Annotated in this window: 52 protein-coding genes, 1 pseudogene and 1 riboswitch (2 of these 54 only partly in view); of the genes and pseudogenes, 25 read left to right on the top strand and 28 right to left on the bottom strand. The window is 72.8% G+C overall.

What is annotated here, in order from left to right; all coding sequences use genetic code 11:
- From cobI to CHR28_RS27955, 10 genes are all read right to left on the bottom strand, one after another.
- Window positions 1-523, bottom strand: partial view of a precorrin-2 C(20)-methyltransferase gene (gene cobI / locus CHR28_RS27910; RefSeq protein ID WP_094056527.1) — the 5' portion only. It extends 209 nt beyond the left edge of the window; the window shows 523 of its 732 coding nt (coding positions 1-523); it begins with the start codon at window positions 521-523; the stop codon falls past the left edge of the window.
- Window positions 520-1,935, bottom strand: a complete 1,416-nt coding sequence (locus CHR28_RS27915) for a cobyrinate a,c-diamide synthase (RefSeq protein WP_094056528.1) — start codon at window positions 1,933-1,935, stop codon at window positions 520-522. The genes cobI and CHR28_RS27915 overlap by 4 nt, the downstream gene beginning before the upstream one ends.
- Complete coding sequence (gene cobO / locus CHR28_RS27920; protein WP_094056462.1) at window positions 1,932-2,531, bottom strand: cob(I)yrinic acid a,c-diamide adenosyltransferase; 600 nt, start codon at window positions 2,529-2,531, stop codon at window positions 1,932-1,934. The genes CHR28_RS27915 and cobO overlap by 4 nt, the downstream gene beginning before the upstream one ends.
- Entirely contained in the window at window positions 2,531-4,519 is a 1,989-nt protein-coding gene (locus tag CHR28_RS27925) for a putative cobaltochelatase (RefSeq protein ID WP_094056463.1), read from the bottom strand. Before CHR28_RS27925 ends, cobO begins: the two co-directional genes overlap by 1 nt.
- Window positions 4,516-8,172, bottom strand: a complete 3,657-nt coding sequence (cobN, locus tag CHR28_RS27930; protein WP_094056464.1) for a cobaltochelatase subunit CobN — start codon at window positions 8,170-8,172, stop codon at window positions 4,516-4,518. The genes CHR28_RS27925 and cobN overlap by 4 nt, the downstream gene beginning before the upstream one ends.
- Entirely contained in the window at window positions 8,169-9,677 is a 1,509-nt protein-coding gene (locus CHR28_RS27935; RefSeq protein WP_094056465.1) for a cobyric acid synthase, read from the bottom strand. The genes cobN and CHR28_RS27935 overlap by 4 nt, the downstream gene beginning before the upstream one ends.
- Before the next feature lie 2 nt (window positions 9,678-9,679).
- Entirely contained in the window at window positions 9,680-10,615 is a 936-nt protein-coding gene (locus CHR28_RS27940; protein ID WP_094056466.1) for a cobalamin biosynthesis protein, read from the bottom strand.
- Window positions 10,616-10,718: 103 nt separating this feature from the next.
- A riboswitch (cobalamin riboswitch) is annotated at window positions 10,719-10,858 on the bottom strand.
- Window positions 10,859-10,990: 132 nt separating this feature from the next.
- Window positions 10,991-11,212, bottom strand: coding sequence for a hypothetical protein (locus CHR28_RS27945; RefSeq protein WP_059422310.1), 222 nt, complete (start codon window positions 11,210-11,212; stop codon window positions 10,991-10,993).
- A gap of 33 nt (window positions 11,213-11,245) precedes the next feature.
- Window positions 11,246-12,487, bottom strand: a complete 1,242-nt coding sequence (locus CHR28_RS27950; protein ID WP_094056467.1) for an inorganic phosphate transporter — start codon at window positions 12,485-12,487, stop codon at window positions 11,246-11,248.
- Window positions 12,488-12,631: 144 nt separating this feature from the next.
- Window positions 12,632-13,384 (bottom strand): lysozyme, encoded by a 753-nt coding sequence (locus CHR28_RS27955; protein WP_094056468.1) that lies wholly within the window; start codon window positions 13,382-13,384, stop codon window positions 12,632-12,634.
- A 165-nt stretch (window positions 13,385-13,549) separates the two neighbouring features.
- On the opposite strand from CHR28_RS27955, the gene CHR28_RS27960 reads away from it, so the two are divergent.
- The 6 genes from CHR28_RS27960 to CHR28_RS27985 all read left to right on the top strand — a co-directional run bounded on the left by CHR28_RS27960 (window position 13,550) and on the right by CHR28_RS27985 (window position 20,481).
- Window positions 13,550-14,281: a class II aldolase/adducin family protein gene (locus CHR28_RS27960; protein ID WP_094056529.1), complete on the top strand. Its 732-nt coding sequence runs from the start codon at window positions 13,550-13,552 to the stop codon at window positions 14,279-14,281.
- Window positions 14,282-14,352: 71 nt separating this feature from the next.
- Complete coding sequence (locus CHR28_RS27965) at window positions 14,353-15,480, top strand: alpha/beta hydrolase (RefSeq protein ID WP_094056469.1); 1,128 nt, start codon at window positions 14,353-14,355, stop codon at window positions 15,478-15,480.
- 246 nt (window positions 15,481-15,726) lie between these two features.
- Complete coding sequence (locus CHR28_RS27970; protein ID WP_179272587.1) at window positions 15,727-17,127, top strand: hypothetical protein; 1,401 nt, start codon at window positions 15,727-15,729, stop codon at window positions 17,125-17,127.
- A 222-nt stretch (window positions 17,128-17,349) separates the two neighbouring features.
- A complete protein-coding gene (locus tag CHR28_RS27975) occupies window positions 17,350-18,948 on the top strand; it encodes an ABC-F family ATP-binding cassette domain-containing protein (RefSeq protein ID WP_094056471.1) in 1,599 nt (532 codons plus the stop codon).
- A 362-nt stretch (window positions 18,949-19,310) separates the two neighbouring features.
- Window positions 19,311-19,529 carry a helix-turn-helix domain-containing protein gene (locus CHR28_RS27980; protein ID WP_010037790.1) on the top strand — a complete coding sequence of 73 codons (219 nt, stop codon included), beginning with the start codon at window positions 19,311-19,313 and terminating at the stop codon, window positions 19,527-19,529.
- Window positions 19,530-19,677: 148 nt separating this feature from the next.
- Window positions 19,678-20,481, top strand: coding sequence for an enoyl-CoA hydratase/isomerase family protein (locus tag CHR28_RS27985; protein ID WP_094056472.1), 804 nt, complete (start codon window positions 19,678-19,680; stop codon window positions 20,479-20,481).
- Window positions 20,482-20,573: 92 nt separating this feature from the next.
- On the opposite strand, the gene CHR28_RS27990 is transcribed toward CHR28_RS27985, so the two are convergent.
- A complete protein-coding gene (locus CHR28_RS27990; protein ID WP_094056473.1) occupies window positions 20,574-21,287 on the bottom strand; it encodes a nucleopolyhedrovirus P10 family protein in 714 nt (237 codons plus the stop codon).
- A gap of 87 nt (window positions 21,288-21,374) precedes the next feature.
- On the opposite strand from CHR28_RS27990, the gene CHR28_RS27995 reads away from it, so the two are divergent.
- The 5 genes from CHR28_RS27995 to amaP are packed head-to-tail and all read left to right on the top strand — an operon-like array spanning window position 21,375 to window position 23,763.
- The gene (locus CHR28_RS27995; RefSeq protein ID WP_094056474.1) at window positions 21,375-21,851 is read left to right on the top strand and encodes an Asp23/Gls24 family envelope stress response protein; all 477 of its coding nucleotides are present in this window, start codon (window positions 21,375-21,377) and stop codon (window positions 21,849-21,851) included.
- Between the two features lie 46 nt (window positions 21,852-21,897).
- A complete protein-coding gene (locus CHR28_RS28000) occupies window positions 21,898-22,083 on the top strand; it encodes a hypothetical protein (RefSeq protein WP_094056475.1) in 186 nt (61 codons plus the stop codon).
- A complete protein-coding gene (locus tag CHR28_RS28005) occupies window positions 22,080-22,463 on the top strand; it encodes an Asp23/Gls24 family envelope stress response protein (RefSeq protein ID WP_094056476.1) in 384 nt (127 codons plus the stop codon). Before CHR28_RS28000 ends, CHR28_RS28005 begins: the two co-directional genes overlap by 4 nt.
- Window positions 22,460-23,179, top strand: coding sequence for a DUF6286 domain-containing protein (locus CHR28_RS28010; protein WP_179272588.1), 720 nt, complete (start codon window positions 22,460-22,462; stop codon window positions 23,177-23,179). Before CHR28_RS28005 ends, CHR28_RS28010 begins: the two co-directional genes overlap by 4 nt.
- 5 nt (window positions 23,180-23,184) lie before the next feature.
- A complete protein-coding gene (gene amaP, locus CHR28_RS28015; RefSeq protein ID WP_373453392.1) occupies window positions 23,185-23,763 on the top strand; it encodes an alkaline shock response membrane anchor protein AmaP in 579 nt (192 codons plus the stop codon).
- 10 nt (window positions 23,764-23,773) lie between these two features.
- Here the strand turns inward: amaP and CHR28_RS28020 are convergent, their stop codons facing one another.
- From CHR28_RS28020 to CHR28_RS28040, 5 genes are all read right to left on the bottom strand, one after another.
- Entirely contained in the window at window positions 23,774-24,529 is a 756-nt protein-coding gene (locus CHR28_RS28020; protein WP_094056478.1) for an SDR family oxidoreductase, read from the bottom strand.
- A 4-nt stretch (window positions 24,530-24,533) separates the two neighbouring features.
- Window positions 24,534-26,327: a glycoside hydrolase family 15 protein gene (locus CHR28_RS28025; protein ID WP_094056479.1), complete on the bottom strand. Its 1,794-nt coding sequence runs from the start codon at window positions 26,325-26,327 to the stop codon at window positions 24,534-24,536.
- 129 nt (window positions 26,328-26,456) lie between these two features.
- On the bottom strand, window positions 26,457-27,251 hold the full coding sequence (locus tag CHR28_RS28030; RefSeq protein ID WP_306437582.1) for an SURF1 family cytochrome oxidase biogenesis protein: 795 nt from the start codon (window positions 27,249-27,251) through the stop codon (window positions 26,457-26,459).
- Window positions 27,252-27,300: 49 nt separating this feature from the next.
- On the bottom strand, window positions 27,301-27,534 hold the full coding sequence (locus CHR28_RS28035; protein WP_094056481.1) for a hypothetical protein: 234 nt from the start codon (window positions 27,532-27,534) through the stop codon (window positions 27,301-27,303).
- Window positions 27,535-27,635: 101 nt separating this feature from the next.
- The gene (locus CHR28_RS28040; RefSeq protein ID WP_094056482.1) at window positions 27,636-28,628 is read right to left on the bottom strand and encodes a DEDDh family exonuclease; all 993 of its coding nucleotides are present in this window, start codon (window positions 28,626-28,628) and stop codon (window positions 27,636-27,638) included.
- Between the two features lie 232 nt (window positions 28,629-28,860).
- On the opposite strand from CHR28_RS28040, the gene CHR28_RS28045 reads away from it, so the two are divergent.
- Both CHR28_RS28045 and CHR28_RS28050 read left to right on the top strand, forming a co-directional pair.
- Window positions 28,861-29,802 (top strand): sterol desaturase family protein, encoded by a 942-nt coding sequence (locus tag CHR28_RS28045; protein ID WP_094056483.1) that lies wholly within the window; start codon window positions 28,861-28,863, stop codon window positions 29,800-29,802.
- On the top strand, window positions 29,799-30,479 hold the full coding sequence (locus CHR28_RS28050; RefSeq protein WP_094056484.1) for a lysoplasmalogenase: 681 nt from the start codon (window positions 29,799-29,801) through the stop codon (window positions 30,477-30,479). Before CHR28_RS28045 ends, CHR28_RS28050 begins: the two co-directional genes overlap by 4 nt.
- Window positions 30,480-30,689: 210 nt before the next feature.
- Here the strand turns inward: CHR28_RS28050 and CHR28_RS28055 are convergent, their stop codons facing one another.
- The 3 genes from CHR28_RS28055 to CHR28_RS28065 all read right to left on the bottom strand — a co-directional run bounded on the left by CHR28_RS28055 (window position 30,690) and on the right by CHR28_RS28065 (window position 34,929).
- Entirely contained in the window at window positions 30,690-31,694 is a 1,005-nt protein-coding gene (locus CHR28_RS28055; RefSeq protein ID WP_094056485.1) for a CopD family protein, read from the bottom strand.
- 125 nt (window positions 31,695-31,819) lie between these two features.
- Window positions 31,820-33,340 carry a S8 family peptidase gene (locus CHR28_RS28060; RefSeq protein ID WP_094056486.1) on the bottom strand — a complete coding sequence of 507 codons (1,521 nt, stop codon included), beginning with the start codon at window positions 33,338-33,340 and terminating at the stop codon, window positions 31,820-31,822.
- A gap of 59 nt (window positions 33,341-33,399) precedes the next feature.
- Complete coding sequence (locus tag CHR28_RS28065; protein WP_094056487.1) at window positions 33,400-34,929, bottom strand: S8 family peptidase; 1,530 nt, start codon at window positions 34,927-34,929, stop codon at window positions 33,400-33,402.
- Between the two features lie 253 nt (window positions 34,930-35,182).
- Here CHR28_RS28065 and CHR28_RS28070 point away from each other — a divergent pair, with 253 nt between their 5' ends.
- From CHR28_RS28070 to moaA, 3 genes are all read left to right on the top strand, one after another.
- Complete coding sequence (locus tag CHR28_RS28070) at window positions 35,183-35,539, top strand: DUF485 domain-containing protein (protein ID WP_094056488.1); 357 nt, start codon at window positions 35,183-35,185, stop codon at window positions 35,537-35,539.
- The gene (locus CHR28_RS28075) at window positions 35,536-37,161 is read left to right on the top strand and encodes a solute symporter family protein (protein WP_094056489.1); all 1,626 of its coding nucleotides are present in this window, start codon (window positions 35,536-35,538) and stop codon (window positions 37,159-37,161) included. The genes CHR28_RS28070 and CHR28_RS28075 overlap by 4 nt, the downstream gene beginning before the upstream one ends.
- Before the next feature lie 171 nt (window positions 37,162-37,332).
- Complete coding sequence (gene moaA / locus CHR28_RS28080) at window positions 37,333-38,322, top strand: GTP 3',8-cyclase MoaA (RefSeq protein WP_218829479.1); 990 nt, start codon at window positions 37,333-37,335, stop codon at window positions 38,320-38,322.
- 24 nt (window positions 38,323-38,346) lie between these two features.
- Here the strand turns inward: moaA and CHR28_RS28085 are convergent, their stop codons facing one another.
- Complete coding sequence (locus CHR28_RS28085; protein WP_094056491.1) at window positions 38,347-38,559, bottom strand: hypothetical protein; 213 nt, start codon at window positions 38,557-38,559, stop codon at window positions 38,347-38,349.
- A 228-nt stretch (window positions 38,560-38,787) separates the two neighbouring features.
- Window positions 38,788-39,183: a DUF3099 domain-containing protein gene (locus CHR28_RS28090; RefSeq protein WP_094056492.1), complete on the bottom strand. Its 396-nt coding sequence runs from the start codon at window positions 39,181-39,183 to the stop codon at window positions 38,788-38,790.
- A 243-nt stretch (window positions 39,184-39,426) separates the two neighbouring features.
- On the opposite strand from CHR28_RS28090, the gene CHR28_RS28095 reads away from it, so the two are divergent.
- Complete coding sequence (locus CHR28_RS28095) at window positions 39,427-39,699, top strand: GlsB/YeaQ/YmgE family stress response membrane protein (protein ID WP_094056493.1); 273 nt, start codon at window positions 39,427-39,429, stop codon at window positions 39,697-39,699.
- 60 nt (window positions 39,700-39,759) lie between these two features.
- Here CHR28_RS28095 and tyrS read toward each other — a convergent pair whose 3' ends face one another.
- Genes tyrS through CHR28_RS28110 form a run of 3 tightly spaced genes read right to left on the bottom strand, consistent with a single transcriptional unit; the run spans window position 39,760 to window position 43,986 of the window.
- Window positions 39,760-41,028 carry a tyrosine--tRNA ligase gene (tyrS, locus tag CHR28_RS28100; RefSeq protein WP_094056494.1) on the bottom strand — a complete coding sequence of 423 codons (1,269 nt, stop codon included), beginning with the start codon at window positions 41,026-41,028 and terminating at the stop codon, window positions 39,760-39,762.
- A gap of 43 nt (window positions 41,029-41,071) precedes the next feature.
- The gene (locus CHR28_RS28105; RefSeq protein ID WP_094056495.1) at window positions 41,072-42,466 is read right to left on the bottom strand and encodes a metallopeptidase TldD-related protein; all 1,395 of its coding nucleotides are present in this window, start codon (window positions 42,464-42,466) and stop codon (window positions 41,072-41,074) included.
- Complete coding sequence (locus CHR28_RS28110) at window positions 42,463-43,986, bottom strand: TldD/PmbA family protein (RefSeq protein WP_094056496.1); 1,524 nt, start codon at window positions 43,984-43,986, stop codon at window positions 42,463-42,465. Before CHR28_RS28110 ends, CHR28_RS28105 begins: the two co-directional genes overlap by 4 nt.
- Window positions 43,987-44,257: 271 nt before the next feature.
- Here CHR28_RS28110 and fabG point away from each other — a divergent pair, with 271 nt between their 5' ends.
- The 3 genes from fabG (at window position 44,258) to CHR28_RS28125 (ending at window position 46,295) form a co-directional block, all read left to right on the top strand.
- Complete coding sequence (gene fabG / locus CHR28_RS28115) at window positions 44,258-44,977, top strand: 3-oxoacyl-[acyl-carrier-protein] reductase (RefSeq protein ID WP_094056497.1); 720 nt, start codon at window positions 44,258-44,260, stop codon at window positions 44,975-44,977.
- 5 nt (window positions 44,978-44,982) lie between these two features.
- Window positions 44,983-45,750: an enoyl-ACP reductase FabI gene (gene fabI, locus CHR28_RS28120; protein WP_094056498.1), complete on the top strand. Its 768-nt coding sequence runs from the start codon at window positions 44,983-44,985 to the stop codon at window positions 45,748-45,750.
- A gap of 191 nt (window positions 45,751-45,941) precedes the next feature.
- On the top strand, window positions 45,942-46,295 hold the full coding sequence (locus CHR28_RS28125) for a hypothetical protein (RefSeq protein ID WP_094056499.1): 354 nt from the start codon (window positions 45,942-45,944) through the stop codon (window positions 46,293-46,295).
- Here CHR28_RS28125 and CHR28_RS28130 read toward each other — a convergent pair.
- A complete protein-coding gene (locus CHR28_RS28130) occupies window positions 46,273-46,965 on the bottom strand; it encodes a FadR/GntR family transcriptional regulator (protein ID WP_094056500.1) in 693 nt (230 codons plus the stop codon). The genes CHR28_RS28125 and CHR28_RS28130 overlap by 23 nt on opposite strands.
- A gap of 92 nt (window positions 46,966-47,057) precedes the next feature.
- On the opposite strand from CHR28_RS28130, the gene CHR28_RS28135 reads away from it, so the two are divergent.
- The 4 genes from CHR28_RS28135 (at window position 47,058) to CHR28_RS28150 (ending at window position 49,629) form a co-directional block, all read left to right on the top strand.
- Window positions 47,058-48,497, top strand: coding sequence for a CynX/NimT family MFS transporter (locus CHR28_RS28135; RefSeq protein WP_373453393.1), 1,440 nt, complete (start codon window positions 47,058-47,060; stop codon window positions 48,495-48,497).
- A 58-nt stretch (window positions 48,498-48,555) separates the two neighbouring features.
- Complete coding sequence (locus CHR28_RS38550) at window positions 48,556-48,672, top strand: SGM_5486 family transporter-associated protein (RefSeq protein ID WP_094056502.1); 117 nt, start codon at window positions 48,556-48,558, stop codon at window positions 48,670-48,672.
- Between the two features lie 166 nt (window positions 48,673-48,838).
- Window positions 48,839-49,045 (top strand): hypothetical protein, encoded by a 207-nt coding sequence (locus CHR28_RS28145; RefSeq protein ID WP_094056503.1) that lies wholly within the window; start codon window positions 48,839-48,841, stop codon window positions 49,043-49,045.
- 65 nt (window positions 49,046-49,110) lie between these two features.
- Entirely contained in the window at window positions 49,111-49,629 is a 519-nt protein-coding gene (locus CHR28_RS28150) for a SixA phosphatase family protein (RefSeq protein WP_094056504.1), read from the top strand.
- A gap of 175 nt (window positions 49,630-49,804) precedes the next feature.
- On the opposite strand, the gene serB is transcribed toward CHR28_RS28150, so the two are convergent.
- Together serB and CHR28_RS38555 are read right to left on the bottom strand one after the other, a co-directional pair.
- Window positions 49,805-51,043 (bottom strand): phosphoserine phosphatase SerB, encoded by a 1,239-nt coding sequence (serB, locus tag CHR28_RS28155; protein ID WP_094056505.1) that lies wholly within the window; start codon window positions 51,041-51,043, stop codon window positions 49,805-49,807.
- A gap of 582 nt (window positions 51,044-51,625) precedes the next feature.
- Window positions 51,626-53,626: pseudogene (locus tag CHR28_RS38555) on the bottom strand (streptophobe family protein); the annotation flags it as partial.
- 240 nt (window positions 53,627-53,866) lie between these two features.
- On the opposite strand from CHR28_RS38555, the gene CHR28_RS28170 reads away from it, so the two are divergent.
- A complete protein-coding gene (locus CHR28_RS28170) occupies window positions 53,867-56,395 on the top strand; it encodes an FHA domain-containing protein (RefSeq protein ID WP_179272589.1) in 2,529 nt (842 codons plus the stop codon).
- A 92-nt stretch (window positions 56,396-56,487) separates the two neighbouring features.
- On the opposite strand, the gene CHR28_RS28175 is transcribed toward CHR28_RS28170, so the two are convergent.
- Window positions 56,488-56,801, bottom strand: the end of a protein-coding gene (locus CHR28_RS28175; protein WP_094056508.1) for a transglycosylase SLT domain-containing protein. It continues 415 nt past the right edge of the window; 314 of the gene's 729 nt are visible here — the last part of the coding sequence; its start codon lies off the right edge, out of view; the stop codon is at window positions 56,488-56,490.

Here is a 56,801-nt window from a genome sequence, read left to right on the forward strand (position 1 = left end):
CGACCGTGCCCGGCCCGGCCAGGGCCTCCTTCAGCACGGTCGCCCCCGCGGTGACGGGCACCAGCGTGAGCGGCTCGGTCCCCTCGGTCAGCACGGCACCCGACCGGGCGGCGAGGTCCTGCATGGCGGTGATGCCGGGCACGGTCTCCACGACGGTCCCCGGCACCAGCTCGGCGACGGTCTGCGCGAGGTAGGTGAAGGTCGAGTACACGTTGGGGTCGCCGATGGTCGCGAAGGCCACGGCCTCGTGCGCCCGCAGCAACTCGGCGACGCGTGCGCCCGCCGCGTCCCAGGCGGCCTCGCGCCGGCCCCGGTCGCTGCGCTCGTTCAGCGCGAACACGACCCGCACGACCTTCTCCTCGGGCACGTAGTGCACCACGGTCGCCTCGGCCCGCCCGCGCTCGCCCGTGTCCATCACGGGCACGACGACGACGTCGGCCTCCCGCAGGGCGTTGACACCCTTGACGGTGACCAGCTCCGGATCCCCGGGGCCGACCCCCACTCCGACCAGCCTGCTGCTCATGACGTCCGGCACCTCTCCACGAACCGACGGGCGACACCGGGCTCGGACGCCCAGTGCGTGTGCAGATAACTCGCGTGCACACCGCGCTGTACGAAACCCTCGACCCGCGGCCGAGGGGTGCGGACGCCCCAGGCGGGCTCCGGCCCCGACCCCGGCTCCACGACGGTCCGGTGGAACTCGTGCCCGCGCATCCGCGTCCCGGCCGCCGCGAGCACGCTGTCGCCGACCGCGACGGCGTCCCGGTAGCCCAGCGTGAGCCGCTCGCTCATCCGCGCCGAGGCGTCCAGCACCCCGCACATCGGCAGCCCGTCCAGCTCCCGGCACAGATACAGCAGCCCGGCGCACTCGGCGGCGACGGGAGCACCGCTTCCCGCCAGCTCGGCGACGGCCTTGCGCAGGGGTTCGTTGGCGGACAGCTCCGAGGCGTACACCTCGGGGAACCCGCCCCCGATCACCAACCCGGCGGTCCCCTCGGGCAGTTCCTCGTCCCGCAGCGGATCGAAGGTGACGACCTCGGCCCCGGCGGCGGTGAGCAGTTCGGTGTGCTCGGCGTAGGAGAACGTGAAGGCGGACCCGCCGGCGACGGCGACGACGGGCGCGCGCCGCTTGTCCGACGGAGCCGGGCCGGAGGAGGGCGTCAGCCCTTCGTCCGACCGGGTCGGGTGGTGGGCGGGCGAGGCGGGGGTCCAGGGGGCGGAGCCCCCTGGTACGGCACCGGCTGCACGTGCCAGTGCTTCCAACGCGCCCAGGTCGCAACCGTCGGAGACCTGCGCGGCCATGGCCGCAACCGCCTCCACCGCGGCCGTCCGCCGCTCGGCGACCGGCACCAGCCCCAGATGCCGCGACGGCGTGTCCACCTGCGGAGCGCGCCGCAACACCCCGAGCACCGGCACCCCGGCCTGCTCCAGCGCCTCCCGCAGCAGTTCCTCGTGCCGGTCGGAGGCGACCTTGTTCAGGATCACGCCCCCGATCCGCACCTCCGGGTCCCAGGACGCGAACCCGTGCACCAGCGCCGCCACCGACCGGGACTGCGACGACGCGTCCACGACCAGCACCACCGGTGCCCCGAGCAGCTTCGCGACATGGGCCGTGGACGCGAGTTCCCCCTCGCCCGCGGCCCCGTCGTACAGCCCCATCACGCCCTCGACGACGGCGATGTCGCACCCCCGCGCCCCGTGCAGGAACAGCGGCCCGACCAGCTCGGGCCCGCACAGGTAGGCGTCCAGGTTCCGTCCCACCCGCCCGGTCGCGAGCGCGTGGTACCCGGGGTCGATGTAGTCCGGCCCGACCTTGTGCGGGGACACGGCGAGCCCCCGCGCGGCGAACGCGGCCATCAGCCCCGTGGCGACGGTGGTCTTGCCGCTGCCCGAGGAGGGCGCGGCGATGACCAGCCGGGGAACCGAAGCACTCACCACTCGATGCCTCTCTGGCCCTTCTGGCCCGCGTCCATCGGGTGCTTGACCTTGGACATGTCGGTCACGAGATCGGCGAAGTCCACGAGCTTGCCGGGTGCGTTCCGCCCGGTGATGACGACGTGCTGCGTCCCGGGCCGCTCCCGCAGCACGGAGATCACCTCGTCCGTGTCCACCCACCCCCAGTGCATCGGGTACGCGAACTCGTCGAGCACGTACAGCCTGTACGTCTCGGCCGCCAGGTCCCGCTTGACCTGCTCCCAGCCCTCGCGGGCCTTCTCCTCGTTGTCCATCTGGGCATCGCGCTGCACCCAGGACCAGCCCTCGCCCATCTTGTGCCAGTCGACGGTGCCGCCCTCGCCGGAGGCGCCGAGCACCCGCAGCGCGTTCTCCTCGCCGACCTTCCACTTCGCCGACTTGACGAACTGGAACACCCCGATCGGCCACCCCTGGTTCCAGGCCCGCAGCGCGAGCCCGAACGCGGCGGTGGACTTGCCCTTGCCGATGCCCGTGTGCACCACGACCAGCGGCCGGTTGCGCCGCTGCCGGGTCGTCAGACCGTCGTCCGGCACCACACTCGGCTGTCCCTGCGGCATTACGCGGCCCTCCTCTGTACGTCCTTCACCAGCCCGGCGATCGAGTCCGCCCGCAACTCGTCCAGGGTCACGGCCGTACCGCCCAGCTCACCCGCGAGCTGCCCGGCCAGCCCCAGGCGCACCGGCCCCGACTCGCAGTCCACGACGACCGAGGCGACTCCGTCGGCCGCGAACAGCCGTGCCGCGCGCCCGGCCAGGGCGACCGGCTCCGGGCCGCCTGTGGCCCGCCCGTCCGTCACCACCACGACCAGCGGCCGGCGCGCCGGATCCCGCAGCCGCTCCACGCGCAGCACGTCGTGCGCCCGCAGCAGCCCCGCCGCGAGCGGCGTCCGTCCGCCCGTGGGCAGCGACTCCAGCCGGGCCGCCGCCGCGTCCACCGACGAGGTCGGGGGCAGCGCCACGTCCGCGCCCGTGCCCCGGAAGGTCACCAGACCCACCTTGTCCCGCCGCTGGTAGGCGTCCAGCAGCAGCGACAGCACGGCGCCCTTCACGGCGCTCATCCGCTGCCGGGCCGCCATCGACCCGGAGGCGTCCACCACGAACAGCACGAGATTGCCCTCGCGCCCCTCGCGGGTGGCCTGCCGCAGATCGTCCCGGCGGACCACCAGACCCGGCCCGGACCGCCCGCGCGCCCGCTGGTGCGGTGCCGCGGCCTGCACGGTCGCCGCCAGGTGCAGCTTGGTGAGCGCGCCCTGCGGCCGCCTGGCCCCGGTGGTCCGCCCGTGCTCGGTCCGCGCCCGTGAGCGCCGCCCGGCCACGCCCTCGCCGATCCCGGGCACGCTCAGCACCTTGGCCTTGAACGGCTCGGCGGCCCGTACGGGCGACTGCTCGCCGCCTCCCGAGGGCTGCGGCTGCCCGCCCTCCCCGGCCTCGGGCCGCGCGCCGGTGTCACCGCCCTCGGGGCCCTCGCCGGGGTCCGGCTGTCCGCCGCCCCCGCCGGGCCCGTCCGGCCCGGGGTCCGGGTCGTCGTCCTGTGAGCCGCCGAACTCCTCCAGCGTCTCGTCCAGCTTGTCCTCATCCAGCCCGGGCGCGTCGAACGGGTTGCGCCGCCGCCGGTGCGGCAGCGCGAGCAGCGCCGCCTGCCGGACGTCCTCGGCGAGCACGTCCGTCCGCCCGGCCCAGGCCGCCAGCGCGGTCGCGGTCCGGGCCATCACGATGTCCGCGCGCATGCCGTCCACCTCGAAGGCCGCGCAGGTCGCCGCGATCTGCCGCAGCGCCCCGTCGCCCAGCCGCACCGACGGCAGCAGCGCGCGCGCCGCCACGATCCTGGCCCGTACGGCGGCCTCCTCCTCGGCCCAGCGGGCCGCGAAGGCGGCCGGGTCGTCGTCGTAGGCCAGCCGCCGGCGCACGACCTCCACGCGCTGGTCCGGCTCCCGCGAGGCCGCGACCTCGACGGTCAGCCCGAACCGGTCGAGCAACTGCGGCCGCAGCTCGCCCTCCTCGGGGTTCATCGTGCCGACGAGCAGGAACCGCGCGGCGTGCCGTACGGAGACGCCCTCGCGCTCGACGTACGAGGCGCCCATCGCGGCGGCGTCCAGCAGCAGGTCGACCAGATGGTCGTGGAGGAGGTTGACCTCGTCGACGTAGAGGATCCCGCGGTGCGCGTCGGCGAGCAGGCCGGGCTCGAAGGCCTTCACGCCCTCCGCCAGGGCCCGTTCGATGTCCAGCGCGCCCACGAGCCGGTCCTCGGAGGCGCCGACGGGCAGCTCCACCATGCGGGCGGGCCGCTCCACACCGCCGCCGGTCTCGTGGGGCCCGTCCGGGCACCCCGGGTCGGGGGAGGCGGGATCGCACGAGAAACGGCAGCCGGGGACGACCGGGACCGCCGGCAGCAGCGCCGACAGGGCCCGCACCGCCGTCGACTTGGCGGTGCCCTTCTCGCCGCGCACCAGCACACCGCCGACCGCCGGCGACACGGCGTTCAGCAGCAGCGCGAGCCGCAGGTCGTCCTGGCCGACGACGGCCGTGAACGGAAACGGGGTGGTCACTTGTCGTCGCCCTCCAAGTCGCCTTCGAGCTCCAGGTAGGTGGCGCGCAGCCGCTCCAGCGTCTCCGCGTCCGGCTCGGCCCACAGGCCCCGCTCGGCCGCCTCCAGCAGCCGCTCGGTGATGCCGCGCAGCGCCCAGGGGTTGGACTTCTTCATGAAGTCCCGGTTCTCCGGGTCGAAGACGTACTCGGCGCTGAGCTTCTCGTACATCCAGTCGTCCACGACCCCGGCCGTGGCGTCGTACCCGAACAGGTAGTCCACGGTCGCCGCCATCTCGAAGGCGCCCTTGTAGCCGTGCCGCCGCATGGCCGCCATCCAGCGCGGGTTGACCACCCGGGCGCGGAACACCCGGTGCGTCTCCTCGCCCAGCGTGCGGGTCTTGACCTGGTCCGGCGTGGCCGAGTCGCCGACGTACGCCTCGGGGCTCGCGCCCGTGAGGTGGCGGACCATGGCGACCATGCCGCCGTGGTACTGGAAGTAGTCGTCGGCGTCGACCAGGTCGTGCTCGCGGGTGTCGACGTTCTTCGCGGCGACCGCGATCCGCCTGAACGCCGTCTCCATGTCCCCGCGCGCGGCCCGCCCGTCGAGCCCCCGGCCGTAGGCGTAGCCGCCCCACACCGCGTACACCTCGGCGAGGTCCGCGTCCGAACGCCAGTTGCGGGCGTCGATCAGCGGCAGCAGGCCCGCCCCGTACGCCCCCGGCTTGGAGCCGAAGATCCGGGCGGTGGCGCGGCGCCGGTCGCCGTGCTCGGCGGTGTCCTCGTCGGCGTGGGCGCGGACGTGGTTGGACTCGGCCGGCTCGTCCAGCTCGGCCACGGCCCGCACGGCGTCGTCGATCAGCCCCACGACGTGCGGGAACGCGTCCCGGAAGAAGCCGGAGATGCGGACCGTGACGTCGATGCGCGGCCGGCCGAGCTCCGCCAGGGGGATCACCTCGAACCCGGTCACCCGGCGCGAGGCGTCGTCCCACACCGGCCGGCAGCCCAGCAGCGCCAGGATCTCGGCGATGTCGTCACCCTGGGTGCGCATGGCGGAGGTGCCCCACACCGTCAGGCCGACGGACTTCGGGTACTCCCCGTTGTCCTGGAGGTAGCGCTGCACCAGCGAGTCCGCGAGCGACTGCCCCACCTCCCAGCTGAGCCGGGATGGGATCGCCTTGGGATCGACGGAGTAGAAGTTGCGGCCCGTCGGCAGGACGTTGACCAGACCGCGGGTGGGCGAGCCGGAGGGGCCGGCCGGGACGTAACCGCCGTCCAGGGCACGCAGGATGTGCCCGATCTCGTCGGTGGTGCGCGCCAGCCGGGGCACGACCTCGGTGCAGGCGAACTCCAGCACGGCGACGGCGTCGGGCAGTTCGGCGCCGAGCACCTCGCGCACCAGCGGCGCGCTCTCGGCGACCGCCCAGCCGCGTTCCTCCATGCCCTCCGCGATCCGCCGGCACAGCTGCTCCAGCAGGTCGATCGCGTCGGCGGCGCTGCGGGACGGCCCGTCGACCAGGTCCGTCAGCTCGACGGGCACCTTCACCGGGGCGCCCGGCTCGGCCAGCAGTTCCTTCTCCACCAGCCCGAAGTGCTCCGCCAGCGCGGCCCGCAGGCCCGGCAGCGCGTTGGCCTGCCCGCCCCACACCTGCGAGGCGCGCAGCACGGCCAGCACCAGGTTGACGCGCGGCTCACCGACCGGCCCGCCGCCCAGGATGTGCAGGCCGTCGCGGATCTGCACGTCCTTGATCTCGCACAGATAGCCGTCGATGTGCATGACGAACTCGTCGAACGCCTCGTCGTCCGGCTGCTCGTCCACGTGCAGGTCGTGGTGGAGCTCGGCCGCCTTCACCAGCGTCCAGATCTGCGCCCGCACGGCCGGGGCCTTGGCCGGGTCCAGGTCGGAGACGAGCGCGTACTCGTCGAGGAGCTGCTCCAGCTTGGCCAGGTCGCCGTAGGTGTCGGCGCGGGCCATCGGCGGCACGAGGTGGTCGACGACGGTGGCGTGGCCGCGGCGCTTGGCCTGGGTGCCCTCGCCGGGGTCGTTGACGATGAACGGGTAGATCAGCGGCAGCTCACCGAGCACGGCGTCCGGGGCGCAGCCGCCGCTGAGCCCGAGGCCCTTGCCGGGCAGCCACTCCATGGTGCCGTGCTTGCCCATGTGGACGATCGCGTCGGCGCCGAAGCTGTTCTCCAGCCAGCGGTAGGCCGCCATGTAGTGGTGCGAGGGCGGCATGTCCGGGTCGTGGTAGATCGCGATCGGGTTCTCGCCGAAGCCGCGCGGCGGCTGGATCATCACCACGACGTTCCCGAACTGCAGGGACGCCAGCACGATGTCGTCCCCGTCGACGTAGAGGCTGCCCGGCGGCTCACCCCACGCCTCGGTCATGGCGTCCCTCAGCTCCGGGTCGAGCTTGTCGAACCAGGCCCGGTAGTCCGCCAGCGGCACGCGCGCGGGCGCCGAGGCGAGCTGCTCCTCCGTCAGCCACTCCACGTCGTGCCCGCCGGCCTCGATCAGCCGGTGGATCAGCTCGTCGCCGTTGTCCGGGTACCCGTCGACGGCGTACCCGGCGCCCCGGAGCGCGTCCAGCACCCGCACCGCCGAGGCCGGCGTGTCCAGCCCGACCGCGTTGCCGACCCGCGAGTGCTTGGTCGGGTAGGCGGTGAAGACCAGCGCGAGCTTCTTGTCGCCGTTCTCCTTGTGCTTCAGCCGGGCGTGCCGCACGGCGATGCCGGCGACCCGCGCGGCCCGCTCCGGGTCGGCCACGTACACGGGCACGTCGTCCGGGCCCTGCTCCTTGAAGGAGAACGGCACGGTGATCAGCCGCCCGTCGAACTCCGGGATCGCCACCTGCATCGCGGCGTCCATGGGGGACAGGGCGGCGTCCGACTCCTCCCAGGCCTGCCGCGAGGAGGTCAGGCACAGCCCCTGCAGCACGGGGACGTTCATCCTGGCGAGGGCGCCGATGTCCCAGGCCTCCTCGTCGCCGCCCGCCGAGGCCTGCGAGGCGTGCGTGCCGCCGGCGGCCAGGACGGTGGCGACCAGGGCGTCCGCCCGGCCCAGGATCTCGTACAGCCCCTCGTCCGCGCCGCGCAGCGAACCGCAGTAGACCGGCAGGGCGTTGGCGCCGCGGGCCTCGATCGCGTCGCACAGGGTGTCCACGAAGGCGGTGTTGCCGCTCAGTTCGTGGGCCCGGTAGAAGAGCACGCCGACGGTCGGGCGGCCCTCGTGGCGGGCCCGCTCGCCGTGGACGCCGTACTCGGGCATCTTCTGCGGCGCGGCGAAGCCCTCGCCGGTGAGCAGCACCGTGTCGGACAGGAACCGGGCCAGCTCGGTGAGGTTCTCCGGCCCGCCCTCCACGAGGTACTTCAGCGCCTCGGCGACGACACCGGCCGGCACGGACGACTCGGCCATCAGCTCCGCGTCCGGCACGGCCTCGCCGCCCAGCAGCACGGTCGGGATCCCGGAGGCCTTCAGCGCGGCCAGCCCGTCCTCCCAGGCCCGCTTGCCGCCGAGCAGCCGGACGACGGCGACGGACGCCCCGTCCAGCAGGGCCGGGAGCTCCTCTTGGACGTCCACGCGGGTCGGGTTGCCGATCCGGTAGTCGGCACCGGAGGCGGCGCGGGCCGCCAGCAGGTCCGTGTCGGCGGTCGACAACAACAACACAGTGCTCATGCGGGTGCTCCCGGTGGAATGAAGGGCAGTCCTTGCGGCGCGCCGGACTCGATGAGCCGCCACAGCGCGTCGGTGTCCGCGTGCTGTTCGATCAGGTCGCCGAGCCGGTCGAGCTGCTCCTCGCGCAGCGCGGCGAACGAGGTGTCCGGCGCGGGCACGAAGCGGCGGCCCGCGGCGGCCGCCACCTCGCGCAGAAAGGCCCGCCGGAAGCCGTCCGACTCCAGCGAGCCGTGCCAGTGCGTGCCCCAGGTCTGGCCGACCCGGCAGCCGTCCAGGAAGGCTTCGCCGCCGGTGACGTCGGCGACCCCGTGGTGGATCTCGTAGCCCTCGACCCGCTCGCCGAGGGCCTCGCCCTCCGGCCGGGTGAGGGTCTTCTCGCGGGCGAACCGCACCCGCACGGGCAGGATCCCGAGCCCGTCGACGTGCCCCCGGCGGCTCTCCACGTCGTCCTCGATGTGCTCCCCGAGGATCTGGAAGCCGCCGCAGACGCCGAGCACGGGCCGCTGCTCGGCGGCCCTGCGGGCCAGGGCGTCGGCGAGCCCCCGCTCCCGCAGCCAGTCCAGCGCCCGGACCGTCCCGCGGGTGCCGGGCACGACGACCAGATCGGCGTCGGCCAGCTCCTCCGGCCGGTCCACGAACCGCACCACGACGCCCGGTTCGGCGGCCAGGGCGTCCACGTCGGTGAAGTTGGACATCAGCGGCACGGCGCACACGGCGACGCGCAGCACGTCCTCGCCGAGCGGCGGCGCGACGACCGACTCCCGCACGGCGCCCCGCAGGGACACGCGCAGCCCGTCCTCCTCGTCGATCCCGAGCCCGTGCCGGAAGGGCAGCACGCCGTACGTCCTCCGCCCCGTCAGCCCGTGCAGCATGTCCAGGCCCGGCTCCAGCAGGGAGACGTCCCCGCGGAACTTGTTGACCAGGAACCCGGCGACGCAACTCTGGTCCTCGCGCGACAGCAGCGCCACCGTCCCGAAGAACGAGGCGAACACCCCGCCCCGGTCGATGTCGCCGACGACGAGCACCGGAAGCCCGGCGTTGCGGGCGATGCCCATGTTGACGATGTCCGTCCGCCGCAGATTGATCTCGGCGGGAGAACCGGCCCCCTCACAGATCACCGCGTCATACGTGCCCCGCAACTGCTCCAGACAGTCCAGCACCGTTCCGAGCAGCTTCTGCTGCCGCCCGCCGTGATAGCCGCGCGCGCTCAGCTCACCCACCGGCTTGCCCAGCAGCACGACCTGACTGCTCTGCTCGCCCCCGGGCTTGAGCAGCACCGGGTTCATCAGCGCGGTCGGCTCGACGCGGCAGGCCTGTGCCTGCATGGCCTGCGCCCGCCCGATCTCGGCGCCCTCCCGCGTCACGAACGAGTTCAGGGACATGTTCTGCGCCTTGAAGGGCGCGACCTTGACGCCCTGGCGCACCAGCCACCGGCAGATCCCGGCCGTCACGACGCTCTTGCCCGCGTCGGAGGTGGTCCCGGCGACGAGAAGCCCACCGCTCATGCTCACTTCCCCCTCTTCAGCAACCGCGCGCCGGCGCACACCCCGAGCGCCAGCCAGGTGACGCGCCGCGAGAGCCGCACGGCCCGTTCGACATCGCGCCGGACGACGGCCCGCCCGCCGCTGTTCAGCACGGGCCGGTGCTCCACCCGCCCGCCGTACGACAGCGTCCCGCCCAGCCGCACCCCGAGCGCCCCCGCGAACGAGGCCTCCACGGGCCCGGCGTTGGGACTGGGATGCTTCGCCGCGTCGGCCCGCCAGGCGCGCACGGCCCCGCGCGGATCCGGCCCGGCCGGCACCGCGAGCACGGCCGTCAGCCGCGCGCCGGGCCACCCCGCGAGGTCGTCGAGACGCGCGGAGGCCCACCCGTAGCGCCGGTATCGGGCCGACTTGTGCCCGACCATGGCGTCCAGGGTGTTGACGGCCCGGAAGCCGAGCAGGCCCGGCACTCCGCCGACGGCCCCCCACACCAGCGCCCCGACCACCGCGTCGGAGGTGTTCTCGGCGACGGACTCGACCACGGCCCGGGCGATCCCGTCGGCGTCGAGGGCCTGCGGATCGCGCCCGCACAGATGAGGCAGCCGTGCCCGGGCCGCCTCCACGTCCCCCGCCTCCAGGGCACGCCCGATGGCCCGGGCCTCCCGGGCGAGCGAAGTGCCCCCGACCACCGCCCAGGTGGCGGCGGCGGTGAGCGCGACGGAGGCGACGGGGGAGGAGCGCACGGCGCGCTCGGCGACGGCCCCGAGGGCGACGGCGCCTCCCGCGCACACTCCGGCGTGCAACGCGCCCCATCCGCGGTGGTCCCGCCACAGCACCCGTTCCACGGCAGCCGCGGCCCGCCCGAACGCGGCGACCGGATGCCCCCGGCGGGGGTCGCCGAGCAGCAGGTCACCGATCAGGCCGGCGGCGGCACCGTACGCGAAGACGCGACCGGCACCCATGGGCTCAGCCGCCCAACAGGGCAGGCAGGGGTGGGGTGCTGAACCTCGATCGGCAGCCGCGCATGGCGATACGTGTCCTCACTCAGGGTGTCCGCGCCCTGGTTCGACGTGACCGGCGGTGAGAGTTCCTGGCTCCCGGGGGATGGCTACCCCGGTGACAGTGGCGGGACCGCGCCGGACTCACACCGGCTTCCTCTCCTGCCGCCGTACTGGCCCCGGAAGTCCACCACGGGCGCGAACCGCCGTCAACTTGCCCTTGACCTGCGCGGGGAGAGTGTGGAGAACCCCACACCGGCCCCCACGCGCACACGACGACCGGGCGGCACGGGACCGAGGTCCCGTGCCGCCCGGCGGACACGCGGTGCGTTCGGGCCGTCAGGCCACGATCAGGTAGATGCCGTACCCCACGGCCGCCGCGCACGCCGCGAAGCAGGCGTACGCGCCCGTCACCGCGAGGCCGGCGGACCCGCCCTGCGCCACCGCACGCTCGCGGCGCGACAGGCCGGTGATGCCGAGGGTGAACAGGCCGACGAGGGCCACGGTGACCACGAGGCTGACGCCGAAGACGGAGCCGAGGGCCGCCCAGTCGATCTTCATCTCTGCTTCTTCCTTGTTAACCGGTGGGCGGGGTCAGACCGTGGTGGTCGTGGAGTGCGTCCGCTCGGCGGTCGCCTGGGCCGGGATGGGCGGCGCGTCGGCGGTGGTGCCCGCGGGCGGCGGCGTCACCGCGGCCATCGCCGTGGTCACCACGCCGGCCGGCTCCTCGTCGGCGGCGGTGTCGTTGACGTTGGTGTGGTCGACGACCTCACGCCGGGAGATCTTCCAGATGGCCGCCGAGGAGGCGACGAGGAAGACGGCCACCACGGCGGTGCCCCAGTCGCCGAAGCCGGTGACGTACTCGGCGAGCGCGCCCACCAGGGCGGCGGCCGGCAGGGTCAGGCCCCAGGCGACGAACATCCGCGTCGCCGTCGACCAGCGCACGACACCGCCCTTGCGGCCGAGACCGGCGCCCATGACCGCACCGGACACGGAGTGGGTCGTGGAGAGGGAGAAACCGAGGTGCGAGGAGGCCAGGATGACCGTGGCCGCGCTGGTCTGGGCGGCGAAGCCCTGCTGCGGCTGGAGGTCGGTCAGGCCCTTGCCCATGGTGCGGATGATGCGCCAGCCGCCCAGGTAGGTGCCGAGCGCGATCGCGACGCCCGCGGACAGGATGACCCACGTGGGAGGGTCCGAGTCGGGCGCCACGGCGCCGCCGGCGACCAGGGCCAGGGTGATGACGCCCATGGTCTTCTGCGCGTCGTTGGTGCCGTGCGCCAGGGAGACCAGGCCCGCCGAGGCGATCTGGCCGGCCCGGTAGCCCTTCTCGGACGCCTTGCCCTCGGCCTTGCGGCCCAGGGAGAACGTCAGCCGCGTGGCCAGCATCGCCGCGAGGCCCGCCACCAGCGGGGCGGCGATCGCCGGGATCAGCACCTTGGTCACCAGCACGTCGCCGTGCACCGCGCCGACGCCCGCCGACGCGATCGTGGCGCCGATCAGACCGCCCATGAGGGCGTGCGAGGAGCTGGACGGCAGGCCGACCAGCCACGTCAGCAGATTCCACAGGATCGCGCCCACCAGGGCGGCGAAGATGACTTCGGGACGGATGCCGGCCTCGTCGACGAGGCCCTTGGAGATCGTGTTGGCGACTTCGACGGACAGGAAGGCGCCGACCAGGTTCAGGACCGCGGACATGGCGACCGCGGCCTTCGGCCGCATGGCGCCCGTGGAAATGGTCGTGGCCATCGCGTTCGCGGTGTCGTGGAAACCGTTCGTGAAATCGAACGCGAGTGCGGTTACCACCACAATCGCGAGGATCAGCGAGAAGCTTTCCATTTACCCAGGCAATCGTTCGAGGTCATTGGCTGGACGAACGTAGGTAACCCGAGTGAACGGAAGATGAACTGGGAGGGGCGCATGGGTGTCCACAACGGGGGTTCGGCGTTCCGCCTGCTGTCAGGCTCCCCACACCCCCTCCGCCTAGGCTCCCCGCGCGAACCTCTTCAGCCGATCGAGTGACCCGCGGAACACGTTCTGGTCACCCGGCAGAGGGCCTCCGCCGTTGTCGTGCTGCCAGAAGGTCCAGGTCGACCAGCCGGCCGGCAGGGCGCCCGGGTGCGCCGCGTCGTAGCGGGCGATCCACAGGGGATGGTCGGCGGCGAAGGCGCGGCTGCCCCCGGTGCACGTGTTCCACCAGTGGGTCGTGGTGTAGATCACCGGGCGGCGGCCGGTCAGCCGCGCCACCTCGTCGCTGAAGGACATGATCCAGCCGGCCATCCGCGCCTTGCTCAGGCCGTAGCACCCGCGCTTCCTGTCGTTCGGGTTGTATTCGATGTCGAGCGCGGGCGGCAGCGTCCGGCCGTCCGCGCTCCAGCCCCCGCCGCTGCGTACGAAGTGCGCCGCCTGCGCCCGCCCCGAGGACCGGTCCGGCAGCGCGAAGTGGTAGGCCCCGCGCAGCAGTCCGGCGGCGCGCGCTCCGTCGTACTGGCCGCGGAAGTAGGGGTTGCGATAGCTGGTCGACTCGGTCGCCTTGACGTGGACGAACGCGGCGCCCTTCGCCCGCGCGCCCGGCCAGTCGACGGTCCTCTGATGGGACGAGACGTCGTGCCCCCGCGTGCGGCTCGCCGCCGCGGCGGGCGCATCGGCGAGCGTGGTCACGCCGAGGGCGAGTGCTGCGGCGTACACCGCGAGCAAGCGTCCGCGGCGACGGGTCGGTGCGTGGTCACGGGCCATGTGGTTCCCCCCGGAATGGCGGCGTGCGCGACAAATCCCCCAGAGAGTACTCGAAGATCATCGAATGTCCGGAGCGCTCCGGACGTGCGGCTCCCGGCGGCCGGTTCCGGCCCCGGCCGCCCCCGCACCCCGCCGCGCCGGGCCTCCGCCTGGCAGGATCGCGGCATGGCTGAGCGGCGAGACGACGAGCGGGACACGCGGGACGTCCGGGGCGGCGGACCGGACACGGGGGAGGGGCCGCGCAGGAGCGCCCGCCCCGAGGAGGCCCGCGCCTGGGAGGAACTCGTCGCGACGGCCCGCCGCACGGTCGCGGACGGACTCGTCGTCGGCACGTCCGGCAACGTCTCGGTACGCGTCGGGGACACCGTCCTGGTCACCCCGTCCGGCGTGCCCTACGACCGCCTCACGCCCGCAGAGGTGACGGGCGTCGACCTCGACGGCCGGCAGGTCCTCGGCACGCTCGTCCCCACCAGCGAGCTGCCCATGCACCTCGCCGTCCACCGCACGACCGACGCCCGGGCCGTGGTGCACACCCACGCCGTGCACGCGACGGCCGTGTCCACGCTCGTGACCGAGCTGCCGCTGATCCACTACATGGCCGCGGCGCTCGGCGGCCCCGTGCGGGTCGCCCCCTACGCCACCTACGGCACCGACGAGCTGGCCGGGAACATGCTGCGCGCCCTCGCCGGCCGCTCCGGCTGCCTCCTGCAGAACCACGGCACCGTCACCCACGGCGCCACCCTCGACCAGGCCTACGACCGCACGGCGCAGCTGGAGTGGATGTGCCGCCTGTGGCTCACCGCCACGTCGGTGCCGGGGCTCACCCCGAGCCTGCTGTCCGGGCGGCAGCTGGCGGAGGTGGAGGAGCGGCTGCGCGGCTACGGCCAGCGGCGCTGACCCGGCGCCCGGCGTCACCCCGCCGCCGTCTCCCACTGGTCGCCCGCGGACGCCGCCGGGACACTGGAGCCGTGCGCACTGTCAGAGCGACGGCCGCTGCCGTCACCGCCGTGCTAGGGGCCGGGGCCGCCGCGGTGGCCGCCGGCCGGCTCGCCAGCGACGCCGCGCTCAAGGCGCCCGCCGGCCGGCCGCTGCCGACCGAGCCCCGGCTCACGGTGCACGGCACCGCCGCCGGGCAGATCACCCTCACCCGGGACCTGGCCGCCCTGCGGCCCGGCCGCTACGGCCTGTCCGGCGACGGCTCCCACGCCATCGTCGGACCCGTCCTGGCCGGTGCCCCGCACACCGCCGACACCGTCGTGCGCCGCCTGGAGAGCGTCACGCACGGCACCCTGAGGCCCGGCGACAAGGCCTGGCTCACCCCGAACGTGTACGTCGGAGACCCGGGCTCCGCCCTCGGCATCGACCACGCCGACGTCGACGTGCCCGGCGAACTGGGCGCCCTGCCCGCATGGTTCGTGCCCGGCGCCCGGGACACCTGGGTGATCGCCGTGCACGGCCTGGGCGCCACCCGCGAACTCGCCCTGAACGTCATGGAGTTCTGGCACCGCAGCCGCTTCCCGGTGCTGGCCCTCGCCTACCGCGGCGACCTCGGCGCACCCCGCCCGGCCGACGGCCTGAACCACCTCGGCGAGACCGAGTGGCGCGACCTCGACGCCGCCATCCGCTACGCCGCGCGCTACGGAGCCCGGCAGGTCGTCCTGCACGGCTGGTCCACCGGCGCCACCATGGCCCTGCGCGCCGCCGAGTGCTCGGGTCTGCGCGAGCGCGTCTCCGGGCTCGTCCTGGACTCCCCGGTGCTCAGCTGGGAGACCACCCTGCGCGCCCTTGCCGCGGCCCGGCGCACCCCGGGCGCGCTGCTGCCCCTGGCCGTGCGCGCCGCGCAGGGCCGCACCGGCATGCCCGGCGGCCGGGCGACGGCCCCCGTGCCGCACGACGGCCTGCGCGTGCCGGCCCTGATCTTCCACGGCCCGGGTGACACGGTCGCCCCCTGGCGGCTCTCCCGCCGGCTCGCCGACGCCCGCCCCGACATGGTCTCCCTGCGCACCGTCGCCCACGCCCCCCACGGAGCCATGTGGAACGCCGACCCCCAGGCCTACGAGGAGACCCTCCGCCGCTTCCTGACCCCTCTCATGTGACCCGCCTCCACCCGCGACGCCCCAGGGCCCGGCCGCACACACCCCCCGTTCACGCCCCCTTCGCCCCCCTGCAACCACCTCCGGGCCTGTCTCCCACCGACCGGTCGCGACGATTCCGTTTAGCGCCGTACCACTGGCCTGTTCCCGGCCCTCGCGCCCTTCCCGGGAGCGGTGCCTTGGCCATCCCCGTCGCCCGCCGTGACATTCCGTTTGGGTTTTCGGACCGTCAACCGGAAGACTGCCCCCGTGACGTCCCGTATCCCGCGCGACTCCAGGCTTCGACTCGTCCGCCCGCGACCCCTGGCCGCCGCCCCCGCAGCGATGAACCAGCGGCGCTCGCGCCGACCCGCCCCGCGCCCCCCGGAGGGCACCCCGGCACCGGCGGAGCTGGCCAGAATGGCACGCTCAGGTCTGGCCGGCGCGGCCCGCGTCGCCCGCTGGGCCGACGCCGCGCTCGGCCCCGGAGGGGACAGCGCCACCGCCGACGGCAAGGCCACCCTCTCCCAGGCGACCGCCGAACGGGCGGCCCGCGACCTCGGCCTGACCCCGGCTCAGGTCAGAGCCGACTGGGACACCGCCCGGCTCGCCGGCCTGGTCGAGGTGCACGGCGACAGCGCCCGCCCCGGCTGGCGGCTGCGCGCCTGGAACCGCGACGACAGCGCCGTCCTGCGCGGCTGGGTCGCCCTCTTCGACGCCTGGTCGCTCGCCCACCCGGAGCCCGAGGAGCACGAGCCCGCCGCCGTCGCCGAGGTCGTCTCGGCCATGCCGCAGGTGCTCTCCTTCCTCCAGCTGTCCGCCGGACCCGTCCCCGTCGAACAGCTCCTCGACCTCCTGGAGCAGCGCGTCACCGAACTGCGCACCGCGCGCTGCGAGATCCCCTACGGGCCCCAGCCCGAGCCGGCGGCCGAGCCGGAGCCCACCGACGCCCCGCTCGCGCCCCTCCTCGACTGGGCCCTGCGCGCCCTCGCCTCCGTCGGCGCCCTCACCTACGGCGACGGCCAGGCCACGCTCACCCCGCTCGGCAGCTGGGCGGTCTGGGTCAAGCTGGAGCAGATCTGCGTCGCCGCGCAGAGCCCCGCCGGGAACATCGAGCAGGGCGCCGAGGACATGCTCCGCGGCTGCGCCCAGCTGCGCCCGAACGCGGCCCGCGCCGAGTACCGCGCCTGGCTCGCCGCCCGCCCGGTCGGCAGCGCCGTCACCGAACTGCTCGGCGCCGCGCGCGGCGAGGACGCCCTGCTGCGCGGCCTCGCCTTCGAGGCGCTGCGCGTCGTCGGCGCCCCCGCCGAGCCGGACGTGCGCGCCGTGCTGGACGAGCCCACACTCCGGCCGTACGCACTGCTGTGGCTGGCCGAGCACGACGGCGCCGACCCGGAGGACGCCCACGAGGTCCTCACCCGGGAGGAGGCGACCTGGCTGTGGGTGGACACCGCCGCCGCCGTCGCCGACCACGGAGAGGCCCCGCTGCTCGTCCGCCACCTGGAGTCCGCCGTGCAGCCGACCGTCCCGATGCTGCTGGACGAGGTGCGGGCCGTCGGGCATCCGCGCACCGTGCAGGTCCTGGTCGCGCTCGCCGCCGCCCACCCCGACCCGGCCCTCGCCAAGGCCGTGCGCCGCGCCGCCTTCCAGGTCCACACCGGCGGCAGCTGACCGCCCGTCCCTGGGGTCCGGGAGCCGCAGGTCCGGCCCGCTCCCGGCCCGCCGGCGGCGTCAGGGCCCCGCCCCGGCGAGACGAACCGAACACGCGCACGCAGAAAAAGTGGTTGCACGCCCCCGTTAGACTGTCCCCCATGGCCATTCTCCTCGCGCATTAGACGGCGGGAACGTCCTCAGCCGCCCATCCCGCCCCCGTATCCGCCCTGGAGTCTGTCCGTGATCTCCGCCTCCGGTATCGAGCTGCGCGCCGGTGCCCGTGTCCTCATCGAGAACGCCACCTTCCGCGTCGCCAAGGGCGACCGCATCGGCCTCGTCGGCCGCAACGGCGCCGGGAAGACCACCCTCACCAAGTGCCTCGCGGGCGAGGGCGTGCCCGCCGGCGGCACCATCACGCGCTCCGGCGAGGTCGGCTACCTCCCGCAGGACCCCCGCACGGGCGACCTCGACGTCCTCGCGCGCGACCGCATCCTCTCCGCCCGCGGCCTGGACGTCCTGATCCGCAAGATGCGCGAGAACGAACAGCGCATCGCCAACGGCCAGGGCGCCACCCGCGAGAAGGCCCTCAAGCAGTACGAGCGGCAGGAGACGGAGTTCCTCACCAAGGGCGGGTACGCCGCCGAGGCCGAGGCCGCCACCATCGCCGCCGCGCTCAACCTGCCCGACCGCGTGCTCGGCCAGCCCCTGCACACCCTCTCCGGCGGCCAGCGCCGCCGTATCGAGCTGGCCCGGATCCTCTTCTCCGACGCGGACACGCTGCTGCTCGACGAGCCGACCAACCACCTCGACGCCGACTCGATCATCTGGCTGCGCGACTACCTCAAGACCTACCGCGGCGGCTTCATCGTGATCTCCCACGACGTCGACCTGGTCGAGACGGTCGTGAACAAGGTGTTCTACCTGGACGCCAACCGCGCCCAGATCGACGTCTACAACATGGGCTGGAAGCTCTACCAGCAGCAGCGCGAGGCGGACGAGAAGCGCCGCAAGCGCGAGCGCGCCAACGCCGAGAAGAAGGCCGCCGCCCTGCACTCGCAGGCCGACAAGATGCGCGCCAAGGCGACCAAGACCGTCGCCGCGCAGAACATGGCCCGCCGCGCGGACAAGCTGCTCTCCGGCCTGGAGGCGGTCCGCCAGTCCGACAAGGTCGCCAAGCTCCGCTTCCCCGAGCCCGCGCCCTGCGGCAAGACCCCGCTGATGGCCGAGGGCCTGTCGAAGTCGTACGGCTCGCTGGAGATCTTCACCGACGTCGACCTGGCCATCGACAAGGGCAGCCGCGTGGTCATCCTCGGCCTCAACGGCGCCGGCAAGACCACCCTGCTGCGGCTGCTGGGCGGCGTCGAGCAGCCCGACACCGGCATGGTCGTGCCCGGCCACGGTCTCAAGCTCGGCTACTACGCCCAGGAGCACGAGACCCTCGACCCGGACCGCACGGTGCTGGAGAACATGCGCTCCGCCGCGCCCGACATGGACCTCGTCGAGGTCCGCAAGGTGCTCGGCTCGTTCCTGTTCTCCGGCGACGACGTCGACAAGCCGGCCGGGGTCCTCTCCGGCGGCGAGAAGACCCGCCTCGCCCTCGCCACGCTCGTGGTGTCCTCGGCGAACGTGCTGCTCCTCGACGAGCCCACCAACAACCTCGACCCGGCCAGCCGCGAGGAGATCCTCGGCGCGCTGCGCACCTACAAGGGCGCGGTCGTCCTCGTCACGCACGACGAGGGCGCGGTCGAGGCGCTCCAGCCGGAGCGCATCATCCTGCTGCCGGACGGCGTCGAGGACCTGTGGGGCGCCGACTACGCGGATCTCGTCGCCCTGGCCTGAGCCCCGCCGGGCGTCGCTGCCGCGTGATCGAAAGCGTGATCAACGGCGTATGGATCATTCGGCCCATCGGTGATCCATCATCTGTGTGAGATCTCCTCGTACCGAGGTGTGTCCTACATCGATTTCGCGGCCGAGCCCCCGATCCTTCGGGGCTCGGCCGTCACGTCTCTCTGACCTGGCCTTTCCCGGAACGGTGCATTCGGTCACGAGGACGGCCCGCTTCGGAATCATCAATTCCGCTTGTGGGGATGTGCTCCCGTCGTCACAACCTTGTCTCACGGACCTTGCCGAATGGGTGGCCATCAGGGCCCGGAGGGGTGATCATGAGGAGACCAGAGCGCACTTCCCATGAGGAGGCACGGGTGGCCGAGACTCTGAAGAAGGGCAGCCGGGTGACCGGCGCCGCGCGCGACAAGCTCGCGGCAGACCTGAAGAAGAAGTACGACGCCGGTGCGAGCATCCGGGCGTTGGCCGAGGAGACCGGCCGCTCGTATGGCTTTGTGCACCGCATGCTCAGTGAGTCGGGCGTCACGCTGCGAGGGCGTGGCGGGGCGACCCGGGGCAAGAAGGCCACGGCCTGACCCCGGGTGGCCCCTCGGCTTCGATGGTGGCCACCCGGTCGTTCGCCTGACCGACCGGGTGGTTACTGTGCAGTCACTTAGCTGTGCCGTGGTCCGGTGATCAGCCGGCGTACGGCACGGAAGACGACCGCACGCATCGGAGGCGTCCATGGCTTCGCCCGACAAGGACCTCGTTCCCGTACTCGACAAGGACGGCGTACGGCTCACCGTCGACGACGCGATCGCCACGGTGACGCTGACCAACCCGGACAAGCGCAACGCGCAGAGCCCTGCTCTGTGGCGGGCGCTGACCGAGGCCGGGCGGCTGCTGCCGGGCTCCGTCCGTGTCGTGGTCCTGCGGGCCGAGGGCAAGTCCTTCTCGGCCGGGCTCGACCGGCAGGCGTTCACGCCCGAGGGCTTCGACGGGGAACCGTCGTTCATCGACCTCGCGCGCGGCGGCGACGCCGAGTTGGACGCGACCATCGCCGAATACCAGGAGGCGTTCACCTGGTGGCGGCGCAGCGACATCATCTCCGTCGCCGCCGTCCAGGGGCATGCCATCGGGGCGGGCTTCCAGCTCGCCCTCGCCTGCGACCTGCGCGTCGTCGCCGACGACGTGCAGTTCGCCATGCGTGAGACCAGCCTCGGACTCGTGCCCGACCTGACGGGCACGCATCCGCTGGTGGGGCTCGTCGGATACGCCCGCGCGCTGGAGATCTGCGTGACCGGGCGTTTCGTCACGGCCGAGGAGGCCGTCAGCACCGGGCTCGCCAACGTGGCCGTGCCCGCGGCCCAGCTCGACGACACCGTCCGGGATCTCACCGCGGTCGTGCTCGCCGCGCCCCGCGACGCCGTCGTCGAGACCAAGGCCCTGCTGCGCGGCGCCCAGGACCGCACCTACGAGGAGCAGCGGCGCGCCGAGCGGCAGTCCCAGGCCCGCAGGCTGCGTGACCTCGCGGGCGTCGGCGACTGATACCGCCGCGCGGTCCGGGAGCGCGGTCAGCCGAGCCCGCTCGGCCTCGGCCGGCAACTCCTCGGTGTGCCTCGGGTGGCTCAGCGTGCCGGTCAGCCGAGCGCGCTCACCACGACCGCCACCGTCGGGTGGTCCGGCAGGGCCCCCGCGACCGCCGAGCGGACCGCGCGGGCCACGTCACCGGTCCGGTGGTCCGCGGCCACCGCCACCTCCAGCCGGACGTGGCGGTGCGTCAGCGCGGCCTCGGCCGGCAGCTCCTCGATGTGCACCGGGTGGCCCAGCGTGCCGGTCAGCCCGAGCACGCCCGGGACCTCCAGCGCGGCGGCGGCCACGCGGCCCTCGTCGCCGCCCTCCACCCGCTCGGTGCGCGGCGGTTCGGCGGGCGTGGCCCCGGGCTCGCCGTCCGGGTCCTCCTCCAGCAGGCCCGTCACCTTCAGGTCGATCTCCGTGACCTCCAGGCCGACCTGCTGTGTCGCCGCGCTCGCCAGCGCCGCGCGCAGCAGCGACGCCGTCGCCGGCAGCGGCTGCGAGGCCGTGGCCGCGAACTCCGCCGTGACCCGCAGCGGCCCCGGCGGCAGGGCGCTCGGCGGCGCCGGCACGGCCGGCTCCCGGGTGTCGGCGGGGTCCGCCAGCGCGATCCGCAGCGCGTCGAGGCGCACCCCCGGAGTGCCCCGCGCCGCGCGCCCCAGCACTGCCTCGGCCGCCCGCTCGGTGATCCAGGCGCCGTCCCGCGCCTCACCCAGCGGCAGAAGCCTGCCCAGACCCAGCTGATGTCTCACTGCTTGCGTCCATCGGTCGGCCGTCATTCCTCCAGCCTGCCGCATCAGAGGCGCGCTCCGGCGTAACCGTGCTTACCGTGGTCGCAGGACGACGACCGAAAGGGACGTGCGGCGATGACTGACATGACCGAGAACCGGGGCGGGGAGAGCGAGACGGCGGCGACGCGCAGAAGCCCCCTGGCCAAGCGCGGCGGGGGAGACCCGGGCTCCCGGGGCCGGACGACCATCGCGGACGGCGTCGTGGAGAAGATCGCCGGGCTGGCCGCACGGGACGTGGACGGCGTGCACGCCATGGGCAGCGGGCTGTCCCGCACCTTCGGAGCCGTACGCGACCGGGTGCCCGGCGGGCAGAAGTCCGGGGTGACCCGCGGGGTGAAGGCCGAGGTGGGCGAGGTGCAGGCCGCCCTCGACCTGGAGATCGTGGTCGTGTACGGCGTGTCGATCGCGGACGTGGCCCGGGACGTGCGGGAGAACGTCATCACGGCCGTCGAGCGGATGACCGGGCTCGAGGTCGTCGAGGTCAACATCGCGGTGAGCGACGTGAAGCTGCCGGACGAGGAGGAAGAGGAACCGGAACGCCGGATCCAGTGAGGCACGGGCCAGGGCACGGCACTGCGGAAGAGGAGCTGAGGAGCGCATGAGCATGGGCGTGGCCGGAATGTTCGCCGGCATGGCGCTGGCCTTTGCCGGGTATTTCGGCGGGTTCGGAGCGTTTCTGCTGGTGGCGGCGCTGGGCGCCGTCGGCTTCGTCGTCGGCCGGTTCCTCGAGGGGGACATGGACTTCGGCGACTTCTTCCGCAGCCGTGACGAACGGCGGCGGTGACGCCCGTGAGCACGGGGGCCGGTGAGCTCGACCGACCGCTGACCGTCGTACCGCCGGGTGAGCGCGGCGCGACGAGCATCGCCGACCGGGTCGTGGCGAAGATCGCCTCCCAGGCGGCCCGCGAGGCCGTCGGGACCCTGCCGCCCGACGCCGACCGGCCGTCGGCCAGTGTCACCGTCCACCACGACGTCGTCCACGTCCGGGTGCATGTGGAGCTCGACTACCCCTGCGACATCGGCGACCGCTGCCGGAGCGTACGGCGCCGGGTCGTCGAACGGGTGGGCGAGCTGGTGGGCATGCAGGTGCCGGAGGTCGTCGTCCAGGTGGAGGGGCTGCACCTGGCCGGGGCACCCGGAGCAGGAAAGCGGAGGACGCGATGAGCGAACCCCGGAGCCCCGAACCCCAAGGCCCCGAATCCCAGGGCCCCGAACCGCCGGGCACCGAATCCGAGGGCGCGACCCGGCGCCTGCCCGTCCTGCAGAAGGCCGACCCGGACGACGGCACGGCACCCGACCGGCCCGCGCCGCCCGCCGGGGACGAGAGCGAGGGCGGCCGGGCGGGACGCTTCTGGTCGGCGCGCCGCATCCCCGCGGGCATCGTCGCGGCGCTGCTGCTGGGCCTGGCGGGACTGTTCCTCTACGACATCGTCTCGGTGCGCGCCGGACGGCCCGGCATGGCCTGGCGCCGGGACCTCGCCCGTGAGCTCGCCGAACACCCCCTGGACGACACCTGGGTGCTCGTCGGGGCCGGGGTCGCCGCCGCGCTCGGCCTCTGGCTGATCGTCCTGGCCCTCACCCCCGGCCTGCGGCACATGCTGCCGATGCGCCGCACGCACGCCGGGGTACGGGCGGGGCTGGACCGGGACGCCGCCGCGAGCGCCCTGCGCGACCGGGCCATGGAGGTGGCCGGTGTGCAGTCGGCACGGGTCAAGGTGCGCCGGCGCCGGGCGGACGTCCGCGCCCTGTCGCACTTCCGCGAACTGGACGAGGTGCGCACCGACCTGGACACCGTGCTCGGCGACGCCGTGCGCGGACTGGGACTGTCCCGGCCGCCCTCGCTGTCGGTACGGGTACGGCGCCCGGGCCGGAAGGGGTGACGGCGATGCTCAGAGGTGTCAACCGTGTCTTCCTCGGGCTCGTCGGCCTGGTGCTGCTGGTGCTGGGCGGATCGGTCCTGGCCGTCGGCCTCGGCGTGTCGGCGCCCTCCTGGTGGATCCACGACAGCAGGCACGACGTCCTGCTCAGCGAGGCCGAGCGCACCCGCTGGCGGGACTCCGGCTGGTGGTGGCCGGTCGTCATCGCCGCGCTCGCGGTCCTGCTGCTGCTCGCCCTGTGGTGGCTGGTCGCGGTCCTGCGCAGGCACCGTCTGGCCGAGGTCCTGGTCGACACCGGCGACGGCGAGGGCGCGCTGCTGCGGGGCCGGGCCCTGGAGCACGTCCTCACCCAGGAGGCGGAGCGGATCGACGGCGTCGACCGGTCCCGGGCCCATCTGAAAGGCCGCCGCACCGCCCCCGAGGCCCATGTGCGCCTCGCGCTGGAGCCGCACGTGGACCCGGGGACCGCCCTGACCGACTTCACGACCGGTGCCCTGCAGCACGCCAGGACGTCGGCGGGGCTCGCGTCGCTCCCGGCGGAGGTGCGCCTGCGCGCGGTCAAGCACGGCGCCGAACGGGTCAGTTGAGCGGAAGCGCTCAGAACCCGTGCCGTGCCCCGCCGTCCACCGGCACCATGACCCCGGTCAGATAGGACGCGGCCGGCGACAGCAGGAACGCGGCGACCCGCCCGAACTCCTCGGGCGTGCCGTACCGCCGCAACGGAATCCGCGACTCCGAGGCCGCCCGGGTCGCCTCGGGATCGGCCGACAGCGAGTCCAGCTCGCGCACCCGGTCGGTGTCGATCCGCCCGGGCAGCACACCGACCACCCGGATGCCCCGCGGCCCGAGCTCGTCGGAGAGCGACTTGGCGAACCCGGCCAGGCCCGGCCGCAGCCCGTTGGAGATGGTCAGGCCCGGAATGGGCTCGTACACCGACCCGGACAGCACGAACCCGATGACGCCCCCGGCCTCCAGCTCGGCCGCCGCGGCGCGCGCCAGCCGCACCGCGCCGAGGAACACCGACTCGAACGCCGTCTGCCACTGCTCGTCGGTGTTGTCGGCGACGAACCCGGCGGGCGGGCCGCCCACGCTGACGAGGATCCCGTCGAAGCGCCCGAAGTGCTCCCGCGCGGCCCCGATCAGCACGGCCGCCGCGTCGGGGTCGGCGTTGTCGACGGCCACTCCCACCGCGTCCGGGCCCAGCGCCTCGGCCGCCTCGGCGACACTCTTGTCGTCCCGCCCGGAGACGACCACCTTCGCGCCGTCCGCGAGGAGCTCACGCGCGGAGGCGTTGCCGAGGCCCCGTGTGGCCCCGGTGACGACGTACACCCGGTCCTTCAGTCCAAGATCCATGGCCCTATCCTGCCCCGTCCGCCCCGTACAGGGCGAGGGCGGTGTTCACCAGGCCGATGTGGCTGAACGCCTGCGGGAAGTTGCCGAGCTGCCGGCCGGCCACGGGGTCGTACTCCTCGGACAGCAGGCCGACGTCGTTGGCCAGCCCCACCAGCCGTTCGAACAGCTCGCGGGCCTCTTTGGTGCGGCCCGTCATGTGCAGGGCGTCCGCGAGCCAGAACGAGCACACCAGGAAGGTGCCCTCGCTGCCGGGCAGCCCGTCGACGTCCGGGGCCGGTGAGTCGGTGGTGCTGTAGCGCCGCAGCAGACCGCCGTGGTCCAGTTCCTCGCGGACCGCGTCGATCGTGCCGATCACCCGCGGGTCGTCCGGCGGCAGGAAGCCGACGCGCGGGATGAGCAGCAGCGCGGCGTCCAGCTCCCGGGACCCGTAGGACTGCGTGAAGGTGTTGCGCTCGGGGTCGTAGCCCTTCTCGCACACCTCGCGGTGCACCTCGTCGCGCAGCGCGCGCCAGCCGTCCAGGTCGCCGTCCAGCTCCGGATGGTGTTCCAGGGTGCGCACGGCACGGTCGGCGGCCACCCACACCATCACCTTGGAGTGCACGAACTGGCGCCGGCCGCCGCGCACCTCCCACAGCCCCTCGTCGGGCTGCCGCCAGTTCGACCGCAGGAAGTCCATCAGGGCCGTCTGCAGGGCCCACACGTCCGGCTGGGGCGACAGGCCCGACTCGCGGGCCAGCGACAGGGAGTCCATGACCTCGCCGTAGACGTCCAGCTGGAGCTGGTTGACGGCGTCGTTGCCGATGCGCACGGGTGTGGACTCGTCGAAGCCGGCCAGCCAGGGCAGCTCGAACTCGGGCAGCCGCCGCTCGCCCGCCAGGCCGTACATGATCTGCAGGTCGGCCGGGTCGCCCGCGACGGCGCGCAGCAGCCAGTTCCGCCAGGCCTCGGCCTCCTCCTGGTAGCCCGCCGCCAGCAGCGCGCCCAGGGTGAGGGTGGAGTCGCGCAGCCAGCAGAAGCGGTAGTCCCAGTTGCGCACCCCGCCCGGCTCCTCGGGCAGCGAGGTCGTGGCGGCGGCGACGATGCCGCCGGTCGGGGCGTAGGTGAGGGCCTTGAGAGTGATCAGGGAGCGGACGACCTCGTCCCGGTACGGCCCGTCGTAGCGGCAGCGCGACGCCCAGGCCTGCCAGTCCTCCACGCTGTGGCGCAGCGACTCGAAGGGGTCGACGAGCGGCGGGCGCGGCTCGTGGGAGGGGTGCCAGGTCAGGACGAACGCGACCTTCTCCCCCTTCTTCACGGTGAACTCCGCGTGGGTGCCGAAGTCCTCGCCCCAGCTGTTCACCGGCGGTTCGCTGCGCAGCCAGGTGGAGTCCGGGCCGGCGACGGCGACCCGGTGGCCGTCGGACCGGCGCATCCACGGGACGATCGAGCCGTAGTCGAAGCGCAGTTTCAGGACGCTGTGCAGCGTCACCTCGCCGTCCAAACCCTCGACGACGCGCACGAGATCGGGTGCCTCGTCGCGCTGGGGCATCAGATCGGTGACCCGGACCGCCCCCTGCGCGGTCTCCCACTCGGTGTCCAGGACGAGGGTGTCGCGGCGGTAGGCGCGCCGGGTGCACCGGTCGGCCCCCACGGGGGCGATGCGCCAATGGCCGTTGTCCTCGTCACCGAGCAGTTTCGCGAAGCAGGCGGCCGAGTCGAAACGGGGCAGGCACAGCCAGTCCACCGATCCGTCCGTGCCGACCAGGGCCGCGGTCTGTTCGTCGCCGATGATCGCGTAGTCCTCGATGCTGGGGTGCACGGAGTGCGGGTTCCCGGCAACTCGGCGTGGCAATCAGGGCAGGGGCCGGGGGAGTGACTTTCGCTCGACGGCCACGGCACGGACGCCCGGGACGACGGGGCGCCCCGCGGCTGTCGCGGCCGGGCGGGGTCAGACCGTCGCCGGTTCCGCCTCGCTGGAGTCCTGCTCCCCGGCCGCCGCCTGTGCCCGGTCCCGGGCCTCGCGGCGGGCCAGGATCACCCAGCCGACCGGGACGGCGGCGGCGAACAGCCACCACTGGACGGCGTACGCGTAGTTCAGCGCCGCGTCCTCCTTGCCGGGGCTTCCCAGCAGCTCGGGCGTGTCACCCTTCGGTCCGGGCGCCGTCAGGGCGATGTAGCCGCCCAGCACCTCGGCGCCCAGACGGCGGGCCTCCTGCTCGCTGTTGATCAGCATGATCTGCCGGTCCGGCAGGTCGCTGAGGTTCTTGATGCCGCTGGCCGCGGTCGTCTCGCTGGGCATCAGCCGCCCCCGGACGGTGACCTCGCCGGCGGGCGGCGCGGGGACCTTCGGGAACGTGGTCTGGGTTGGGCCGGAGGGGACCCAGCCCCGGTTGACCAGCAGCACCTTGCCGTCGTTCAGGACGAACGGGGTCAGGACGTGGTAACCGACCTCGTCGTCGGAGCTGGTGCGGCGGCGGACCACGACCTCGTCCTCGGCGTCGAAGCGGCCCTTGGCGGTCACGGTCCGGTAGCGCTCGGCGCTGGTCACGGTGTGCCCGGGCCCGGTCAGCTGCTCCACGGGCACCGGATCGGCGGCCAGCGCGTCGGTGACCAGCTGGTTCCGGGCGGTGCGCTCCTCGTAGCGGTGCATCTGCCAGATGCCCAGCCTGATCATCGTGGGGATGAGGAGCAGGGCGATCAGCGTGAGGATCACCCACTGCCGGGACATCAGGAAGCGGTACACCCCACGACCGTACAACTCGGTCGTGGGGTGCATTCAGGTGGGTACGGGTTCAGACCTTGTCGACGATCCCCGCCTTTCCCTCCGCGCGGGCGCAGTGGGCGCCGCAGTACCAGTGGCCCTCGACCTCCACGCCCTGCCCGATGATCTGCACCCGGCAGTGCTCGCAGATGGGGGCCATGCGGTGGATCGCGCAGGCGAAGCAGTCGAAGACGTGCACCGCGCCCTGCGCGTGCACCTCGAAGGTCATTCCGTACTGATTGCCACAAACCTCACAGGTCGCCATGGGCCACAGGGTGGGCCGTGGCCCCGGTCCGGGCGAGCGGCCGCCGGGCGAGTCGCCCGGCAATCACCCGTCCGTACGGTCGCCCCGCGCCCTGCCCGGGCTCACCCCTCGGAGGCCGGCTCCACATCCGCGAGGAGCTGCCCGAAGGCCGCCTCGTCCACGACGGGTGTGCCGAACTGGCGGGCCTTGACCACCTTGGACGTGCCCGAGTCCGGGTCGTTCGTGACGAGCAGGCTCGTCAGCCGGGACAGGCTCGTCGCCACGTGCAGGCCGGCCTCGGTCGCGCGGTCCTCCAGCAGCTCCCGCTCGGTCGAGGTGTCACCCGAGAAGGCGACCCGCATGCCCTGCTTGAGCCGCCCGCCCGGCACGTAGCGCCCCGGGTTGGGGTGGGGGCAGGCGGGGCGCTTGCGGGAGGGGCGCCAACTGGCCGGTCGGTGACCGCCGTAGCCGGCCTGCTGCCCGATGCGGGGCGCGGCGGGGCGGTCCGACCACTCCGTCAGCGGCCGGCACTCGTGCAGCGGCAGCCGCAGGTCGTGCGCCGCCGCGGCCCGCAGGCTGGGGCGGAACGCCTCCGCCAGCACGCGCGCGTCGTCCAGCGCGTGGTGGGCCCGCTGCTGCACGACGCCGAAATGCGCCGCGAGGGACTCCAGCTTGTGGTTGGGCAGCGGCAGCCCGAGCTCCTTGGAGAGCGCGATGGTGCACAGCCGCTGGCGCACCGGCGCCTCGCGCTGCGCCCGCGCGTACTCCCGGGCGATCATCTGCCAGTCGAAGACGGCGTTGTGCGCGACGAGGACCCGTCCCGTCAGCCGGGCCGCGAACTCCTCGGCGATGTCCTGGAAGAGGGGTGCGCCCTCCAGCGCCTCGCTCGTCAGACCGTGGATCCAGACCGGGCCCGGGTCGCGCTCCGGGTTGACCGTCGTGTACCAGTGGTCCTCGACCTCGCCGCGTGCGTCCAGCCGGTAGACGGCCGCCGAGATGATGCGGTCGTCCCGGGCCAGGCCCGTGGTCTCCACGTCAACGACCGCGTATCCCTGGGGATACGCGGCCGGCCACGCCGTGGCGGAGAACGCTGCGGTCGTCAGGTCTTCGAGCATGGTTCACGAGGATACGGCCCGGGACTGACACCGCCGTCCGCCAGGTGCGTGCCCGCGCCCCCTTCCGATGCCCCCTCAGGTGGCTTGTCCGGCTTGTCCGTTCGCGAGGCGTACGTCTGCTCGATCGGGGCCGGTTTGGCGGAGATCGCCAAGAAGCAAGCGCGTACCGTCGGTAATACTTGTCGGTAACAACGTCTGGTGGGGCGGGCGGCGGCGGTCCTACGGTGCTTGCATGCCGAACCTGCCCGATGTCGTGCTGTGGTCGATACCCGCCTTCGTGCTGCTCACCGTGGTCGAGATGGTGAGCTACCGTCTCCACCCCGACGAGGACGCCGCGGGGTACGAGGCGAAGGACGCCGCGACGAGCGTCGGCATGGGGCTCGGCAGCCTCGCCTTCGACTTCCTGTGGAAGATCCCGATCCTGGCCATTTACACGGCTCTGTACGAACTCACCCCGCTGCGCGTGCCCGTGCTGTGGTGGACGGTCCCGCTCATGCTGCTCGGGCAGGACTTCTTCTACTACTGGTCCCACCGGGGCCACCACGTCATCCGCATCCTGTGGGCCTGTCACGTCGTCCACCACTCCAGCCGGAAGTTCAACCTCACCACCGCGCTGCGCCAGCCCTGGACGTCCCTGACCGTATGGCCGTTCTACGTGCCGCTCATCCTCCTCGGCGTGCACCCGGCCGCGCTCGCCTTCTGCTCCTCGGCGAACCTCGTCTACCAGTTCTGGATCCACACCGAGCGCATCGACAAGATGCCCCGCTGGTTCGAGTTCGTCTTCAACACGCCCTCGCACCACCGTGTCCACCACGCCTCCCAGGGCGGCTACCTGGACCGCAACTTCGGCGGCATCCTCATCGTCTGGGACCGGCTGTTCGGCTCGTTCGTCGCGGAGACCGAGCGGCCCCGGTACGGGCTGACCAAGAACATCGACACGTACAACCTGCTGAAGGTGGCGACCCACGAGTACGTGTCGATCGCCAAGGACCTGAGGGCGGCGCGCAGTTGGGGCGAGCGCGCGGGGCGGGTGTTCCGGGGACCGGGGTGGGGCCCGGCACGGGCGGCGGCACCGGCCGGCGGCGCCCCGGCGGCTCCCCTCGCGGCCGGGACCGTGACGGGGCAGGAGCCCGTCGTCGGGACCGCGCCCGCCGGGAAGACCCCGCCGGCGTGAACCGCACACGCCTCGTCCTGGCCGCCTTCGCCCTCACCGCCCTCGTCGACCTCGCCTGTCTGGCGGCCGGTTACGACGCCGGCCACACCGTCGCCAAGCCCCTGCTGATGCCGCTGCTGGCGCTCTGGGCCGCGCTGCGCCGGGCGCCCCGGCCGCTCCTGGCCGCCCTGCTGTTCGGCTGGGGCGGGGACGTGCTGCTGCTGTCCGACGCCGAGCCGGCCTTCCTCGCCGGCATGGCCTCCTTCGCCGCGGGCCACCTCTGCTACCTCGTGCTCTTCCACCGGCACGGCAACCGGTACGCCGTCCCCCGCGCGCGTGCCGGCCTTCTGGCCCTCGGGTACGCCGTCGCCCTGACGGGGACCGTCGCCCTGCTGTGGCCGGACCTGCCTGCGGAGCTGCGCGTGCCCGTCGCCGGGTACAGCCTGCTGCTCACGGCCATGGCCTACGGGGCCGGTACCCGCCTCGGTCTCCACACCGGCCTCGGCGGGGCGCTGTTCCTGCTCTCCGACACCCTCATCGCGACGGGCGTCGCCGATTGGCCTCAGCCGCCGCGGCCCGACTTCTGGATCATGCTCACCTACATCGCCGCGCAGGCCCTGCTGGCCGCCGGCACGCTCACGGCGCTCGACGCACGCCGCGCGCCGGCCGCCACGTACGGCGAGATGCGGGTGGTCTGAGCCGGCCGGGGCGGCGGGACGCGGAGCGGGCCGGCGGCCGGAAGCGGATGGGTACCGGCAGTGCCGTCGGCAGGCTCGGGCCGGCAGCGGATGGGCACTGGCAACGCCGTCGGCAGGCTCGGGCCGGCAGCGGATGGGTACCGGCAGCGCCCGTCAGCACGCTCGGGCCGGAAGCGGATGGGTACCGGCAGGGCCGTCGGCAGGCTCGGGCTACCAGCGGATGGGCACCGGCAGGGCCGTCAGCAGGCCGGACACCGCGACCACCAGGCCGAGCACGGCCACCTCGGCCCGGGCGGGTGTACAGGCGGTCAGCGGGTCGGCCGCCCGGCGCAGCCGTCGCCGGGCCCACAGGGCGAGCGCGGCCACGACGGCCACGAGCAGCACCTTGGCGAGCAGGGCGCGTCCGTACGCCGTCGCCGTCAGCTGCTCCAGGATCGTCCCGGGCGGCATCCGGCGCAGCGAACTGCACACGCCCGTGGCGGTGATGGCGGCGAGCAGCACCACCGCCACGCGCGCGTAGAGGCCCAGCAGGGCCGCGCCCGCCGGGTCGCGCCGCAGCCGCAGTACCCGCAGGGCGTGCAGCAGACCGCCCACCCACAGGGCCGCGCAGGTCAGGTGCACGAGCGTCAGGCCCGAGCCGGTCAGCGGGCCGTGCTCGGTCGTGGGGTGGGCGCGCAGGGCCTCGGCGACGATCACGGCGGCCAGCGGCAGCACCTGTGTGGCCGGACGCCGGGACACCGCACACAGGCCCGCCACGAGGAACGCGTTGACCTCCAGCAGGGCCAGCTTGCCGTCCCGGGAGGCGTACAGGCCGCCGACGTCGACGTCCGAGAGGCCGCCCGGCACCAGATTGCCCGTGGCGACGACGGAGGCGAGCCCGAGGGCGGCCAGGAAACCGGCGGCGGCCGCCCAGGGCGACCAGCTGCGCAGCGCGTCCGGGGGAGTGGTCCGCGCCCCCGGCACCGACCGGGCCAGCCGGTTCACGAACACCTCGCCGACCGGTATGCACAGCGCCGCGAACAGCACCGTGCGCAGCAGGGCTATGCCCCCGGCGCCGGGCGCCTCGGCCTCCCCGGTGCCGTGCAGCGCGGCCGACGGGCCCAGCAGCGGTATGAGCGCGGCCAGCACCACGAGCACCAGGACGGCGACGGCCCGTCCGGCGCCGCCACGCCCTGTCGTCCCGGCCGCCCCGGACGCAGATCTTGTCAAGGTCACCCCAGGATCTTCACCAACCTCCACAGGGCCGGGCAAGTCGGGAGCGGCGTCCCGCCGACGGCCCGCGGAGACGAAACGGGCCGGGCGGGTGACCCCGCCCGGCCCGGATCGCCGTCACATGCGCCCTACTTGGTCACCGCGTCCAGCGCGTCCGCGATGCCCCAGCCGTAGAAGCCGTTGCGGTTCTTCGGGCCCTCGCACACCGCGTCGACCTTGCCGTCGGCGTCGATGTCGTACGGGTCCGTGCACGCCTTGGCGTCCGCCTGCGCGTACAGCAGGGCCTTCACCAGGGCCGGGGAGGCGTACGGGTGCGTCGACTTGATGAGCGCCGCGACGCCCGCGACGTGCGGCGACGCCATCGACGTACCGGCCATGTAGCCCCACTTGCCGCCCGGCAGCGTGCCCAGGATCAGCCCGCTCGTGGCCGGCGGCTCCGGCTTCTGGTAGGCCGTCGAGTCGCCGCCGGGCGCGGCTATGTCGGCCACGCCCAGGCCGTAGTTGGAGAAGGACGACTTGATGCCCTTCGCCCCGGTCGCCGCGACCGTGACGACACCCGGCAGCTGGGTCGGGATGTCGAGGCACTTCGAGGGGTCGACGACCCGCTCGCCCGGCGTGGTGTCGTTCGGCGAGGACGGGTCGAGGATCTCGTCGGAGGCGAGGTCGTAGTTCTCGTTGCCGGCCGCAGCGACGTTGACCGCGCCCTTCTTCTCGGCGTACCGCGAGGCCCGCGTGACGGCCTCGACGAGCGCCTTCTGGTCCGGGTCGTCCTTGCAGTTGAAGTACCAGGGGTCGGTGTAATAGCTGTTGTTCGTCACGTCGACCCCGTGCTCGGCCGCCCACACGAAGCCGCACACCACGGCCTCGGTGTAGAAGAAGCCGGCCGTGGTGGACACCTTGATGCCCGAGACCTTCACGCCGGGCGCGACACCCGTCATGCCGACGCCGTTCTTGGCGGCGGCGATCTCACCGGCCACGTGCGTGCCGTGCGGGCTCTCCGCCGCGCTCGGCCGCCAGGCCCCGTCGGAGGTGTCCGGCTTGCCCGTCACGCAGTTGACCGACGCCTCGCGGTCGAAGTTGGGCGCGATGTCGGGGTGCGTGTCGTCCACGCCCGTGTCGATCACGGCGACCGTGACCTTGTCGCTGCCCAGCGACTTCTCGTGCGCCTTGTCCGCCTTGATGGCGGGCAGGTCCCACTGCAGCGACTCCAGCGGGTCCTGGCCGGCCGCCGCCTCGGCCCGCGCCACCTCGGCCGCGCTCAGCACCTTCGGCGCGCCCAGGTCACCCGTCGACGCCGCGGGCAGCGGCGCGGTGCGGGTGGCACCGGCCGACTGCACGCCGCGCACCGTGCGGATGGTCTTGGCGAAGTCGGGGTTCGAGGAGTGGACGACGATGACGCCGATCTGGTCGTACGACGTGACGATCGTGCCGCCGGCCTTGCCGACGGCCTTCTTCACGTGCGCCGACGTGCCGTGACCCGGCTTGACGTTGACGACGTAGCTGAGCGGGGTCGCGTCGGCCGTGACCGCCGCGGGGGCGTCCTCGGCGGCCGAGGCCGTGACGTTCGGCAGGAACGCGAGGGCCGTGGCCATCGCCATTCCGGCCGGGATCGCGACGGCGCGGCGGTAGCGCGCGTGCGGCGCAGTCATGGTGTCTCCAGTTCGTTCGCGGTACGAGGAGGCTGTGCGGAAGGTCCGGAAGGCGCGGGTCACTTGACCGCGCGCAGCGCGTTGACGATGCCGTGGCCGTAGAAGCCGTTGACGCGCTCGCCGCCCTCGCACACCGCGTCCTGCGTGCCGTCACCGTCCTGGTCGTAGGAGGTGGGGCAGGCCGTCTCGTCGGCCTGCGCCTTCAGCAGCGCCTGGAGCTGGGCCGGCGAGGCCCAGGGGTACTTGGACTTCAGCAGCGCGGCGACGCCGGAGGCGTGCGGCGAGGCCATCGAGGTGCCCTGCAGGAAGGCGAACGCGCCGTTCGGCATGGTGGACAGGATGCGGCCGTCCCTGGACGGCGTGTCCGGGATCTGGTAGCGGCGGTCGCCACCCGGCGCGGCGACGTCGACGACGCCCTCGCCGTACGTCGAGTAGTACGACTTGACGTTCTGGACGCCGGTCGCGCTGACCGTGACGACACCCGGCAGCTGGGTCGGGATGTCGAAGCACTCGTGCGGGTCGATGGTGCGCTCGACCGGCGTGGTGTCGTTCGGGCTGGAGCCGTCGACGATCGCGTCGGCGTCCAGGTCGTGGTTGGAGTTGCCCGCCGCGGCGACGTGCAGCGTGCCCTTCTTCTGGGCGTACAGCTGCGCCCGGTTGACCGCGGTCACGACGGCGCGCTGGTCCGGGTCGTCCATGCAGTTGTACAGCCACGGGTCGACGTAGTAGCTGTTGTTCGTGATCTCGACGCCGTGGTCGGCGGCGAACACGAACGCGCAGACGACGCTCTCCGGGTAGAAGAGGCCGCTCGCCCGGTCGGTCACGTTGATGCTGGACACCTTCACCCCGGGAGCGACACCGGCGACGCCGGTCCCGTTGCGGGCGGCGGCTATGGAACCGGCGACGTGCGTGCCGTGGTAGTCCTCAGGCGTGTACGGCCGCCAGGCGCCCTCGCTGGTGTCGGCCTTGCCGCCGGCGCAGTTGGCGGACTGGGAGGCGGAGAAGTTCGGGGCGATGTCGGGGTGGGTGTCGTCCACGCCGGTGTCGATCACCGCGACCGTCACCTTGCGGCTGCCCGGGTTGATCTTCGCGGCCTTGTCGGCGCCGATCGCGCGCAGGTCCCACTGGTCCGCTTCGAGGGGCTCGCTCTCGGGCGTCTGCGCGGAGGCGGCCTCGACCCGCTCGGCCTGGGCGGCCGTCAGGTAGCGGGCGGCGCCCTCCTCCTTCGTCCCCGCGGCGGCCAGCGGCGCCGTGCGCGTCGCACCGGCCGAGTGGACTCCGCGCACCGTGCGGACGGTCTTGGCGAAGTCGGGGTTCGAGGAGTGGACGACGAGGACGCCGATCCGCTCGTACGCCGCCACGACGGTGCCGCCGGCCTTGCCGATCGCCTTCTTCACCGACGCGATCGTGTGGCGGTCCGTCTTGGTGTTGACGACGTACGCCAGCCGCGGCGCGTCTGCCGTCACGGTGGCCGGCCCGGCCTGCGGGGCCGCCGAGGCGGCGGCGGGCAGGAAGCCGAGCGAGGCCGTCAGCGACAGCACGACGGGCACGGCGAGAGCGAGCCGGCGTCTGGAACGCAAGTGAGACATGGGGTCTCCACATCCTCCGGAAACGAAACCGGCCCGAGGCACAGGTGGTGCTCGGGCAGGTACATGACGAGGTGGTGCAGGGTGAAGCTATCCCGGCCTCTCGCCGGCCAGCAACGTTTCGCCGAAACGACTTCGGAAAGAACGCGACGCGGTTGAACCGCTCCCCGTGTGCCGCCGTGACGTTGAACAAGGAGCGCGAGGACACTCGCCTCCGTCCCCGTACCCACCGCTTCCGTCATTGCGAGGAGACTCCGTGGCCACCGACGCACCGCCCCCCTCGAAAGAGCAACACAAACTCCCCTCACCCGAGGAGTTCACCGAGGTGCAGGAGAGCGCGGAGTTCGGTGAACTGCGCCGCTCCTACCGCTCCTTCGCCTTCCCGCTGACCGTCGCCTTCATCGCCTGGTACCTGCTGTACGTGCTGCTGTCGAACTACGCCGGCGGCTTGATGGGCACCAAGCTGTTCGGCAACATCAACGTCGCCTTCGTCCTCGGCGTCGCCCAGTTCGTCACCACGTTCCTCATCGCCTGGTGGTACTCGAAGCACGCCGCCGCGAAGCTCGACCCCAAGGCCGAGGCCATCAAGTCCCGGATGGAGGGCGGCGCATGAGCACCGCACAGCAGACCCTGCTCGCCGCGAACGAGGCCAGCGAGCACCGCCCGCTGATCATCACCCTGTTCGCGCTGTTCGTCCTCGCCACCCTCGGCATCACCATCTGGGCCGGCCGGCAGACCAAGGACGCCGCCGACTTCTACGCCGGCGGCCGCCAGTTCAGCGCCTTCCAGAACGGCCTCGCCGTCTCCGGCGACTACATGTCCGCCGCGTCCTTCCTCGGCATCGCCGGCGCCATCGCCATCTTCGGCTACGACGGCTTCCTGTACTCCATCGGCTTCCTGGTCGCCTGGCTGGTCGCCCTGCTCCTGGTGGCCGAGCCGCTGAGGAACTCCGGCCGCTACACCATGGGCGACGTCCTCGCCTACCGCATGCGCCAGCGCCCGGTCCGCACCGCCGCCGGCACCTCCACGATCGTCGTGTCGATCTTCTACCTGCTGGCCCAGATGGCCGGCGCGGGCGTCCTCGTCTCGCTGCTGCTCGGCATCACCTCCGACGCGGGCAAGATCCTCATCGTCGCCCTGGTCGGCATCCTGATGATCGTCTACGTGTCCATCGGCGGCATGAAGGGCACCACCTGGGTCCAGATGGTCAAGGCCGTGCTGCTCATCGGCGGCACCATCCTGATCACCTTCCTGGTGCTGCTGAAGTTCGACTTCAACATCTCCGACCTGCTCGGCACCGCCGCCGAGAACAGCGGCAAGGGCGCCGCCTTCCTGGAGCCCGGCCTCCAGTACGGCGCGACCGGCACCTCCAAGCTGGACTTCATCTCCCTCGGCATCGCCCTGGTGCTCGGCACCGCCGGCCTGCCCCACATCCTGATCCGCTTCTACACGGTCCCCAACGCCAAGGCCGCCCGGAAGTCCGTGAACTGGGCCATCGGCATCATCGGCGCCTTCTACCTGATGACCATCGCCCTCGGCTTCGGCGCCGCCGCGCTGATCTCCCAGGACGAGATCATCGCCTCCAACCCGTCCGGCAACACGGCCGCCCCGCTGCTCGCCCTGCACCTCGGCGGCGTCGACTCGGCCTGGGGCGCGATCCTGCTCGCCACGATCTCGGCGGTCGCCTTCGCGACGATCCTCGCCGTGGTCGCCGGCCTCACCCTCGCCTCCTCGTCCTCCTTCGCGCACGACATCTACGCCAACGTCATCCGCAAGGGACAGGCCTCCGGTGCCGAGGAGGTGCGCGCGGCCCGCTGGGCGACCGTCTTCATCGGCGTGATCTCCATCGGCCTGGGAGCCCTGGCCCGCGACCTGAACGTGGCCGGCCTGGTCGCCCTCGCCTTCGCGGTCGCCGCCTCCGCCAACCTGCCGACGATCCTCTACAGCCTGTTCTGGAAGCGGTTCACCACCCAGGGCGCCCTGTGGTCGATCTACGGCGGTCTGATCGTCGCCGTCGGCCTGGTGCTGTTCTCGCCCGTGGTCTCCGGCGACCCCAAGGCGATGTTCCCCGAGGTCGACTTCGCCTGGTTCCCGCTGAAGAACCCGGGCATCATCTCCATCCCGTTCGGCTTCCTCATGGGCTGGCTCGGCACGGTCCTGTCCAAGGAGGAGCCCGACGCCAAGAAGTACGCCGAGCTGGAGGTCAGGTCCCTGACCGGCACCGGCGCCCACTGAGCACGAGCCTCGACCCGCGGCCGCGTCGTAGGAACCTCCAGGTCCCTGCGGCGCGGCCGCGTTCCACGTCGTGGGATCGGGTCTGTGGCGTTGTCAGCTCGGTCACGTAGGCTCACAGGTGCCGGAGAACCAGTGCTCCGGGCACGATTCGCGTCGAGGGAGGGGGCCCACGTGCTCATCGACACCTACGGCCGAGTGGCCACCGACCTGAGGGTCTCGCTGACCGACCGCTGCAATCTGCGGTGCACGTACTGCATGCCCGAGGAGGGCCTGCAGTGGCTGGCCAAGCCGGACCTGCTGACCGACGACGAGATCGTCCGGCTGATCGACATCGCGGTCACGTCCCTCGGGATCGAGGAGGTCCGCTTCACCGGCGGCGAGCCCCTGCTGCGCCCCGGCCTGGTCGGCATCGTCGAGCGCGTGGCCGCCCTGGAGCCCCGCCCCCAGATGTCCCTCACCACCAACGGCATCGGCCTCAAGCGCACGGCGGCGGCCCTGAAGGCGGCGGGCCTGGACCGGGTCAACGTCTCCCTGGACACGCTCCGGCCGGACGTCTTCAAGACCCTCACCCGCCGCGACCGCCACAAGGACGTCCTGGAGGGCCTGGACGCGGCCCGCGACGCCGGCCTGACCCCGGTCAAGGTCAACTCCGTCCTCATGCCGGGGCTCAACGACGACGAGGCTCCGGACCTCCTCGCCTGGGCCGTGGAGCACGAGTACGAGTTGCGGTTCATCGAGCAGATGCCCCTGGACGCCCAGCACGGCTGGAAGCGCGACGGCATGATCACCGCGGGCGACATCCTGGCCTCCCTGCGCACCCGCTTCGAGCTGACGCCCGAGGGCGAGGAGAAGCGCGGCTCGGCCCCGGCGGAGCGCTGGCTGGTCGACGGCGGGCCGCATGTGGTCGGCGTGATCGCCTCCGTCACCCGCCCGTTCTGCGCCGCCTGCGACCGCACCCGCCTCACGGCCGACGGCCAGATACGCACCTGCCTGTTCGCCCGCGAGGAGACGGATCTGCGCGCCGCCCTGCGCTCGGGCGCCCCGGACGAGGAGATCGCCCGCATCTGGCGCCTGGCGATGTGGGGCAAGAAGGCAGGCGCCGGCCTGGACGACCCGACGTTCGTCCAGCCGGACCGCCCGATGTCGGCGATCGGCGGCTGAGGGAGCCGGGCGCCGAGCGCGGATCTAGGCGCTCTCTTCCCATTCCTTCAGCGGCACGACGTCCTTGAGGAACCCGCGCACCCCGAGGAACTGCGACAGATGCTCGCGGTGCTCCTCGCAGGCGAGCCACGTCTTGCGCCGCTCCGGCGTGTGGATCTTCGGGTTGTTCCACGCGAGCACCCACACGGCATCGGCGCGGCAGCCCTTCGCGGAACAGATGGGCGTCTCGTCACTCACAGGTTCATCTCACCACTGCACACAGAAAAGGCGACGCCGAGCAGCCACGGGGGGAGCTGCCCGGCGTCGGTCCGTCGCTCCGACGGGGGATGCGGAGCGCGTACGAAGTATGTCACGGGTAACCCCGGACCCGGCACCGGAACAACATGATTGATCTGAGCTTTTCCTGAGCTTGGCGAGAAGGCGACTTCCGTTTGTGCGCCCGATACGCAAGCCCTCGCGGTGCCGCTATCGCTCGGTCGATTCGCCCCGCGCCCCGGGCACCGTCCCCGACACGGCGTCTTCCGCGGCGGATTCCGCCCGGCCGTTCTCCGCTCCCGGCGGCGCGATCATCGGCCGCACGGGCGGCGCCACGAACGTCGACGGCAGAGACGGCGCGTTCTCGCGCCCGGCGTTCGCGATCACCACCGCGATGTACGGCAGCACCAGCCCGAGCACCAACGCCACGATGGCCACGTGCCGTTCGACGTTCCACAGGGTCGCCGCGAGGATCACCGAGACCGTGCGCACGGACATCGAGATCACGTACCTGCGCTGCCGCCCGCGCACATCCTCCTGCAGCCCAGTCCGGGCGCCGGTGATCCGGAAAACCTGGACGTTGCCGCCGCCATGCTGCTTCCGCATCGCATTCCACCATCCGCCCGTATCGGACCTTCCCCGCCCCGCAGCAGCCCCGGGCCGGTGGGGGAGACCGACCAGGACAGATCCCACGTTACGCCGCGTCTGCGTCCGCTACGAGACCGGGGCCGGTGCCGCCGGTGCGTCCGGCCTGCGCCCTCACGCGTATGGCGCCGTCGGCATGCGGCGTAGCGCGGCTGGGCCGACACTGGCCGTAGTGCTCACGTCGAGCCGTACGAGGAGGCAGCGATGGGCTGGTTGTGGGCGATCATCGTAGGACTGGTACTCGGTCTGATCGCGAAGGCCATCATTCCGGGCAAGCAGCACGTGCCGCTGTGGCTGACCGTCATCCTGGGCATGATCGGCGCCATCGCCGGCAACGCCATCGCCCGGGCGGCCGGAGTCGACGCCACATCCGGCATCGACTGGTGGCGGCACGTCTTCCAGCTGGTCATGGCGATCATCCTCGTCGGTCTCGGCGACCGGGCCTGGACGGCGACCAGGGGAAGCAGACGCGCCTGACGGACGCACGGCGCAGGGGGCGGCCTCCGGCTGCGGAGACCGCCCCCTGCGCACGTGTGCTCAGCCGCCCGTGACCTCGACCGCGGCCAGGTTCTTCTTGCCCCGGCGCAGCACCAGCCAGCGGCCGTGCAGCAGGTCCTCCTTGGCGGGGACGGCGTCCTCGCCGGCGACCTTGACGTTGTTCACGTAGGCGCCGCCCTCCTTGACCGTGCGGCGCGCGGCCGACTTGCTGGCGACCAGGCCGACCTCGGCGAACAGGTCGACGGCCGGGACGAGTTCGGCCACCTGGATGTGCGGCACCTCGGACAGGGCCGCGGCCAGCGTCCGGTCGTCCAGCTCCGCCAGCTCGCCCTGCCCGAACAGCGCCTTGGACGCGGCGATCACGGCGGCCGTCTGGTCGGCGCCGTGCACCAGCGTCGTCAGCTCCTCGGCCAGCGCCCGCTGCGCGGCCCGGGCCTGCGGACGCTCCTCGGTCTGCCGCTCCAGCTCCTCCAGCTCCTCGCGGGAGCGGAAGGACAGGATGCGCAGGTACCGGGAGATGTCCCGGTCGTCCACGTTCAGCCAGAACTGGTAGAACGCGTACGGCGTCGTCATCTCCGGATCGAGCCAGACGGCTCCGCCCTCGGTCTTGCCGAACTTGGTGCCGTCCGCCTTCGTCATCAGCGGCGTCGCCAGCGCGTGCACGGTGGCGTCCGGCTCCAGGCGGTGGATCAGGTCCAGGCCCGCCGTGAGGTTGCCCCACTGGTCGCTGCCGCCCTGCTGGAGCGTGCAGCCGTAGCGCCGGTAGAGCTGGAGGAAGTCCATGCCCTGCAGGAGCTGGTAGCTGAACTCCGTGTAGCTGATGCCCTCGGAGGACTCCAGGCGGCGGGCCACGGAGTCCTTCGTCAGCATCTTGTTGACGCGGAAGTGCTTGCCGATGTCCCGCAGGAACTCGATCGCGGAGAGGTTCTGCGTCCAGTCGAGGTTGTTGACCATGACGGCCGCGTTGTCGCCCTCGAAGTCCAGGAAGGGCTCGATCTGGGCGCGCAGCCGGTCGACCCAGCCGCCGACCGTCTCCGGGTCGTTCAGCGTGCGCTCCGCGGTGGGGCGCGGGTCGCCGATCAGGCCCGTCGCACCGCCGACCAGGGCCAGCGGCCGGTGACCGGCCTGCTGCAGCCGGCGCACGGTGAGCACCTGCACCAGATGCCCCACGTGCAGCGACGGCGCGGTCGGGTCGAAACCGCAATAGAACGTGACGGGACCGTCCGCGAGCGCCTTGCGCAAAGCGTCCTCGTCGGTGGACAGGGCGAACAGCCCGCGCCACTTCAGCTCGTCGACGATGTCCGTCACGGTTCTCGTGTCTCCTCGATTGGGCTCGTAATCCGGTACGAGGTTATACGCCCTGGCTGACAGAGCTCATATTGAAATCCGGCACCCGCAGGGCCGGCATCGCGGCCCTGGTGAACCAGTCGCTCCACTCCCTCGGCAGCGTCTTCTCCGTCCGCCCGGCCTCGGTGGCCCGCCCCAGCAGCCCCACCGGCGACTCGTTGAAGCGGAAGTTGTTCACCTCGCCCGTCACCTCGCCGTTCTCGACCAGGTAGACGCCGTCCCGGGTCAGCCCCGTCAGCAGCAGCGTCGCCGGATCGACCTCGCGGATGTACCACAGGCAGGTCAGCAGCAGCCCCCGCTCGGTGTCCGCGACCATCTCGTCCAGGGAGCGGTCCTCGCCCCCGTCCAGGATCAGGTTGTCGATGCCCGGCGCCACGGGCAGCCCGGTCAGACCCGCGCTGTGGCGGCTGGTCGTCAGGTGCCGCAGCTCGCCCTCGCGCATCCACTCGGTGGCCGCGAGCGGCAGCCCGTTGTCGAACACCGACTGGTCGCCCCCGGAGGAGTGCGCGATCACGAACGGCGCCGTCTGCAGGCCCGGCGCGTGCGGGTCGCTGCGCAGGGTGAGCGGCAGGTCGGTGAGCTTCTCGCCGACCCGCGTGCCCCCGCCCGGCTTGGAGAAGACCGTGCGGCCCTCCACCGCGTCCCGGCCCGACGCCGACCACATCTGGTAGATCAGCAGATCCGCCACCGCCGTCGGCGGCAGCAGCGTCTCGTACCGTCCCGCGGGCAGCTCCACGCGCCGCTCGGCCCAGCCGAGGCGTACGGCCAGCTCCGCGTCCATGGCGGCCGGGTCGACGTCCCTGAAGTCCCGCGTGGACCGCCCGGCCCAGGCGGACCGGGTCCGGTCGGGCGACTTGGCGTTCAGCTCCAGCGTCCCGTTCGGCTGGTCGTGCCGCAGCCGCAGCCCCGTGGAGGTGCCCAGGTACGACGAGACCAGCTCGTGGTGGGCGAAGCCGTACAGCTCCCGGCCGCCCGCACGCGCGCGTGCGAAGGCCTCACCGAGGGCCGGCGCGAAGTCGGCGAACACGGCCGAGGAGGTCTCCGCGGGCGCCTGCGTGAACTCCGGCGACCCGTCCACGCCCGTGACCAGCGGCTGCGCGTCCTCGGCGGGACCGGCGGCGTCCGCGGCGGCCTCCGCGGCCCGCACCAGGGGCTCCAGCTCGTCGGCGGTCACGGCGGACCGGGACACGACCCCCGAGGCCGTGCCCTCCTTGCCGTCGACCGTGGCGACCACGGTGAGGGTGCGCCCGCGCGTGACGCCGTTGGTGGTCAGGGCGTTGCCCGCCCAGCGCAGATTGGCGGACGAGTGCTCGTCGGCGATGACGACGCAGCCGTCCGCCCGGGACAGTTCGAGGGCGCGCTCCACGACCTCGTGCGGCTTGCTGACACGCCCGCTCATCGACCGGCCTCCTGCGTGGTGTTCAGAATGTTGACGCCCTTGAACAGGGCGGACGGACAGCCGTGCGACACGGCGGCGACCTGGCCGGGCTGGGCCTTGCCGCAGTTGAAGGCACCGCCCAGCACATACGTCTGGGGACCGCCCACCGCGGCCATCGAGCCCCAGAAGTCGGTGGTGGTCGCCTGGTAGGCCACGTCGCGCAGCTGCCCGGCCAGCCGCCCGTTCTCGATGCGGTAGAAGCGCTGCCCGGTGAACTGGAAGTTGTAGCGCTGCATGTCGATCGACCAGGACCGGTCCCCGACGACGTAGATGCCGCGCTCCACGCCCCCGATCAGGTCCTCGGTCGACATCCCGGCCGGGTCCGGCCGCAGCGACACGTTCGCCATGCGCTGCACCGGCACGTGCCCGGGGGAGTCGGCGAAGGCGCAGCCGTTGGACCGATCGAAACCGGTCAGCTTCGCGATCCGCCGGTCCAGCTGGTAGCCCACGAGCGTGCCGTTCCTGACCAGGTCCCAGGACTGGCCCTCCACGCCCTCGTCGTCGTAGCCGACGGTGGCCAGGCCGTGCTCGGCGGTGCGGTCGCCGGTGACGTTCATCAGCTCCGAGCCGTAGCGCAGCTTGCCCAGCTGGTCGAAGGTGGCGAAGGAGGTGCCGGCGTAGGCGGCCTCGTAGCCGAGCGCCCGGTCGAGTTCGGTGGCGTGGCCGATGGACTCGTGGATGGTCAGCCACAGGTTGGACGGGTCGACGACCAGGTCGTACAGGCCCGGTTCGACGCTCGGGGCGCGCATCTTCTCGGCGAGCAGCTCCGGGATCCGCTCCAGCTCGCCCTCCCAGTCCCAGCCGGTGCCCCGCAGGTACTCCCAGCCGCGTCCGACGGGCGGGGCGAGGGTGCGCATCGAGTCGAACTCGCCGCTGGACTCGTCGACCGCCACGGCGTTGAACACCGGGTGCAGCCGTACCCGCTGCTGCGTGGTGACGGTCCCGGCCGTGTCCGCGTAGAACTTGTTCTCGTGGACGGTGAGCAGCGAGGCGTCGACGTGGTCGACCCCGCGCGCCGCGAGCAGCCGCGCGCTCCAGTCCGCGATCAGCCCGGCCTTCTCCTCGTCCGGCACGGTGAACGGATCGACCTCGTACGAGGAGATCCACGTCTTGTCGGCGTGCACCGGTTCGTCGGCCAGCTCCACGCGCTCTTCGGAACCTGCCGCCTTGATCACCTGCGCGGACAGCTTCGCCATGGCCACCGCCTGCCCGGCGACCCGGGCGGCGGCGTCCATGGTGAGGTCGACGCCGGACGCGAAGCCCCAGGTGCCGCCGTGCACCACCCGCACCGCGTACCCGAGGTCGGTGGTGTCCGACGACCCGGCGGGCCGGGCGTCCCGGAACCGCCAGGAGGCGCTGCGCACCCGCTCGAACCGGAAGTCCGCGTGCTCGGCGCCCAGCGCACGCGCGCGTGCGAGGGCCGCGTCGGCGAGGGCGCGTAGGGGGAGGGCCGTGAAGGCCTCGTCGATGGTATGAGGCACCGCCGTCTCTTTCTGTCGAGGTGACCGTGGTTGCCGTTCTTGGTGACTGCTCCGATCATGTCGCCCATCCCGCGCGCGGGCCACGACTTTCCGTGCCGATCGACGCGTCCTTCTGTAGGGACCCGACAGTGAGTCCCCTACGCCACTGTCGGTGCCCGATTGTCCGCGGGCGTGCCGGGACCGATAGGTTTTCGAGGAAGCCGCCTGTCATCGCCGCCTGTCGTCCAGGCGCCCGGGCGGGGTATCAGACCGCTACCGAAAGGGTGATCCGTTGAGCCGCTCGGTTCTCGTCACCGGAGGCAACCGGGGCATCGGCCTCGCCATCGCCCGCGCTTTCGCCGATGCCGGCGACAAGGTCGCCATCACGTACCGCTCGGGCGAGCCGCCCGCCGCCCTGACAGACCTGGGCTGCCTGGCGGTCAAGTGCGACATCACCGACGCCGAGCAGGTGGAGCAGGCCTACAAGGAGATCGAGGAGGCCCACGGCCCCGTCGAGATCCTCGTCGCCAACGCCGGCATCACCAAGGACCAGCTCCTGATGCGCATGTCCGAGGAGGACTTCACCTCGGTCGTCGACACCAACCTCACCGGCACCTTCCGCGTCGTCAAGCGCGCCAACCGCGGCATGCTGCGCGCCAAGAAGGGCCGCGTCGTCCTCATCTCCTCGGTCGTCGGGCTGCTCGGCTCCGCGGGGCAGGCGAACTACGCCGCCTCCAAGGCCGCCCTGGTCGGCTTCGCGCGGTCCCTCGCCCGGGAGCTGGGCTCGCGCAACATCACCTTCAACGTCGTCGCACCCGGCTTCGTCGACACCGACATGACCAAGGTGCTCACCGACGAGCAGCGCTCCGGCATCGTGTCGCAGGTGCCGCTCGGCCGGTACGCCCAGCCGGAGGAGATCGCAGCGGCCGTGCGGTTCCTCGCCTCGGACGACGCCTCGTACATCACTGGAGCCGTCATCCCGGTTGACGGCGGACTGGGAATGGGTCACTGATCACCATGAGCGGAATTCTCGAGGGCAAGCGCGTCCTGATCACCGGTGTGCTGATGGAGTCCTCCATCGCCTTCCACACCGCCAAGCTGGCCCAGGAGCAGGGTGCCGAGATCATCCTGACCGCGTTCCCGCGGCCCACGCTGACCGAGCGCATCGCCAGGAAGCTGCCCAAGCCCACCAAGGTCATCGAGCTCGACGTCACGAACGACGAGCACCTCGGACGCCTGGCCGACATCGTCGGCGAGGAGCTCGGCGGCCTCGACGGCGTCGTCCACTCCATCGGCTTCGCCCCGCAGGACGCCCTCGGCGGCAACTTCCTCAACACGCCGTTCGAGTCGGTCGCCACGGCCATGCACGTCTCGGCGTACTCCCTGAAGTCGCTGACCATGGCCTGCCTGCCGCTGATGCAGAACGGCGGCTCGGTCGTCGGCCTCACCTTCGACGCGCAGTTCGCCTGGCCGCAGTACGACTGGATGGGCCCGGCGAAGGCCGCCCTGGAGGCCACCAGCCGCTACATGGCCCGTGACCTGGGCAAGCAGAACATCCGCTGCAACCTCATCTCGGCGGGCCCGATCGGCTCCATGGCCGCCAAGTCCATCCCGGGCTTCGGCGAGCTGGCGTCCGTCTGGGACTCCCGTTCCCCGCTGGAGTGGGACCTGAAGGACCCGGAGCCGGCCGGTCGCGGCGTCGTCGCCCTGCTGAGCGACTGGTTCCCGAAGACCACCGGCGAGATCATCCACGTGGACGGCGGTCTGCACGCCATCGGCGCCTGACCCTCCCGGCACGGAACTCCCCGTACGCACCTTCCCGTACGCACCGGACGCCCCGTTCCCCGCACGCGCGGGGGAGCGGGGCGTCACCCGTTCGGCGCAGCAGGCCGGGCGGGCCGGGCCGCGACCGGGCAGTCTGGGAGACGCGTTTCACCACGCGAGCCCCTCCCCAGCACGGCCGAGGAGGTCCCCTTGTGCGCTTGTCCCGCCGAACGGCCTCACTGTCCCTCGCCGCCGTCGCTCTCGTGGTGACCCTGGCGTACGAGGCGGTGCCCCACGCGCGCGTGCCCGCCGGCGACGAGGAGTCGGCGGAGCCGTTCGGGGCCGCCTGCCGCATCCGGGTCACCAGCTCCACGGTGACGGCGTACTGCCACAACCCGTATCCGGAGACCGACCGCGTGAGCCTGCACGTCGAGTGCGCCCGCTGGTGGGACCTCGACACCGACAGCGCGCCGGTGGCGACCGCGCCCGCACAGACCGTGCGGCTGACCGGGCGCTGCTGGAAGGAGGTCGACGAGGTGTGGATCAGCCACCGGAAGGGGAGCTGATCCCGCCCAGGCGGCACAGGAACGGATAGCGCGCGGCCTCCGCCGCCGCCCGCTCCGCGTCGCCCGCGCGGATCGCGTCGAGCAGCCGTCCGTGATCCATGTGCGTCTCCGGCGTCAGCTCCTCGCCGACGTCCTCGCGCAGCCAGTCCCGCAGCACCTCGCCCAGGTCCGCGTACATGGCCGTCATCACGTCGTTGTGGGAGGCGGACACCACGGCCAGGTGGAAGGTCGCGTCGGCGGTCACGAACGCCTCCTTCTCACCCGACTCCCAGGCCTCCTCGCGCCGCAGCAGCAGCGCGTCGAGCTGCTTGAGGTCCTTCTCCGTGCGCCGCTCGGCGGCCAGCCGGGCGGCAGCGGACTCCAGCGTGGAGCGCAGCTCGGCGATGTGCCGGGGATCGGCGTCGGCGAACCGCCGCTGCATCACGCCCGCCAGCTCGCTCGTCGCCACGACGTACGTGCCCGAGCCCTGGCGGATGTCCAGCAGGCCGTTGTGCGAGAGGGCGCGGACGGCCTCACGGACGGTGTTGCGGGCGACACCGAGCTGCTCGACCAGTTCCGGCTCCGTCGGGATGCGAGAGCCGACCGGCCACTCGCCCGAGGTGATCTGGGCCCGCAGCGCGGCGATGACCTGCTCGGACAGGGCCGAACGTCGGGGATGGCTCAGGGGCATGGCTCACCTTCGCACGAACGGCGGCCCGGCGGGCGTCCGGGGGCCGGACAGGAGTGGACAGTCAATCATCCCATGATTCTATGATGGGCCTCATGGCTCGTGAGGAAACCCGGACGACGACGCGGACATCACCCCGGACGACGACGGTCCCCAAGGTGCGCAGTTCTGCCGCGCACGGCAGCGAGGGACCGGGCGGTGCGTCCCCGCGCGCGTGGACGATGCGGCTGCTCGTCGCGGGCATCGTGCTGTCCGCGCTGAACCTCCGCCCGGCCATCACCAGCCTCGGCGCCCTGCTGGAGGAGGTCCGCGACGGGCTCGGCATGAGCGGCAGCGTGGCCGGACTGCTCACATCCGTCCCACCGCTGTGTTTCGCCGTCTTCGGCGTCATGGCCCCGCGGCTCGCCCGCCGCTTCGGCGCCGGCGCGGTGGTGTGCGCCGGCATGGCCGCCATCGCCACCGGCCTGCTGCTGCGGCCGTACACCGGCGGCACGGCAGGCTTCCTGGCCGCCAGCGCCCTGGCGCTCATGGGCATCGCGGTCAGCAACGTCCTGATGCCGGTCATCGTCAAACACTGGTTCCCCGACCGCGTCGGTTCCATGACCGGCCTCTACTCCATGGCCCTCGCGCTCGGCACGGCCCTCGCGGCGGCGGTCACCGTGCCCCTCACCGACGCGCTCGGCGGCAGCTGGCAGTCGGGCCTGGCCCTGTGGGCGGCGCTGGCCGTGGCGGCGGTCCTGCCGTGGCTGCCGTTCGTCCGGGGCCGCGCGAGGATGCCCGGGGCGGGGGACAGGCCCGCGGAGCCGGCATCCGGCGGCGCGGCACCGGCACAGGCCGCCGACGGCCCCGGCACGCATGCTGCCGGCGCCGTGGAAGCCCGCGGTGCCTCCGCGGTGGAAGCTCGTGGTGCCTCCGCCGGGCCCGACGGGGCGCGCGCGGTTGCGGCGCCATTGCGGATCACCCGCAGCCGTACCGCCTGGGCCCTGGCCGTCTTCTTCGGCCTCCAGGCCACCGCCGCCTACATCACGATGGGCTGGATGGCGCAGATCTTCCGGGACGCCGGTGTCCCCGCCGGGACCGCGGGGCTGCTGCTGGCGGTCACCATGGTCATGGGCGTGCCCCTGGCCTTCGTGATACCCCGCCTGGCCACGCGGCTGCCGCACCAGGGCCCGATCGTGCTCGCCCTGGGCGTCTGCGGCCTCGCCGGCTACGCCGGGCTGTACCTCGCGCCCGCCGCCGGTGCCTGGGCCTGGGCCGTGCTGCTCGGCATCGCCAACTGCGCCTTCCCGCTCGCCCTGACCATGGTCGGCATGCGGGCGAAGACCGGGCCGGGCGTGGCCCAGCTGTCGGCGTTCGCGCAGAGCACCGGCTACCTGATCTCCATCCCCGGACCCCTCCTGGTCGGCGTCCTGTACCAGCACAGCGGCGGCTGGGGCCTGCCGATCGCGCTGATGAGCGCTTTGATGATCCCGCAGATGGTGGTCGGCGTCCTGGCCGGCCGGGACCGCACCGTGGAGGACGAGGCGGGCCGCTGAGCCGCCGGGGCCCGACCCCGGGGCGCGCGGCACACCGGGCGGGTGCGAGACTTGCCCCATGCCAGTGCTCGACCCGAATCCCCAGCACGGTCAGAAGAAGATGCTGCTCGTGTTCGGCGCCTTCTTCGCGATCTTCATCGTCATCGCCGTCATCGCGTCCATCGCCTCGCCCTGATCCGGCGCCCGCACCCCCGGGTGGGGCTAGCCCCCCTGTCCCCTAGGGGGTGAGGCTCAGGGTCAAGTGGGTGGATCACCGGATGGGTTGGCGTCCGCGGATTCCGTAGCTTCGAGATGTGACCACGCCAGGCGGGTCACCGACCACTCGAAGAGCGGAGGCAGACATGTCGGCTCCTGTGCACACCCGGCCCCACCCGGCGACCCGGGCCGGTGCCGACGGCCGTCTGCCCTGGTGGGCCCTCGCCCTGCCCGCGCTCGCCTTCACGGCCCTGCTCCTGCTGATCCTGCACCCGTCCGACGCGCACGCGGCCGCGGGTGATCCCGCGATCACCCACCTCGTCGAGCGGATCCAGCAGCTGACGGCCCGCTGAGCACGGCCGGAGCCGGTGGTCAACTCCCTGCGCCCTGTGGCGTGTTTCATGCGAAGCTGGATCTCATGAGCGTCGCAGAACCCCGCAGGATTGTCCTCTTCCGCCATGCGAAAGCCGACTGGCCGCAGGTGACCGATCACGAGCGTCCGCTCGCCGACCGGGGCCGTATGGACGCGGCGGAGGCCGGGCGCAGGCTCGCCGACACCGGCATCGCCTTCGACCTGGCCCTGTGCTCCACGGCGGTCCGCACCCGGGAGACCTGGAAGCTGGCCGTCCAGGAGTTCCCACAGCGGCCGAAAACCGTCTACGAGGAGCGGATCTACGAGGCCTCGCCGGGTGAGCTGATCGCCGTGCTCAACGAGACCCCCGACGACGCGCAGGACCTCCTCATGATCGGCCACAACCCGGGCATCCAGGGCCTCGCCGACGTCCTGGCGGGCTCGGCCGAGGGCGACGCCCGTGAGCGGATGGCCCGCCGCGGGTTCCCTGCCGCCGCCTTCGCCGTGCTGTCGTTCACGGGCTCGTGGAAGAGCCTGGAGCCGGGCGTGGCCACGCTGCGGGACTACTGGGCACCGGCCGAGTGACCACCCGCTCCGCGTGAGCGGGACGGCCCGACCGGTGTGACCTCCGTGGGTACGAGCCCGGCGCCCGACCGGCGCCGCCCCCTCCCGGACGGGTCCGGGAGGGGGCGGAAAGGCCAGGGCCAGTACGGACGGGATCCGGAGGTTCGGTTCGGTCTATACGGGCGGTTCGGGCTGTTCAGGCGGTGTCGACCGTGTCCGCCGCCTCGACCTCTTCGCGCGTGATGCCCAGCAGGTACAGCACCGTGTCGAGGAAGGGGAAGTTCACCGCGGCGTGCGCGGCCTCGCGCACCACCGGCTTGGCGTTGAAGGCCACCCCCAGACCGGCCGCGTTCAGCATGTCCAGGTCGTTCGCGCCGTCACCGATCGCCACCGTCTGCGACAGCGGCACGCCCGCCTCGGCCGCGAACCGGCGCAGCAGCCGCGCCTTGCCCGCGCGGTCGACGATCTCGCCGGTCACCTTGCCCGTGAGCCGGCCGTCGACGATCTCCAGCGTGTTGGCCTGGGCGAAGTCCAGCCCCAGCCGCTCCTTCAGGTCGTCCGTGACCTGCGTGAAACCGCCCGAGACCACGCCCACTTGGTAGCCCAGCCGCTTCAGCGTGCGGATCAGCGTGCGCGCGCCCGGCGTCAGACGCACCTCGCTGCGCACCTTGTCCACGACGGAGGCGTCCAGGCCCTCCAGCAGCGCCACACGCGCGTGCAGGGACTGCTCGAAGTCCAGCTCCCCGCGCATCGCGGCCGCCGTCACCTCGGCGACCTTGTCCTCGCAGCCGGCGTGCGCGGCGAACAGCTCGATGACCTCGTCCTGGATGAGCGTCGAGTCGACGTCCATGACGACCAGGCGCTGCGCGCGCCGGTAGAGGCCGGCGGCGACCACCGCCACGTCGATGCCGAGCTTCGCCGCGTCGGTCACCAGGGCGGTGCGCAGCGGCTCGGTCTCCACGCCGGAGACGGCGAACTCGACCGCGGTCACGGGGTACTTGGCGAGGCGGAAGATTCGGTCGATGTTGCCGCCGGTCTTGGTGATCCGGGCGGCGATCGCCGCGGTGGCCTCCGCGGTGAGCGGGTGCCCGAGGACGGTGACCAGGGAGCGGCCCAGGCCGCGCGGCCGGTTGTCGCCGAGGCCGGAGATGATCTCCGCCTGCATCTTCATCGACTCGGCCCAGCTGTGGACGGTCGCCCGCAGGCCTCCCTCCAGGCCGGGGGGCGGCTCGGTCACGAGCGCGCACAGCACCATGCGGCCACGGGTGACGACCTGCTCGATGTCGACGACGTCGACGGAGTAGGCGGCGAGGGTGTCGAAGAGGCCGGCCGTGATGCCGGGCCTGTCCTTGCCGAAGATCTTGACCAGCAGGGTGGGGACGTCGGCGGGGACGTCGGCAGGAACATCGGAAGACGAGGTCTGCGAAGCGCTCATGGTGGTTCCACCGTATCCGGCAGGTGCCTCGCACCGCCCCTGAGGTCCGCCTGGCGGACAGCGAACAGTGGGTGTCAGCCGGGTGGCGTGGACCTTGCGTACGAGGGCCGGGAGGCGCGGGCCGGAGCCGTGGACCGGCGGGCCTCACCGGCCGCCGCGTGGTGTGCGCGGCGGTGGCGGAGGGGGCGGCGGGGGCGGAGGCCACTCGTCCGGCCGGGAGGGCGGACCGTTCCCGTTCCCCGGCCCGCGAGACTGCCGGGGCCCGCGCGGGGGCGGCCCGACGGGCCGGACGACCGTGGGGGCGCCGTAGATGTCGCCCTCGTCTGGGTCCTCGTCCGGGGCGAGGGAGTCGTCCTCCGGGGCGGCGGACCGGCCTTCCGAGGCGGAGGACCGGCCCTCCGGGGTGGCCGAGGCGGCGGAGTGGGCCCCTGGAGTACCGGAGGGATCTGGCGGCGTACCGGAGGGATCCTGTGGGGTGGCGGAGGGGCCCTGCGGGGTGGCGGAGGAGTCCCTCCGGGGAGCGGAGTGGTCACCTGGCCGAGCGTCCTCCGGCTCCCGCAGTTCGTCGGGGACGCGCAGGTAGGGGTTGGTGGCCGGGTTCGGCGGACGGTAGGGCACCCCCGGCGCGTAGGGCCCGGACTCCTCGCCGTGCGCCGCCGCCTCACGGCCGGCTGTGCCAGGTCCCCCGGGACGCCCGGCGTCGTGCCTCGGGGGAGAGGTGCTTCCCCGGGATCCCGTCCACCCTGCCCCCGCCTGACCGCCCTCCGGCCCGGACGGCCCGGCGCCCTCGCGGTACCCCTGGGGCGTCACACCGGCCCAGGGTCCCGCCGCACCACCACCGGCCCCCGGGCCTCCCGCACCACCTGCTCCCGGCCCCGCCCCTGGCCCTTCCTCAGACCGTCCCCCAGGCCCGAGCCGCCCGGCGCCCCTGTCGTACCCCGGCCACGCCCCACCGCCCACGCGCCCCGCCGGCCCAGGACCCGTGCCGCCCCCGTCATACGCCCCCGCGAAGCCACCCGCCGCCTCCGAAACGGACCCTGACACCGACCCTGACACCGACCCTGACACCGACCCTGCCCCCGACCCAGGCCCGTCACCCTCTCCACGCCCCCGGCCCTCCGCGGCCAGTGCCAGGGCGGTGGCCGATCGTCCCGCCACCCCGAAGGCCCAGGCCAGCAAGGCCCCCGCGCCTCCGGCACCCGCGCCCCACACCGCGCCCAGGAGCAGGGCCATGCCGAGGTGGCCGTGCAGGTCGAGGCCCGCGCCGAACGCGTCGAAGCCGAGGACGGACAGGGACGCGGTGACGGACACGTCCGTGAGCCAGGCCAGCAGCGGCAGGGCGAGCCCGGTCGCCGCCCCCAGCCGCAGCGCGCACCGGCCCGCGAAGGCGAAAGCCCCCGAGGCCCTCAGCGCCCCCGATCCGCCGGACGCGCCCAACCCGACCGGCAAGCCCGACCCGACCGACCCGCCCCGCACCGCCCGCGCCCGCACAACCGGCGTCCGCACCGCCGTCAGCACCCCGCCCAGCAGCATCATCAGTGCCGCCGCCACCCCGAGCAGCCAGACCCGTTGGTCCAGCTCGGCCAGTCGTCCCAGCGTCACCGGCCGGTCCGTGCCGGAGCCGAGCAGGTCGTCCAGGGGGTCCGGCAGGAAGCGGGTCAGCTCACCCGTGGCCCGGCCGTCCCACGGCACGAACAGGCCCAGCGGGACGCCCAGCCACACCCCGTTCGGCGCCCCGAGCAGCGCCGCCCCGGCGACGCGGCGCGGATGGTCGTCGCCGGCCGCCGCGTACGCCGCCGCCGCGAGCCCCGCCGCCACGGCCACCAGCAGCACGGTCACCACCGCGGACGCCGCCGGCCGCACGACCCGGTGCACGGCCTCCCAGCCCGGCGGCAGGGGAGTACGGCGGGACGCCAGCAGGGCGATGGCGAGGATCCCGGCAGACCACCCGAGCCCGCCGAGCAGCGTCGGCGCCGTGTCCACCGTGAAGCCCACGGCCGCCTGCGCGTCGACCAGCTCACCGAGCCGGTCCGGCAGCAGCCCTCCGATGTCCCCGAGCCCCGGGACCTCGATGCCCCCGCCTCCCCCGGGCATGTCGTCCAGACCCAGCGACCCGCCGTCGATCGTGATCACATCGTGTCCCGCCCAGGCCAGCCCGCCCAGCATGGCCACGAACAGCGCGACCACCGCGCCCGCACGCGCGAGGAGTTCGGCCGGTGCGATCACAACTCCCGCCGCCCGCAAGGACCGCAGGAAGAACCACGACAGCAGCACCGCGCCGACCAGGCTGACGCCCAGTGGCGTGATCTCGATGGCTGTGTCCGCCTCCGCGCCCGTCAGGCCGAACGCCGACACGTCACCGGACGGCGTGACCGACCCACCCGCCGCGAGCGCCACCACCGCCGCGGTCATCGGCCCCAACGAGCCCGCCGCGTCCGCCTCCAGCAGCCGCAGGCCCAGCGCGGCCGTCCCGGCCATCCCGATCAACGCCCAGCTCACCGCGGCGACGGCGGACATCAGCACGTCCCCCCACGGCACGCGCGCACCGTCCCTCGCCGACTCCGCACCTGTCGCAGCACCCATGGCAGACCCCCCGATCCGCTACGCGGCGGAACACCGCGCATGTCCCCCTCGCGTCGAAATACCACTCTCCGGTCCGTTTTCAACCCCGTCAACGGAATCGGCCGACGCGTCCGCGTGCGCTCATCACAAGGCCCGACTTTCGGTCAGGGGGCCGCTCCTGAAATAGTTCCCCCCGATGTTCGACATCCCTAGACTCCCCATGTCGGGGGTAACTCGGGGGACAACTCAGTGGGGCATGGAGTGCCGGAACTCGTACTGGAATCAAACGGACGTACCTGGACGCTCGATCCGTCCAGGGCATACACCCTCGGACGTGATCCGCAGGGGGACGTCGTCTTCGACGACGCCAGGGTCTCCTGGCGTCACGCCACGGTCAGCTTCAACGGCCGCAGTTGGGTCATCGAGGACCACGGCAGCACCAACGGCACGTTCGTGCAGGGGCAGCGCATCCACCAGATGGAGCTCGGCCCCGGCTCGGCGGTCAACCTGGGCAACGCGACCGACGGCCCGCGCCTGAACCTGTCCGGCGCCGCGGCCTCCGTCGCCACGCCGCAGGCCCAGCCCCAGCAGCAGCCGTACGCGGCGCAGGGCGCGAACCCCGGCTGGGGGCAGCAGGCTCCCGCCCAGCAGACGCCGCACCAGCAGCAGGCCCCGCAGGCCGGCTGGCAGCAGCCGCAGCAGCCCGCGGCGCACATCCCGCAGCAGCAGGGCTCCGGTGGTGTCGCGGGGGCACCGCCGGTCTACGGCGACCGCAGCCCGACCACGTTCCACCAGTTCTCCCTCGGCCGCGTGATGCGCATCGGCCGTGCCCTGGAGAACGAGCTGGTCGTCTCCGACCTCCAGGTCTCGCGGCACCACGCCGAGTTCCACGCCACGCCCGACGGGCGCATGGAGATCCGTGACCTCGGCTCGCACAACGGCACGTACGTCAACGGTCAGCCGATCGCCAAGGGCGGCACGCAGCTGCTGGGCCCGACGGACATCGTCGGCGTCGGCCACTCGACGTTCCGGATCGTCGGCGACCGGCTGGAGGAGTTCGTCGACACCGGTGAGGTGTCCTTCTCCGCCCGCCACCTGACCGTCACGGTCGACGGCGGCAAGCAGATCCTCAAGGACGTCTCCTTCGGCGTCCCGGAGAAGTCGCTGATCGCGGTCATCGGCCCGTCCGGCTCCGGCAAGTCCACCCTGCTCAAGGCGCTCACCGGCTACCGGCCCGCCAACCAGGGCGAGGTGCTCTACGACAACCGCAACCTCTACAAGCAGTTCGCCGAGCTGCGCCAGCGCATCGGTCTGGTCCCGCAGGACGACATCCTGCACAAGGAGCTGACCGTCAAGAAGGCCCTCAAGTACGCGGCCAAGCTGCGCTTTCCCGCCGACACCACGGCGGCCGAGCGCGAGGCCCGCATCGACGAGGTGCTGCGCGAGCTCAAGCTCGACATCCACAAGGACAAGAAGGTCACGTCCCTGTCCGGCGGTCAGCGCAAGCGCGTCTCGGTCGCCCTGGAGCTGCTGACCAAGCCGTCGCTGATCTTCCTGGACGAGCCGACCTCCGGCCTCGACCCGGGCATGGACCGCGACGTCATGCAGCTGCTGCGCGGCCTCGCCGACGACGGCCGCACGGTCCTCGTCGTCACGCACTCCGTGGCCGAGCTGGCCCTGTGCGACAAGCTGCTGGTGATGGCGCCGGGCGGCTCGGTGGCCTACTTCGGGCCGCCGGAGGAGGCGCTGAACTTCTTCGGCTACGACACCTGGGCCGACGTCTTCTCCGCCTTCGAGAACTACCGCGACTACGACTGGGCGGGCCGCTGGAAGGGCTCGCAGCACTACCAGATGTACGCCGCGGACCTGGACGCGGTGGCGCCGCAGTCCGTACAGGTTCCGCCCATGCAGGCGATGAAGCCGCCGAAGCCGCAGGGCTGGATGTCGCAGTTCGTCACGCTCGTCCGGCGCTATGTCTCGGTGATCGCGTCCGACAAGGGCTTCCTGGCCCTGATGGTGATCCTGCCGGCCGTGCTCGGCGCGGTGAGCCTGCTCATCGACGCGGACAAGGGCCTTCTGCCGAACCCGGCCAACCCGCAGACCGGCCGGATCATCCCGAACGGCACGGCCACCACGGTGCTGCTGATCCTCGCGGTCGGCGCCTGCTTCGCCGGTGCGGCCAACTCGGTCCGCGAGCTGATCAAGGAACGGGTCATCTACGAGCGGGAGCGCGCCACCGGCCTGTCCCGCTCGGCCTACCTGATGTCGAAGGTGTTCGTGCTCGGCATGATCACCGTGCTGCAGGGTCTGCTGGTCGGCGTCATCGGCTTCTCCAGCCGGGAGATCCCCGAGGAGGGGCTCGTCTTCGGCGGCGCCACCCTGCTGGAGCTGTCCGTGCCGATCATGGCGCTGGGCTTCACGTCCATGATGTTCGGCCTGATCATCTCGTCGCTGGTGAAGACCGCCGAGAAGACCATGCCGCTGCTGGTGATGTTCGCGATCATCCAGGTCGTCTTCACCGGCTGCCTGTTCACGCTGCACGGCTCGATCGGCGTCAACCAGTTCTCGTTCCTGATGCCGTCGCGCTGGGCGGTCGCCGCCTCCGGTGCCACGCTGGACTTCAACAAGATCAGCCCGCCCGAGACGGCCGGGGACACCGACCCGCTGTGGGAGCACACGGTCGGGGCCTGGGTCATGGACATGGGCGCGCTGCTGGCGCTCGGCGTGATCTGCGGCTTCTTCGTGGCCCGCTTCCTGCGCCGCCACGAGCCCGAGGTCATGCGCAAGTAGTCACCACCGCTCCGCGTCCGAAGGGCGGCACCCCGTCAGGAGGGTGCCGCCCTTCGGCGTTCGTTCAGCGAAGCAGAGGTCCCGCGCCGGCCTCAGTACGCGCTGTCGACGTTGTCCATCGAGCCGTACTTGTCGGCCGCGTAGTTGCAGGCGGCGGTGATGTTCGCTACCGGGTCGTAGATGTCCCAGGAGGTGCCGGGGACGTGCCAGTGCTTGAAGGTCGGCGGGATGACCTGCAGCAGGCCCTTCGACGGGATGCCGTTGATGGCGTTGATGTCCCAGTTGTTGATCGCCCGCGGGTTGCCCGAGGACTCCCGGATGATGTTGCGCTTGATGCCCTCGTAGGAGCCGGGGATCCCGTGCTTCTTCATGACGTCGAGGGACTCGCGGATCCAGCCGTCGAGGT

This window comes from Streptomyces sp. XY006 (assembly GCF_002237655.1).
Taxonomy (GTDB): Bacteria; Actinomycetota; Actinomycetes; order Streptomycetales; family Streptomycetaceae; genus Streptomyces; species Streptomyces levis.

Bases quoted from the DNA above. Each gene is read 5' to 3' on its own strand.
- serB (WP_094056505.1), bottom strand. From the start codon at position 51,043: ATGAGCGCTTCGCAGACCTCGTCTTCCGATGTTCCTGCCGACGTCCCC.
- CHR28_RS27990 (WP_094056473.1), bottom strand. From the start codon at position 21,287: ATGACGGCCGACCGATGGACGCAAGCAGTGAGACATCAGCTGGGTCTG.
- CHR28_RS28150 (WP_094056504.1), top strand. From the start codon at position 49,111: ATGAGCGTCGCAGAACCCCGCAGGATTGTCCTCTTCCGCCATGCGAAA.
- CHR28_RS27955 (WP_094056468.1), bottom strand. From the start codon at position 13,384: ATGGCCCGTGACCACGCACCGACCCGTCGCCGCGGACGCTTGCTCGCG.
- CHR28_RS27985 (WP_094056472.1), top strand. From the start codon at position 19,678: ATGGCTTCGCCCGACAAGGACCTCGTTCCCGTACTCGACAAGGACGGC.
- CHR28_RS28065 (WP_094056487.1), bottom strand. From the start codon at position 34,929: ATGTCTCACTTGCGTTCCAGACGCCGGCTCGCTCTCGCCGTGCCCGTC.
- CHR28_RS28135 (WP_373453393.1), top strand. From the start codon at position 47,058: ATGGCTCGTGAGGAAACCCGGACGACGACGCGGACATCACCCCGGACG.
- CHR28_RS28010 (WP_179272588.1), top strand. From the start codon at position 22,460: ATGAGCGAACCCCGGAGCCCCGAACCCCAAGGCCCCGAATCCCAGGGC.
- CHR28_RS28000 (WP_094056475.1), top strand. From the start codon at position 21,898: ATGAGCATGGGCGTGGCCGGAATGTTCGCCGGCATGGCGCTGGCCTTT.
- CHR28_RS28060 (WP_094056486.1), bottom strand. From the start codon at position 33,340: ATGACTGCGCCGCACGCGCGCTACCGCCGCGCCGTCGCGATCCCGGCC.
- CHR28_RS28145 (WP_094056503.1), top strand. From the start codon at position 48,839: ATGTCGGCTCCTGTGCACACCCGGCCCCACCCGGCGACCCGGGCCGGT.
- CHR28_RS27945 (WP_059422310.1), bottom strand. From the start codon at position 11,212: ATGAAGATCGACTGGGCGGCCCTCGGCTCCGTCTTCGGCGTCAGCCTC.
- fabI (WP_094056498.1), top strand. From the start codon at position 44,983: ATGAGCGGAATTCTCGAGGGCAAGCGCGTCCTGATCACCGGTGTGCTG.
- CHR28_RS28040 (WP_094056482.1), bottom strand. From the start codon at position 28,628: ATGCTCGAAGACCTGACGACCGCAGCGTTCTCCGCCACGGCGTGGCCG.
- cobN (WP_094056464.1), bottom strand. From the start codon at position 8,172: ATGAGCACTGTGTTGTTGTTGTCGACCGCCGACACGGACCTGCTGGCG.
- amaP (WP_373453392.1), top strand. From the start codon at position 23,185: ATGCTCAGAGGTGTCAACCGTGTCTTCCTCGGGCTCGTCGGCCTGGTG.
- CHR28_RS28130 (WP_094056500.1), bottom strand. From the start codon at position 46,965: ATGCCCCTGAGCCATCCCCGACGTTCGGCCCTGTCCGAGCAGGTCATC.
- CHR28_RS28075 (WP_094056489.1), top strand. From the start codon at position 35,536: ATGAGCACCGCACAGCAGACCCTGCTCGCCGCGAACGAGGCCAGCGAG.
- CHR28_RS28095 (WP_094056493.1), top strand. From the start codon at position 39,427: ATGGGCTGGTTGTGGGCGATCATCGTAGGACTGGTACTCGGTCTGATC.
- CHR28_RS27950 (WP_094056467.1), bottom strand. From the start codon at position 12,487: ATGGAAAGCTTCTCGCTGATCCTCGCGATTGTGGTGGTAACCGCACTC.
- cobO (WP_094056462.1), bottom strand. From the start codon at position 2,531: ATGCCGCAGGGACAGCCGAGTGTGGTGCCGGACGACGGTCTGACGACC.
- CHR28_RS27960 (WP_094056529.1), top strand. From the start codon at position 13,550: ATGGCTGAGCGGCGAGACGACGAGCGGGACACGCGGGACGTCCGGGGC.
- CHR28_RS38550 (WP_094056502.1), top strand. From the start codon at position 48,556: ATGCCAGTGCTCGACCCGAATCCCCAGCACGGTCAGAAGAAGATGCTG.
- CHR28_RS27935 (WP_094056465.1), bottom strand. From the start codon at position 9,677: ATGAGCGGTGGGCTTCTCGTCGCCGGGACCACCTCCGACGCGGGCAAG.
- CHR28_RS28045 (WP_094056483.1), top strand. From the start codon at position 28,861: ATGCCGAACCTGCCCGATGTCGTGCTGTGGTCGATACCCGCCTTCGTG.
- CHR28_RS28035 (WP_094056481.1), bottom strand. From the start codon at position 27,534: ATGGCGACCTGTGAGGTTTGTGGCAATCAGTACGGAATGACCTTCGAG.
- CHR28_RS27995 (WP_094056474.1), top strand. From the start codon at position 21,375: ATGACTGACATGACCGAGAACCGGGGCGGGGAGAGCGAGACGGCGGCG.
- CHR28_RS28105 (WP_094056495.1), bottom strand. From the start codon at position 42,466: ATGAGCGGGCGTGTCAGCAAGCCGCACGAGGTCGTGGAGCGCGCCCTC.
- CHR28_RS27940 (WP_094056466.1), bottom strand. From the start codon at position 10,615: ATGGGTGCCGGTCGCGTCTTCGCGTACGGTGCCGCCGCCGGCCTGATC.
- CHR28_RS28020 (WP_094056478.1), bottom strand. From the start codon at position 24,529: ATGGATCTTGGACTGAAGGACCGGGTGTACGTCGTCACCGGGGCCACA.
- CHR28_RS28090 (WP_094056492.1), bottom strand. From the start codon at position 39,183: ATGCGGAAGCAGCATGGCGGCGGCAACGTCCAGGTTTTCCGGATCACC.